The following is a 57,671-nucleotide window of genomic DNA, read 5'->3' as shown; positions in this document are numbered from 1 at the left end:
AAACTATCTCTGATTCGTCTAAGATTTTAGTGCAAATTTCTTTGTCTTTTTCGTATATTCTTACTGTTTCTGAGCCTGGCATCCAAGCTAGAAAATCAGGAAAATCATTAGGAGAAATCACTGTAGGATAGTGATTGTTTTTTAGCAAAAAATGATATAACGCTAATGTTGAGCCCATGGCGTCTCCGTCTGGACCTCGATGTGGAATTATGGCAATTTTTTTTGGAGTTGATAATAACAACTGTATCGCTTGTATGTCTTGTATATTCATAGTTTGCGAAATTACATTTTTTAAACTTAAAGTTGAAAAATTTTAAGAAATTATAAAGAAATATAGACTAGAGGTATTTCAATCCTTTTTTTCTAATGCTTTGGTACAAAATGGATTTTGGTCCTTTCACAATTTGAGATTTGTAAATCCCTATAGAACCCGAAAAAAAGTAAGCAATGATACAGACAATTCCAATGTAAGCACCGCTTTCGATACCAAAAAGTTCTATTCCCATAACGGTACAAGCGATAGGAGTGTGGGTCGCTCCCGAGAAAACGGCTACAAATCCCATTCCCGCCAATAGTGCAATTGGCAAAGGGACAACAACCGACAAGGCGCTTCCCAATGTGGCTCCAACGAAAAAGAGTGGTGTCACTTCGCCTCCCTTGAATCCAGCACCAAGCGTAAATCCAGTAAAAAGGATTTTTAGAAGGAAATCGTAGGGGGTATTTTGGACCGTAAAAGCGTCAACAATTACAGGAACTCCCAATCCGATATATTTTGTGGCGTCGATAAAATAGATCGCAAGAACCAAAACTATTCCGCCAATAAAAGGCCTTAATGGTGGATATTTTATGTTATGTGAAAATAATTTACCCCAAAAATGAGTACTTCTGGAAAACAGTAATGCTGCCAATCCAAACGAAATCCCAACGACTAATATCCAGAATAGAATAGAAAAATTCATTTCGGGAACTTCAGGAATACTATAATGAGTATGTTTTATTTCCCAGAATTCAACCGTGAAATAAGCGATGTAGGCTACCAGAAAGGAAAAGACAACGCTTTTGAGTTTAAGTTTGCTAAAAAAAACAACTTCCAAGGCGAACAATGCACCTGCCAGAGGCGTTCCAAAAACAGAAGCAAAACCGGCACTTATTCCCAGTATTATCAAGGTTCTTCTTTCGGAATGATTGAGTTTAAAAATCTTGGTACATAAATCTGCGATGGTGCCGCCCATTTGGACTGCTGTTCCTTCTCTTCCTGCCGATCCTCCAAAAAGATGGGTGATTAACGTGCTCACCAGCACCAAAGGAGCCATCAAGAAAGGAATCTTTTTTTCGGGTTTGTTGTATTCTTCGAGTAATAGGTTGTTGCCTTTTGCTATTTTGGAATCACAATAAAAATAGCCAAATCCTATAAGTAAACCTCCAAGTGGCAAGAACCAAATAATCCAGTTATGATGATTTCGGACTTGGGTAACAAACTCTAATGAAACCAGAAAAAAGGCTGATGCCGATCCAGAAAAAATGCCTATCAAACAACAAATGAGAATCCATTTGAGCGTGATAAGCATCTTTTCTTTTATATTTTTAAAACCCATTAATTCAGAATACTTTTAAAGTATTACAAACGTAGTGTTTTTTGAATTATTCTGATACAACTGCAGTAAATTCGATTTCAACCAAATATTCTGGAGCTACCAATTGGTTAATTCCGTAAAAACCTGTTGTTGGTTTTACATCTTTGAAAAATTTGGAATGGGCTCTAGCCACTTCTTCAAATGTAGTAATATCGGTAGTGAAAATTCGAGTACGAATCACGTCTTTCATTCCAACCTTAAGATCTTCCAATACTTTCTCCACTCTTTCCAATATATTTAGGGTTTGTGCATAAGCATCATCGGCTTTTACTTTTTCGCCGTCAACGATTGCAACAGTTCCGGATACTTCAATGATATTTCCAATGCGAACTGCACGACAATATCCCATTTTGTCTTCCCAAGGAGAACCGGTTAAGATGTTTTCTCTTTTCATTATTTTATGATTTAGTTTTGTTAATTGCTGTTTAAAGGGAGCGAAATCGCTAGGTTTCCTTTAAAGCGCGCAATTTATAAAAATAAGAATTAAAAAGAGTTGCACTTTTGCCATAGGAGCCTCCTTGTGGTATTTTTTCGTGTTTTATCACAAAATAGGCGAGATGTTTTATTTTTTGACAGCTAATTATCGTCTTGGTTTGAAGATTGTGCTGGGTAAATTATCTTCCAAATTTGTAATATTCCAAATCCGGATGAGGAAGATTTTCCAAAGAGGAGATTATGGAATTCATTCCCAATACACTAAAGGTGATTCCATTTCCACCAAAACCCAAAACAAAATGTTCGTTCTTTTTAGGGTTTAGTTTTCCAAAGTAAGGCAATCCGTCTTTGGTTTCACCAAAAGTCCCAGCCCATGAATAATCAGGGATAAAGTCAATTTTCGGAAAATATTTTTTAAATTGTTTTAAAAGATAGCTTTCTTTCAAATCCATTAGTTTGTCTCTTCTTTCAGCATCTTTGAACTCTTCATCGCCACCACCAATTATGATTCTTCCATCTGGAGTGCTTCTAAAATAATGGTAAGGATCGGCGGTATTCCAATAAATTGCATTTTTGAATAAGGGAGGTAATTTTGTGTAGGATTCAGAAATGGTCACATAAGTGCTTTTCAAATCAACGACTTCATTGGAAATCATTTCGACACTTTCATAGCCTGTACAATGAATGATATTTTCTGCAGTAATTGTGTAATCACTGTTGGTAATTGCCAACATTTTTTCAGCTTTCTTTTTTATGGAAATGATATCGGTTCGGTCAAAAATAAGCATTCCTTTTTCTTTGCAAAAATGCAAAAGGTCTTGGGCAAGCTGATATGGATCTAAAACTGCTCCCGACTTTGATTCAATGGCGGCCAATGCATTTAAACCTATTTTTTTCAAGTCATTTTCTTCCAGCCATTTTACATCCAAACCGTGTTCTTTGCGAGTTTCGAATTCTGTTCTCAGAAACTTTATGTCTTTTTTGAAAGCACAGAAATAGATGCTTTTTTTAAATTCAAATCCGCAATCGCTTTTTACTTGATCCACAATGGCCTTTAAATCATAAATGGCTTTTTTACAATTTTTATAGCTATCCACGGCACATTTCAATCCTCTTTTTTTAATGAGTTCGTGTAGCGAAACATCAATCTCGTACTGAAGCAATGCCGTGCTTGCAGCCGTGCTGCCATTACAAACATCACGTTTGTCAACCAATACGGCTTTCTTTCCTTGCCGAATTAATTCATAAGCAATTAACGCTCCGGTTATTCCTCCGCCAATAATCAGTATTGGTGTTGCAATAGAATCCTGAAGAGATGGATAGCCGTTGGCCATACTGTTTTTTAATGGCCAAAACGTTTCAGTTGAGTGTAGTTTCATTTGTGGTTGCCATAATGCATTGTTTTAAAAGTTGTGTGTTAATTGCGTTTCCCTAATTTGAATATGATACCTACAATGAGAACAATCACAGCAATGACTATAAAGATGCCAAAACCCATTCCTGCCTTAAAAATTCCTTCTATCACCTCACAAGAGGAGAATAAAACGGAAACAAGGAGTAATGTAATTACAATAAGAGGATTTATTTTTTTCATGATGGATTTGTTTAAATTAGAACAGAACTGTCTAAAAACTAAAGTTTACAAACTTGTTTTTTTATTCTGTGTTGACTCAGATTTACTTTTTTTGGTAACCGCATTTTTTTTCTTGACACTTTTACCTCGGTGCTGATTTTTGATTTTGTGTTGCTCCTGTGCTTCTTCAATCGAATGGGATGACTTTACGTTTTCCACTTTGGAAAGCTCGCCCAATTTATGATAATACTTTTGCACGATCATCATCTCTTCTTCGGTCATGCTCTCAATATCAACCAACCGATTGCTTGAATTTTCATTCGATGCGACCAGTTCATTTAGTTTTAATTGAATGGCAAGCGAATCTTTGTTTTGTGCTTTTTGGATTAAAAAAACCATCAGAAAAGTGATTATCGTGGTAGTGGTATTAATCACGAGTTGCCAAGTTTCTGAATAGTCAAAAATAGGTCCGCAAATGGCCCATACCAGCACAAGCAAAAATGCAAGGCCAAAAGCCATGGAACTTCCCACGGCTTTTGATGCACTCATCGAAAATTTTTCAAAAATGTCCAGCACTTTGTTGTTAGTTTTCATTTTTTTAAATTAGGTGTTATGATAGACAATTACGCCCTTGCAGTCGTTTTAGAGTTGTGCTTCCCTGTCCCAAAAGCGATGTTTTTCCAATCCTTTGATAAAAGAGACGGCTAAGTCAGCATCACCCGCTTTTTCACTTGTAAATATTCCTGCATCCTTGCTTGGCTTATTCTCTTTCTTGTCATTAAATGGAAGCACTTTGATTCCTTCACCCTCAGCTGCAATAAATTTGCAATGTGTGTAAGAGTCATTTAGAAAATCTTTGACCTCTTTCATATTTTTAAGATCTGAAATTCCTTTGCCGGCGGGAATAAATACTCCGTCAAAAAGAACTGAAGCCGCAATGAGATAACTTTGGTCAACCGGAATTTCGCTGCCATCTTCTGAAACAATGCTTCCCAAATGTGGCGCTATGATTTTTACATCCGCTCCTGCATTTTTTAAGGCATTTTTCATGTTTTTTACAGAAGTAGCATTGACTCCATCATTACACAGAAAAGCAATTTGTCTTGTCGATATCGTATCTATGCCTGTTTTGTTTTTCAGCATACTTAATGCATCCGATTTTTGAATCGGTGGCTCCACGAAACTAGGCTCATATTTTTTTTCATCAGCATCGGCACCAACTCCTTGATTAATTGGTTTTTCAAGAACTTGAGGCACACTCATTCCCAGTCCTTTGGCAACTCTGTTCGCCAATATTTTGTCTATTTTAGACAATAATCCAAGCATTCTTTCTCTAATGGTCAAAGTTTCAACCTTTCCTAATTCAAAACGTAGAGCATTAATTATGTGTTCTTGTTCAATATTTGTTTGGCTTTGATAAAACAGAGTCGCTTGACTGAAATGATCTGAAAAACTGGCACTGCGGTCTCGAACTTTTTGGGCATCAATTCGCTCATTAAAACTACTAAAACCTCCTTGATCAATTTTAGCCTGAAATGGACAGCCATTTCCCAATGAATTTGGATGGTAACTCACTCGTCCGGTGGCTATTTCCTGACGCATATGTCCGTCACGTTGGTTGTTGTGCATTGGTGCAACGGTTCTATTAATCGGTATTTCATGGAAATTTGGACTTCCCAATCTCAATAATTGCGTATCAGTATAGGAAAATAATCTTCCTTGCAATAACGGATCATTCGTAAAATCAATCCCAGGCACAATATGCCCCGGATGAAATGCAACTTGTTCTGTTTCGGCAAAAAAGTTATCAGGATTTTTATTTAAAACTATTTTTCCAATAATCGTCACGGGAACTAATTCTTCGGGAACTAATTTTGTTGGATCAAGTAAATCAAAATCATATTTGTGTTCATCGCTTTCAGGGATTATCTGAACGCCCAATTCCCATTCTGGAAAATTTCCGGACTCAATGGCTTCCCATAAATCTTGTCTGTGGAAGTCGGAGTTTTTTCCTGATATTTTTTGAGCTTCATCCCATACGACAGCGTGAGTTCCTAATTTTGGTTTCCAATGAAATTTTACAAAATGAGATTCATTCTGTTTATTGATAAATCGGAAAGTATGCACTCCAAAACCTTCCATCATTCTCAGACTTCTTGGAATTGCCCTGTCACTCATAACCCACATAATCATATGCATGGACTCCGGCATTAGAGAGATAAAATCCCAGAAAGTATCGTGAGCCGATGCCGCTTGTGGTATTTCATTATGGGGTTCTGGTTTGACAGCATGGATTAAATCTGGAAATTTCATTGCGTCTTGTATAAAAAACACGGGCATATTATTTCCAACCAAATCATAATTTCCTTCTTGAGTATAAAATTTAACCGAAAATCCACGTACATCTCTAGCAAGATCTGTTGAACCTCGGGAACCCGCAACGGTGGAGAAGCGAACAAAGACAGGAGTTTTTATACCAGTATCATTTAAAAAACCTGCTTTGGTATATTTATCTAAAGGTTTATAAAGTTCAAAATAACCATGTGCTGCAGATCCTCTTGCATGAACTATTCTTTCCGGGATACGCTCATGGTCAAAATGGGTAATTTTTTCCCTAAGAATAAAATCTTCCAATAATGATGGACCTCGTTCTCCAGCTTTTAATGAATTATTGTTATCATTAATTTTGACGCCCTGATTAGTGGTAAGAAATTGGTCGTCAGCTTGTGATTTGTTAAGAGCCAAGTCCTCTTGTTTTGCATTTTCTTCTTTTTCTGTGTTAGGCTTTTTCATGTCTTTATATTTTTACTCTTCAGGTGAATTTGAATGATTTTATAAGAAAAAATCAGTGATAGATGTGAGGTGTAATAAAGAAATCTGCAGCTTATAACTATAACTGCAGATTCTTTATTTTTGGTTTATTCTACTTCAGCAGCATCAAAATTAATGGTGTTGTATGCGGCTTCGGTTAAAGTGACGTCAGCCTCTTTTTCTTCTCCTAATGTTTGAAGAAGCAATTCAGATGCTTCATTCTCACCAAGTGTTTTGGCAAAAGCGGCAAGTGTCCCATAAGTTGCAATTTCATAATGTTCAATTTTTTGGGAAGCAGCAATAATACCTGCATCTCGCACCGGTCCGCTTTCTGTTTCTTCGACAATGCTTTCTCCTTCTTTAATAAGTCCTTCCATGGCATCGCATTTTTTTCCAACTACTTTTTCACCCATTATTCCGAAAACTTGTTCTAAACGTGTTACTTGATTTTCGGTTACTGCAAGGTGGTCATTAATGGCATCGATCAAGTTTTGTGCAGTTGCGTTTTTTGCCATTTTTGGTAAGGCTTTTGTTAGCGCTTTTTCAGCCCAATAAATGTCTTTTAGTGAATCGACAAATAGTTCTCTTAAACCATCAGCGGCAGATTTTTTACTTGGCGTTTTCTTTTCATCTTTTTTTGAACTGTTGCTTTTAGGAGTGCTAACTGCGTCTCTTTGTTTGTCTGAATTATTCATGATTTCTTTTTTTAAAATTGTTTACCAAAATTAGATTGTATTGAACCATAAGGATTTATACAATTAGTTCTGAATGTTGTAATATTCAAACGTTTGATTTATAGATGGCTATGTTTTATAAAAAAAGAAAAGATTTTTGAAATGGAAGGTTAATTATAATAGGAGATAGTCAATAGTGCCAAAACCTAATCAAAAGGCATTAACAAGTCATCTTAGTTGATAAGTTCAATTCTTTTGTTTGGTTTAAAATCTTGATGCTATGTGAATTAAGTAAAAATATGACTGAATTCTATAATGCCTTGGTTGACTCTTAGTTCTACTTTTGACATATCAACAAATATTATTAAAAACTTAAATTTATAATTATGAGTAAGCTAAATTCAAAAGACGCAACAAAAAAAGTAGCCAAAAAGCCAGAAAATACAAAAAACACTTCTAAAACGGCTGAAAAAAGTTCTAAAACAACTTCAAAAAAATAAAATTATCATGGGAAATCAAATCACAAATTATGAGCTGGACAGCCATAATGTAGAAAATGAATCTTTTATAAGAGATTACCAAAATCCAAATTACAATCCAGATCTGGAAAATGACGATTTAGAAAAGGACTCTCATCTTTACCCTGACCAAAATCGAGGTTCCAATGTTGATTTCATTAACAATCAAGATCAGGAAGATAATGATTCAGATACTGATGAATCTAATGTGTTTCGAGATCAAAATCGAAATTCATTAAATTTAAATTCTGTTGACCCACTCGAGGAAGAAGAGGAAGAGGATGAAGACGACGATGATGATGAAGAGGATGATGATGATTTTACTAAAGAAGATTTTGAGGAAGAAGGAGATTTTCAAGAAAAAGACATTGATTATAGAGAGAAAAAAGAAAGAGATTCTTTTTGATTCTAACTCTTAATAGTTCGCTTTTATTAAATCTTCAATATATCCTTTGTTTTTATTGTGATTTAATCATTAGTTCGAACATTGTAATAGCAAGAAAAGAAAACAATTTTTGGCAAAAAAACTGTTTTCTTTTCTTATTTGGAATATATTTATTGCGTGCTGTTTCAGCTAACTCGAATCAAATTCTCTGTCTTTCAATTCTAATGTAATTTTGAAAATCGTGTACAGGTCTGATAAACATAGATTTAAATCCTTCTTGCAATTTGTTGTTGATTACAGCTATTTTAGGCATAAAATATTCAGATGTGAATAACTGTTGAGAGTAATTTATAGTAAGATTTGATATCCTTTTGATTTCATCAATTTGTCTTACTGCTGAAGAATGAATAGCATAAGATATTTCAGAGAAACTATCAGTGTTTTGTTTAATTTCCATTTCCAAAATCGTTTCCAAAATTCGCTTTTTTGATAAATTACGGAAAAGAACTTCTTGGGGTATCGTATTCAATTCATTAATTTTTAGAGATATTTTTTGATTTTGAGTTCTTACTTGCAGATAGTCTGAGTTGTTATTAAAAAATGTATTTCTCAATCTTTTAATTAACATATGGTTTATATCCTTAGAAATTTTATTGGTTCCAATTCCAATAACAGAAAATTGAGTAGAAACGTTTCTTTCAAAATACAATATACTGTTTACTTTTGCAGTGCTTTTGAGAACTCCTGAATTATTCTTTTCAAGTTTTTTTTTATCTCCTTGCAATCCAAAACTATGTTTGAAAAATCCTTCTGAACAATAGGTAAAGAAAAGAGGCGAAGTTTGTAAGGATTCCATACTAAGTATGACATCATTAAAAAATACAATATCAAATTGCATATATATCATTCCTTCATCGAAGACTGTTCCTTGAATTTTTCCTTTTACAAAATTAGAGTCTAATGTCAAAGTATATTCATTATTCTCGAATGTCAGTGTGCCATTGAGGATGTCTTTTAATTCATTAAAGACATCTGATGTTTGTCCTGCTGTAAGGTATATACTTTTCATATATTTGTGTATTTTAAAAATCATTCATAATGGATTTAATTCCTTTACTAGGATGATTTCAAATTTCCTACTATATTTCAAAGAATGTGTTATATAATTTTTAGATAAAGTTTCACAATTGCCTGTTAATTAGATGGTATGTGATAAAAATGCAATTGGAGTTTTATTATTGCTAAGTGAAAACGATTTTTATTTTCAGTGATGAATGAAATGAAAAGAAAGTCAAGGCTTAGTAGAATCTAAAGAATAATTTTAGCTTTATTTTTTATGATTCCTAAGTTTCTCACCATTACATATCAAATTTAGAATTTCTTAACAACTCAAAGGGAATAAATTATGTTAGTTTTGTGATTTTATAATCACTCTTTTTTTATTTTTGAGGAAAATGTTTTTAGATATAAAACCTACTTTTTTTGATACTATGAAACAACTTTTATTTATTTTTCTGATAGGTTTTTCAACTTGTACGTATGCTCAATTTGAGTCCAGTACAAAGTTCAAAGGGATTCCACCAGTAAATATAAAGCCAAAAGAAAAGAAGGCTACCCCTCCAATAGACTCTTCTGTGATTATTCCTCCCAATGTATATAAAAGTCCAAATGTGCAGTCACCTCCTAATGCTGTTTCGGATTATAAACTAAAAGTTAAGAGTGAGATTTCCATGATTCCAAAGAATGAGTTCATTAATCCTGGGGATGAGGTAAAAGACAGATTGAATAAAAAGACCGACCGTCAGGAAGGAGTTGCTTACCGTCGCAATCAGAATTTAGGTACTTATAAATCTACTTCAGAATCTGCCAAAGTAATGTATAGAGATGCTCAATATGTAGATGGTGATTTAATTAGGGTATATTTAAACGGAGAGGTTATTCAATCCCAAGTGTATTTAGATAGTAATTTTAAAGGTTTTGAAATTGCTTTGCAAAAAGGGTTCAATAAAATTGATTTTGAAGCATTAAATCAAGGTGATTCTGGCCCCAATACAGCCGAATTCAGAGTTTATGATGATAAAAAAAATCTAGTTTCGGCTAGTGAATGGAATCTTGGGACAGGTTTTAAAGCTACTATTATTATTGTCAAAGAATAGTTTTATTTTTTTTAGCGAAAAGATTAAAAAGGATCGGCTGTAACTTTAAATTTCATATCTGCTTTTATAGTTGTCTCTTGTGTCAAGGTTTCTTTTGTAGTTACAGATGTTCTTATTTTATAGCTTGAAGCCTTGATGTATTTGTCTAATTTTTGAGAAGTACACGTTAGATTAAGCACATTTGTGGTTGAACTGATATTATCCAGAAATGCCAATTCTATTTCGTCATTGGCATTCGTGGAAATAAACATGTGAACCGATTTTAGAAAGCTAAATGTTTTATCGGCAGGACTTGTAATCGTCAATTTTAATTCTTCCAGTTTTACATCTTTGACTAGATCTACATTTGTGTTGTTATTCTTAAATTCTGTGGTAGAATTGGTTGTAACATCTGGAGTAGCAGCTTCAAAAGGAGTGTTAAAAGGCAATCCACTATTTACTGTAAATGTAGTTTGATCTGAAATAGTAAAGGTTAATAATTTGTCTACTTCATTGCATGAAACCGTAATAATTAAGGCTAAAATAACTAGAATTGAAAATTTCTTTGTTTTCATTTAAGGTAAAAGTTTATGATTTGGAGTTTTTTGCAAATCTAATGGATATACAATCTCATCTTTTAACGGTTTAACTCTTAAATTAGTATAACAAAAGGAGTTGGAACAAGAAATTATTTCAGTGTCAATGGATGAAAAGTTTTCCAGCTATGCCAATATTCTTGATACGCTTTTATGGATTTAAGTTCATTGATTAAAGGGTTTGTTGATTTTCCAAGAAATGTGTAGCTGTTTTGTCCATCATTTAACTGATTGTCTTTCAAAGTGAATTTTTGTTCTTTGTTGTTTCTTTCTAATACAATAAAACTCTTTTTATCATCGGCTAAAACCAATACAATAGGTTTGTTGTTGATTACATCATAAACGATTCTTTTTTTGACAAAATCATTCCAGTCATAAGCTTTACTCTGATTATCAAACGTAATCCCAACAACCCATGATTTATCTTTCCATGAAAGTGTATCTCTTCTTGTTAAATTTCCTTTTCTTTTTCCGGATTCATAATTACTCAAGCTGTCGTACTCCGTTTTGAAGTTTTTGTCAACCTGCATGATTAAACTTTTTGGGTTTAAGGCGAGCCATTTGTTTAATGACATTTGATTGCTTTGTAACTCTGGTAAAGATTGGCCTTTTAATGTACCCGCAATTGCTTCTCCAGTTGCTTGCCTCCACCAGCTTTTGGTTGTTTTGTCTTCAAACATAGCGTTAAAATGATCCATACCCACTAATCGAAAAGTTTCTTTTTTACCATTTACAATCGGTTCAAAAACACGGCCAGTTCTGCAAACGGTGCAATAAGTTACAAGTATAGGATGTTGTGCAATAGTATCAAACACTTGGTGGTGGTATCCTAAAAATTGTATTGGATAAGCTCTGGATTCTCCTTTGTAAGTGATACCAATTACTATTCGACTTGTATCTACTTTACTTTTTGAAGCGTCACTCATTTTTAGATTATTTGTTTGATGAAACATTGAATCTGCTGCCATGACATAATTTGTAGCATATCCAATTCCAATAACGATAACTAAAAATATAAGGGAGAAAATTTTTGATTTTTGAAAAGCAGCTTTGAAACCATAAAGTAACATCAGAATAAAAACTATTCTAAAAATCCATCTCCAAGAATATAAAAAATAGGCCAAATCGATACTGTTCATTTCTTGACTCCCAGGCATTGGCATAATAAAATAAACATTTGCAATTTCAAATAATAATAACCCGAGTATGCCGAAATAATAGATTTTTTTTGCCATAGCGTGTAGATTTGGTTTTAATTAATAGCAGGTTTTGGTTTTTTATAATTAGTTGTAAATTGGATAATCTTTGTTTTTTGTTGCTTTTTCTTGAATTTATTGAGCTCTTTTCTCTAAAACAAAGAAAAGTTATTCGATAAAAATAAAATAAAATTTTTTCAAAATACAATTTTTCAATTCCGAATATATAAAGTATTTTTGCGCATGCAACACAACGTACTTATTTTAGATTTCGGATCGCAATATACACAGCTTATTGCGCGTAGAGTTCGCGAATTAAATATATTCTGCGAAATTTTTCCTTACAATCATTTTCCGAGTGATTTATCAAGTTATAAAGCCGTAATTCTTGGAGGAAGCCCTTTTTCTGTTAGAGGAGAAGATGCACCACATCCAGATTTATCACAAATTAGAGGTAAGCTTCCTATGCTAGCCGTATGTTACGGAGCACAGTATTTATCTCATTTTAGTGGAGGCGAAGTAGCAGCTTCTAATACGAGAGAATATGGTAGAGCCAATTTATCTTATATAAAAGAAAATGAAATTTTCTTTGAAGGTGTTTCTGAAAACAGTCAAGTTTGGATGAGCCACAGTGATAGTATCAAAGCATTGCCTACTAATGGAGTAAAATTAGCAAGTACTCACGATGTAGAATTTGCTGCTTACAAAATCGAAGGAGAAACAACTTATGCTATTCAATACCATCCAGAAGTTTTTCACTCTACAGATGGATCAAAAATGTTGGAGAATTTCTTGGTAAAAATTGCAGAGGTTCCTCAAAATTTTACACCAGGTGCTTTCGTTGAAGAAATCGTGGCTGAAATGAAAGAAAAAATCGGAAACGACAAAGTTGTTTTAGGCCTTTCAGGAGGTGTTGATTCAACAGTAGCAGCTGTTTTATTACATAAAGCGATTGGCAAAAATCTGTATTGTATTTTTGTAAACAACGGATTGCTACGTAAGAATGAATTTCAAAGCGTTTTAGATCAATACGAAGGAATGGGATTGAACGTAAAAGGAGTTGATGCTTCTCAACGTTTTTATGATGCCTTGGCTGGAGTTACTGATCCAGAATTGAAAAGAAAAGCAATTGGTAATGCCTTTATCGAAGTTTTCGATGACGAATCACACAAAATAGAAGATGTTACTTGGTTAGCACAAGGAACTATATATCCTGACGTAATCGAATCGGTTTCTGTAAAAGGACCATCGGCAACTATTAAATCACATCATAATGTAGGTGGTTTGCCAGATTATATGAAATTGAAGATTGTTGAACCTTTGCGTATGCTTTTCAAAGATGAAGTACGTAGAGTAGGAGCAACTTTAGGAATTGATCCAGAATTATTGGGAAGACATCCTTTTCCAGGACCTGGATTGTCTATTCGTATTTTAGGAGACATTACTTTAGAGAAAGTACAAATTTTGCAAGATGTAGATAAAGTTTTTATTGACGGATTGAAATCTTGGGGATTATACGATAAAGTTTGGCAAGCAGGAGCTATTTTGTTACCTGTTAACAGCGTTGGAGTAATGGGTGATGAGCGTACTTACGAAAAAGTTGTTGCCTTAAGAGCCGTAGAATCTACAGACGGAATGACCGCAGACTGGGTACATCTTCCGTATGAATTCTTAATGAAAGTTTCTAATGATATTATCAATAAAGTTAAAGGGGTGAATCGTGTCGTTTACGATATTAGTTCAAAACCACCTGCAACAATTGAGTGGGAATAGTAATTTTTTTAACATTAAGTCGTTACATTTGTAACGACTTAATTGTTTAAACCTACTTATTTATGAAAGAATTTTCAAGATTTCTATTGTTTGTTGCTTTTGTATCAAATGTCTCTTTCGGACAGCAATCTGTAACTAAGCATTCAGTTTTAAAAGGCGAAACAATCCCCCAAATCGCTCAAAACTACAAAACTACACCTTCTGAAATTTATAGATTAAATCCAGAAGCACAAAACGGAATTTCAGAAAACCAAATACTGAATATTCCAGAATTACTCCCCCAATCCCCAAATTCTATTACACATACTGTTGCGCCAAAAGAAACATTGTTTGGATTGGCAACAAAGTATAATGTCAAAGTTGAAGCCATTCAAAGTGCCAATACGGTTGTTCTTGCCAATGGTTTACAAGTTGGACAGCAATTGATTATTCCACAAGATAATACTCAGAAAATTGATTCCGCTGTCGCAAAAAATACTCATTTGGTTCAGCCAAAAGAATCATTGTTTAGTATTGCCAGAATTTATAATGTATCTGTAGAAGATTTAGATAAAGCCAATTCGGCTATTTTAAAAGACGGTCTGCAGGTTGGACAAGAAATTAAAATCCCAAATAAAAAGAAAACGCTTGATGGTAGAGTGAGAGTTATCAATGCCGAAACTGTTTTTTATGTGGTAAAAGCCAAAGAAACTAAGTATTCGATAGCGAAACAATTTGGAATTACCGTACAACAATTGGAATCTCAAAATCCAGAAATTGTAAACGGATTGACAGAAGGAAATAAATTGGCAATCAATGTAAAAGAAGTGAAGCCAACCAACGAAAATGAAGAGTTGATGCTTGCTTTGGCAGAAAAACAAGTTGTTGTTGAAAAATCCAAAGCGAATGCCAAAGAAATCAATAGCCTTAAAGAAAAACTGGTATTACAAGAAGAAATAAATCAAAAGGTGATTAATGTTAATGGTCTTTTGGTGAATTTAAAAGAAATTGATAATACAAAAGAAGGTTCAGCCGAAAAACTTAAATTGGTTTTGGAGGCAAATAAAAATATTCAGGAAATTCTTTTGGTTAAATTGGATTCATTGGTAAAAACGATGGGTAAAGATTTGAATGAATTGAAAAAAACAGAATTGGTCGATCTTGATGAATCTATTCGTTTGCAAAAAATATCCAATGAGAATATCCAAAAGACAAATGAATTGTCATTACAGCTTAAAAAGCAATTGGCAGAAAATAGAAAAGTATATTCTGGTTTGATGGACAAAGCGGAGCGAATTGTTGTGGAAGAGAACCTAGAATACAAGAAAAGTATTAGAGAAAACAGTAAAGCAAAGGCCGATCAAAAGCAAGTAAAATTTACTCCAGTTGATTTGAAAAACATGGAAATGGAGCAGCAAACTCGCGATTTGAACAATATGAAGTTGATCACAAAACTAGATTCCTTAAATAATGAGAGTAAATCAGAATTGAAATTACATATCAGTAAGGCAACTTTTTATAGCAAGCAAGCTCGATTGTTTGATGATAATTTGGCTAAATTAAAAAATCAAAGTTATCAGAATAAGGCTTATGAGTCTCAAACTAAGGCTAAAACAGGAGTAGCTTCTAAGTCACTTACTTTGGATCAAATTAAAAAAGAATTAGCAAAGAATCCAGCTAAAGCTAAAGCAATCAAAATTGAAAAAGTTGAAGGGATTAAAGATATTATGCCTGGATATTATGTTGTATTGGGGAATTTTCAAGTGGCAAGCGAAAGAGATGCTTTTATTAGGAAATTAACTGATTCGGGTTCGTTGGATGCTAATTTTTTCTACAATATGAATATACTTTCATATTATGTCTATTCAAAAACATTTGCGACAAAAGAAGAGGCGCAATATGAGTTTGTACAAAAACAAGGAAAACCACTTTTTGAAAAAATGTTTCTTGCTAATATAATTTCGGAGAATTCAATTAAGGAATAAATTAACAACTACCGAAGGGGTATTTTACCGTAAACACAGTATTTTTACTGAAATTTAAAACACAGATGAAGTCTATTAATATGAATTATTTTTCAATACTTTTTTTTACTATTTTATTTTCAGTGACCTCCGCTTTTTCGCAAGAAAAAATAGAGAAGTATGTTGTTGTTAAAGGAGAAACGGTTGCTCAAATAGCCCAAAAGTTTAAAATCACTCCTTATCAAATTTATAAACTAAATCCGGATGCACAAAATGGATTGAAACCCAATAGTGTATTGTTGATTCCCGTAAGTAATGGGAAAAATTATGTGGCTCCAACAAAACCTGTACCGCAACAGCCGAAAACAGTTATACAACAACCAAAAACACACTTGGTACTTGCTAAGGAAACTTTATTTAGTATTGAAAAGAAATACGAAGTAACTGATGAGGCTTTGAAAAAAGCTAATCCAGATCTTGAAAAATATGGTTTACAGATTGGTCAAGTTTTAAATATCCCTTCCAAAAGCAGCGTAAAAGTTCCAGTTGCAGCAAAGAATGTAGCAGTTTATCATACTGTACAGTCAAAAGAAACTAAGTATTCGATAGCAAAGAAATACGATATCACTATTGAAGAATTAGAAAGAAAAAACCCTGAGATTGTGAGCAATTTGACTGTTGGTTATGAGCTGTTGATAAAAGGAAACGGATCTAAACCAGTTGCTAAAGTTGCTGCAGCTGAAACAAAAGTTGTAAGTGAAAAGCATGTAGCAGTTAGTGTTCCTGAACCAGTTCAATATATTGATTATACAGTGAAGCCTAAAGAAACTTTTTATAGTTTGTCTAAAATGTTTGGGTTGACACAGCAGCAATTAATTGAATTGAATCCAACTTTATCAGCAGGTGTTCAAGAAGGAATGGTTTTGAAAGTGCCTTCAAAATCAAATCAAATTGCGGCAAATTTTGCAAAACAGAAGGTGGTTTTAACTCAAAAAAGCAGTCAGGACAAGAAGACTTTGGTGTTGTTGTTTCCTTTTAATATTGCCAAAAATGGAGGAGATACCATCACTTCAACAGTTAATCGATTGAATAATGATAAATTTCTAAATATGACTTTAGATTTTTATTCGGGTGCAATGATGGCAATAGATTCTGCTAAACAAGTTGGTGTTTCAATGGATGTGAAAATTTTTGATTCTAATGAATCTAAAACTACTTCAAATGTTTCTTCTGTTTTTAGTGATAATAATCTTGCCAATGCAGATGCGGTAGTTGGGCCATTTTATCAAAGTAATGTAGAAAGGACAGCTAGTTTACTTGTCCAAAACAATGTACCGGTGATTTCACCATTGTCAAAAGATGCGGGCGATCTAATTCCAAACTTATATCAATCTATTGTATCGACAACTGTTATGAAAACAGCCATGTTTGATTTTATGAATGCTAAACAAGGTAATGTAATAGCAGTGATTGATAAGAAAAAAGAAACAATCAGAAAGTATATTTTGGATAATCAAGCAGCAGTAAAAATAGCACCATTGACTCCTACAGGCGGTTTGAATGTGGAAAGTTTTAAAGCATTATTGGTAAGAAACCAAATGAATTATGTTGTTTTGGAAACTGCCAACACTGGTATGATTAAATACACTATAAACACGATGCTTTGGGCAATGGGTAACGGATATCAGGTGCAATTGGTTATTTTAGAGCCTAATGAAACTTTGGATACCGATGAAATCAGTTTTGAAAATTTGACTAAACTGCATTTGATGTATCCTTCTGCAACTCGTGAAAATAATTCTCCAGAAGCTCAAGTATTCATGCAGAGTTACAGAAAAAAGAATAAAGTCAATCCAAGTACCTATGCTATTCGTGGTTTTGATATTACTTTTGATACGATGATGCGTTTGTCACAAGATAAAACCTATCAGGAAACTGCCGAAACGATGATAACTGAACAAGTTGAAAACAAGTTTGAATATCATAAAAATGAAGAAGGCGGATATGCTAATAAAGGTGTTTATATTCTGTATTATGACACTGATTTGACTATTAAAGAAGCGAAATAGTGTTTAGGCTGCAGAATCTAGATTGCAGATACAGATAACTCATAATCCATAATTTAGAAAAAAAAATGACTTCAAAAGTAACTTATTTAGGAGATTTACGAACTTCATCTGTTCATATACAATCCGGCAGTGAAATCTTGTCAGATGCTCCAGTTGACAATAACGGAAAAGGAGAAGCTTTCTCTCCAACTGATTCGGTTGCGAATGCTTTGGCTACCTGTATGATGACAATAATGGGGATAAAAGCAAGAGATATGAGTATTGATTTTAAAGGTTCGACTGCTGCAGTTACCAAAATTATGAATGCTGAGCCTAGAAAAATTGGTGCGATCGAAATTGTTTTTGAAATGCAAGGTGTGACAGAACAAAAAGACAAAACTATTCTGGAAAGAGCTGCAATGACTTGTCCAGTTTTCTTAAGTTTGAATACGGATATTGAGAAACGAATTACTTTTAATTGGAAATAATAAAATTGAGAAAATAGAAAACAGAGTATAGAATAAAGATTTCTTCATTACATCTATTCTCTATTTTTTATTCTCTTATAAAAATGGATCAAAACCAAAAACAACTCATAAAATTAGCCCACACCAAAATGCCTTTTGGTAAGTATGAAGGCTGGTTTCTTATTGATATTCCAGAGTATTACATTGTGTGGTACAGTAATAAAGGTTTCCCAAAAGGAGAACTGGGTGAACAATTGAAATTAATTTATGAGTTAAAACTTAACGGGCTCGAAGAATTAATTCGGAACATAAAAAAGAAGTACCCAAAACCTTAATTGGAGTGTTAATTTATTAGAATTTTAGATGGTTAGATTAAAGTTGTTTGCTAATTAGCCAATAATCTAATAAGTCTAAAATTCTAATAATTGGACAGTCTACTATTCCAATTAAATTTGTACTTTTGCCACGTTTTTTACATAACTACAATACAAACAACAACAGAATGAATCAAACGAAATATATTTTTGTTACAGGTGGTGTGACTTCTTCTTTAGGAAAAGGAATTATAGCGGCATCTTTGGCAAAATTGTTACAGGCAAGAGGATATAGAACGACTATTCAAAAATTTGACCCTTATTTAAATGTTGATCCAGGAACCTTGAATCCTTACGAACACGGCGAGTGTTATGTAACGGATGACGGTGCAGAAACAGATTTGGATTTAGGGCACTACGAACGTTTCTTGAATGTGCCTACTTCTCAGGCTAATAATGTAACTACTGGTAGAATTTATCTTTCTGTAATAGAAAAAGAGCGTAGAGGAGAATTTTTGGGTAAAACGGTTCAAGTTGTACCTCATATCACCAACGAAATCAAAGATAGAATGCAATTACTAGGTAATTCTGGTGATTATGATATTATTATTACTGAAATTGGAGGAACTGTTGGAGATATTGAATCGTTACCTTATATCGAATCAGTTCGTCAGTTGGTGTGGGATTTAGGTGAAAATAATGCAATTGTTATTCATTTAACTTTAGTTCCTTATTTGGCTGCAGCGGGTGAATTAAAAACGAAACCAACTCAGCATTCAGTTAAAACTTTGATGGAAAGCGGTATCAAAGCTGATATTTTAGTTTGTAGAACAGAGCATGAGATTTCAGATGAAATTCGTAATAAATTGGCTTTGTTTTGTAATGTAAAAAGAGAAGCAGTTATTCAATCTATTGATGCTTCTACAATTTATGAAGTGCCAAATTTAATGTTGGAAGAAGGATTGGATGTTGTTGCTTTGAAAAAATTGGATTTACCTAAAAAAGCAGCTCCAGATTTAAAAAACTGGAATACGTTCTTACGTAGATTAAAATTTCCAAAACATACCGTTAATATTGGTTTGATTGGAAAATATGTTGAAATGCAAGATTGTTACAAATCAATTCTTGAGGCTTTCATTCATTCAGGTGCTGCTAATGAAACCAAAGTAAATGTAATTTCGATACATTCAGAATTTATAGATGCTGAGAATATTAAAGAAAAATTATCGGGATTAGATGGAATTCTTGTAGCTCCTGGTTTTGGGGAAAGGGGAATAGAAGGTAAAATTGAAGCTATTCGTTATGCTCGTGAAAATAAAGTTCCATTTTTTGGAATTTGTTTGGGAATGCAAATGTCAATTATCGAATATTCTAGAAATATATTAGGATTAGCGGATGCCAATTCTACCGAAATGAACGATAAAACCAAAAATCCTGTAGTGAATTTGATGGAAGATCAAAAAACAGTTACAGATAAAGGAGGTACAATGCGTCTTGGAGCATGGAAATGTGAAATTACACCAGATTCATTGGCGTACAAAATTTACGGAAAGACATCTATATCAGAACGTCACCGTCATCGTTATGAATATAACAGTCAATATGTTGAACAATTGCAAAAAGCAGGATTGATTTCTTCAGGTGTTAATCCTGATACGGGTCTAGTAGAGATTGTCGAATTAGCAGACCATCCTTTCTTTATTGGTGTACAATACCATCCAGAATATAAAAGTACTGTAGCGAATCCGCATCCTATTTTTGTGAGTTTTGTGGCTGCAGCTGTTAAAGCAAAAAAGAAATAAAAGTTTAGAATTAGATTATTTGGCATAATAGTTGTCTAAATGTGTAACATTAAGATATTTTGATGACTAACGGAATCAGTTTCTAATTTATCTAGATTAGAAAGACGTAAACAACAATAAATAAAAATGGAAGACAAAAAATTAGACCTTAACTCGGTTATAGGTATTGTGTTGATTATTGGTATTTTTCTTTGGATGATGTACCAAAACAAACCTTCAGAGGCACAACTTGCTGCAGAAAAGGCTAAAAAAGAATTGGTTGCAAAAGAAGCGCAAGCTAAAGCAGTAGCCGTAAAATCTGTTGAAACTCCAGCGGCTATTGTAGCCGGTGATTCTACTCAATTGGCCGGATTGCAAAAAACATTGGGTGGTTTTGCTTATTCTGCGACTTTACCTTCAGCGAAAAATGATGTTACAACAATCGAAAATGATTTTGTTTTATTAAAAATCGCAAACAAAGGTGGTTACATTGTTGAAGCCACTTTGAAAAATTTTGAAAAATTCGAGAAAAAATCAGGAAAGTTGGTTTCTTTGATAAAAGACAACAATGCCGATTTGAATATTCAATTGCAAACTAATGACAATAGAGTTTTAAATACTAAAGACTTGTATTTTGAGCCTACATTGACGAAAGTTGGTGCAGATCAAATTCTTTCTATGAAATTGAAAGCTGGTGCGAATGAGTATTTGGAATACAAATATATTTTGAAACCAAAAGATTATATGGTTGGTTTTGATGTTCGTACCCAAGGTTTGAACAAAGTTTTGAATACATCTAAACCATTGGATTTGCAATGGGATTTGAAAACGTTCAGAAGCGAAAAAAGCATTTCATATGAAAATAGATATACTGAGATTCGTTTTCAATATGAAGAAGGCAAACATGATTATGTTGCCGATGGAGAAAACAAGGAAGAATCACCTGAAAAAGTTGATTATATTGCGTTTAAGCAACATTTTTTCACGTCTATTTTGTTGACCAATACTCCTTTTGTGAAAGCATCTTTAAAATCACATAAGTTGGTTGTGGATGAAACAAAAGATACAATTTTTACAAAAGACCTTAGAGCAAATGTTCCTTTGGCTTTCCAAAATGGAGAACTAGATTATAAAATGAGTTGGTATTTTGGACCGACTGATTATGCTACTTTGAAGGCTTATGATAAGGATATAGAAAAAATCGTTCCGTTGGGTTGGGGTATTTTTGGGTGGATTAATAAATTTATCTTTATTCCGTTATTCGGGTTTTTAACGGGTGGGATTTCTTATGGAATAGCGATTATCATTTTTACGATTCTTATTAAAATAGCAATGTCGCCTATTACTTATAAATCATTCTTGTCTCAAGCAAAGATGAAAGTATTAAGACCTGATATTACTGAATTGGGAGAAAAATTCAAAAAAGACCCAATGAAAAAGCAGCAAGAAACCATGAAGCTGTATAATAAGGCGGGTGTAAATCCTATGGCAGGATGTATTCCGGCTTTGATTCAGATTCCGTTTATGTATGCTTCGTTTCAGTTTTTTCCATCTGCTTTTGAATTGAGACAACAAGGTTTCCTTTGGGCAGATGATTTATCTTCATTCGACTCGATTTATAAATTGCCTTTCCATATTCCATTGTATGGAGATCATATTAGTTTGTTTCCAATTTTGGCAGCTGTTGCGATTTTCTTTTATATGAAAATGACATCTGGCGATCAACAAATGGCAGCTCCTCAGCAAGAAGGAATGCCGGATATGGCTAAGATGATGAAAATTATGATTTACGTTTCGCCAATCATGATGTTGATTTTCTTTAACACTTATGGTGCGGGACTAAGTTTGTATAACTTTATATCCAACTTGATTACTATCGGAATTATGTTTGTAATTAAAAACTACATTGTAGATTCAGATAAAATCCATGCTCAAATTCAAGAGAATAAATTGAAAGAGCCTAAAAAGCCAGGTAAATTCCAGCAGAGATTGCAAGAAGCTATGGATCAGGCTGAAGCTCAAAAAGCAAAAAAGAAATAAAAAAAGAAATCGAATGTAAATAGAAAAGCTCCTTGTAAAATAGGAGCTTTTTCGTTTTTAACAAATTACAATTAACAACCAATTAAATTCATTTATTAAAAAGTGGGTAATAAAACTTTATCTAAAACGTGAATTATTCCATTAGAACATTGGACATCAACTGCAATGATATTGCAATTTCTTCCGCTTGCATCCAATAAACGGGTAGGGGTAAATTTTACGGTAACATTTTGCCCAGAAAAAGTTGTTACAACTTGGTCGTTTGTCAATTGTTTTGATTCTACATTCGCGCCAGCTACTACATGATATTTTAATGTTTTTTCCAATATATTGGCTGGTATTGCAGATAATCCAGAATAACCAGTTTCTGTCAAGAAAGCTCCAAATGCATCATTTGTTGGTGCGAAAACGGTAAAAGGAGAACTTGTTGTTCCAGATAATATTCCCGCAAAGCCAGAGGCTGGGTTATAAGTCAATGCAGCTACTAATGTGGTGAAGTTTGGGTTGGCAATTGCATGATCCACAATAGTGGGAAGCCCTATCACTGCATCAATAACATGAATAACTCCATTTGTTGCCATTATATCGGCGGTGACAACTTTGGCTACACCATTTAGTTTTACGCCAGATGAAGTATTGACATACATGCTTAGAGTGTTGGTTGTTGATGCTCCACCTTTGGCAAGAGTTTTAATGTATCCCGATGTTAAATCGGTAGATTTTACTTTGCCACTTACTACGTGATTTAGTAATATTTGTGTCAAAGCTTCTTTTGGCACGTCTTTAATAGTTGCATAAGGTGTGGTTTTAAGAAAAGCTGTAAATGCGGCATTTGTTGGGGCAAATACAGTATATGGCCCAACTCCTTTTAATGTTGTTGCTAAATCTGCTTTGGTTAATGCTTCAACTAATATTGAGAAATCGGCTTTACTTGAAGCAATTCCTGTAATAGTATTATCCGTAACAGGTGTAGTAGTTGTGTCATCATCATTGTTACATGAGGTACCGATGATTATTAAAAGTGCTAAAGCTATTGCCTTTTTGAATTTAAATAGATTTTTCATAATACTAATTGTTAAGTGTTGATTATTAAATGGTTATTACTTAACAAAGCTAATTATAATTATTTATTTTGTTTAATGTATTTTAAAAATAATTAAACAAAAAGTGAAAATTTATGTTTTCCTTATATTTTGTTTAATCCTATATTTGATTTATTTTGATGTTTAGTGTCTTTAATCATTGATGTTTGTGATTTTTTCATGCTTCTTTTTTGATTCATATTTATTCAAAAAAAGTAAACAAAATATAATTTTTTTGATTTTAATTTTTTCTTAGAAGAACGATTTTTTATCGTTGCTTTTTTATAGTATTTCAATATATAATAAAACCAATTATTAAGCCTTTTTATAATTTTGAATTATTAAGTTTTACGTACTTTTATAAAATAATGTTGCCTCATAATAATAGTTAATTTTTGAGGTTATGCTATTGGTTTTTAGATAATTTAATTAAAATTTTATGTTTTATATTTTTAGATTTTTGACCCTTTTTTTGTGCTGCCAAGTTGTTTTTTCACAAACGGATTCCAATCCAGTTGATGAGAATGGGAAAAAGCATGGTGTTTGGAAAGGATTTTATGAAGAATCAGGAAGACAACGTTATGAAGGAACTTTTGAGCACGGAAAAGAAGTTGGTGTTTTTAATTTTTTTGATGACACGAAAGCAAAGTCAATAATAGCGACCAGAACTTTTAGTTCAAATGACAACTCTTGTTATACTATTTTTTATGATCAGAATAAAAACGTAGTGAGTGAAGGCAAAGAGATAAACAAATTACGAGAAGGTAAATGGAAATACTATCATAAAGCTTCAAAATCTGTTATGACTTTGGAGAATTATAAAAACGGAAAGCTCGAAGGAGTCAGAACTGTATATTATCCAAGCGGTAAAGTTGTGGATGAAACGATTTATAAAAATGGATTAAAAGAAGGAGTTTATAAAAAATATTCTGAGAAAGGAATTGTTTTGGAAAACAGCTTTTTTAAAAATGGAGAATACGAAGGTGAAGCTATTTATAAAGATCCGAATGATCTTGTCATCGCAAGAGGAAAGTTCAAAAATGGCAAGAAAGTTGGGAAGTGGCAGTTTTTTATCAATGGAAAATTAGAAAGTGAGGAAAATATGGATAAGCCTAAAAAGCCACAACTCAAAAGGGACAAAGTAAAAATAGACTAAGAGTTTAGAAATTATAAATTCAGTTTTTTTTAAATTATGTTTAGGCCTTTTTTGTTTGATAGAATATATGACTAAATTGAATTTATCTTTCGTTTTGCACTTTTATATTGCATTAAAGATAAAAATAGTATTAATTCGGACTATTACAGTATTGTTTTCATCAATCTCAAATAGTCTTAACTAGGTATATTATTTGTACTTTTGCAAAAGATTAAATTTTCAAACATTCAATAGTTTAGTAATGAAACGTGTAGTTGTAGGTCTTTCTGGTGGTGTGGATTCAAGTGTAGCAGCATATTTGTTGCAACAGCAAGGATATGAGGTAATAGGTCTTTTTATGAAGAATTGGCACGATGATTCAGTGACAATTTCAAATGAATGCCCTTGGTTGGAAGACAGTAACGATGCTTTATTAGTTGCTGAAAAATTAGGTATTCCTTTTCAAACGGTTGATTTAAGCGAACAATATCAAGAAAAAATCGTTGATTATATGTTCAGTGAATATGAAAAAGGGAGAACTCCAAATCCTGATGTACTTTGTAATCGGGAAATAAAATTTGATGTCTTTATGAAAATCGCTTTGAGTCTTGGTGCTGATTATGTGGCTACTGGACATTATTGCCGAAAAGGTGAAATCGAAGTGAATGGAGAAAAAGCGTTTCAACTCCTTGCAGGTGTTGATGGTAATAAAGACCAATCGTATTTTTTATGTCAATTGTCTCAGGAACAATTGTCCAAAGCGTTGTTTCCAATTGGTGAATTGACCAAGCCAGAAGTCAGGGAAATAGCTGCTCAAATGGAATTGGTGACTGCCGAAAAGAAAGATTCGCAAGGACTTTGTTTTATCGGGAAAGTACGTCTACCAGAATTTTTGCAACAAAAACTGCAACCGAAGGAAGGAACAATTATTCAAATTGATAAAAACGATCCCATATATTCCTCTGAAATGCAGGACGAATTATCTGTTGAAGAACAATTACTTTTTGCTTCCAAAAAAATGCCTTATACACCAAAAATGGGTAAGGTAATGGGAAAACATCAAGGAGCTCATTATTTTACGGTTGGCCAAAGAAAAGGTTTGAATGTGGGAGGAACAACTGATCCTTTGTTTGTTATTGCTACAGATGTTGAAACCAATACAATTTATACGGGATTGTCAAGTATGCATCCTGGATTGTTCAAAAAAGCTTTGTTTATAGAGAAATCTGAGGTGCATTGGATTCGTGAAGATTTGGCTTTGGCCAATGGTGAAACGATGGAAGTTATGGCTCGCATTCGATACAGACAACCTTTACAGAAAGCGACTTTACATCAATTTGAGAATGGTATGTATATTTCATTCGAGGAGTCACAATCTGCTATTACAGAAGGGCAATTTGCTGCTTGGTATCATAATGATGAGTTAATTGGCTCTGGGGTTATTTCTTAAATCAAGAGTTTAATTATTTTCAAAACATGAAAAAAATACTTTTTATTATTTTGTTCTTTTCCTGTTTTGTTGGGTTTTCTCAAGAAGATGCTTGGGTATATTTTAACATCAAAAATAATTCTCAAAGTTATTATGACAATCCTTTGTTGATGCTTTCGCAAAGAGCCTTAGATCGCAGAACTAAACAAAGTATTCCTTTAGATTCTAAAGATATTCCTATTGATGCTAGTTTTATTAGCCAAATAAAAGCTGCTTCAGGCATTACTGTTATGGCCAAATCAAAGTGGTTGAATGCTTTGCATATTCGCGGAACTCAGACAGATATTAATTCTTTAAAATCTTTTTCGTTTGTAGATAAAATTGATTTTGCCAATAAATCACTCAATACGACTGCAAAAAAAGCAGCTGTAAATAAAATGAAAGCCGTTAATAAGGGAATGGAAAAGTTAGTAGATTTTGCTTATGGCAGTTCTGCAAACCAAATCCAAATGCTTCATGGTGATATATTGCATCAGCAGAATTATACTGGTTCTGGAATAATAATTGCGGTTATGGATGCAGGTTTTCCTGGGGTTAATACAGCGCAACCATTTCAAAGGCTTCGAGACAATAATCAAATACTTGGAGGTTATGATTTTGTGAATAAAGATGCCAATTTTTATGTAGGAGATTCACATGGCTCGATGGTTTTATCTTCTATGGGAGGATATAAAGAGAATGCTCTTGTAGGAACTGCTCCAGATGCTTCTTTTTATTTGTTTAGAACAGAAGATGGTGCAAACGAAAATCCTGTTGAGGAATCGTATTGGGTGGAAGCGGCGGAGCAAGCAGATAGTTTGGGAGTAGATGTTATCAATACTTCATTGGGTTATTCTGAATTTGATACTGCAGCATACAATCATACCTATAATGATATGGATGGTAAAACTACCTTTATCACTCGTGGTGCAGAGATCGCTTTTTCGCGTGGTATGATAGTGGTTGCTTCTGCTGGAAATGAAGGGGCTACAGTAAATCCTCATATCGGAGCTCCTGCTGATGGTATTTCAGTACTTACTGTTGGTGCGGTTACAGCTTCCAAAACGGTAACTGGTTTTAGCTCCATCGGTCCTTCATTTGATGGAAGAGTAAAGCCAGATGTTATGGCACAAGGGCAATCGGTAGTTTTATCTGATTCCTCGGGGAATATTATAACAGCAAACGGAACTTCTTTTTCGAGTCCAATTACAGCGGGAATGGTGGCTTGTTTATGGCAAGCGTTTCCGAGTAAAACCAATAAAGAAATTAAAGACTTAATTATAAAATCATCGGATAGGTATACTGTTCCAGACAATCAATATGGATATGGAATTCCAGATTTTAGATTTGCTTTGAATGGATTAGGAATTAATGATTTTTCAATAAAAGATATTTTTTTATACCCTAATCCAACAACTGATATAAGTACTGTTTCTTTTAATGGAAATTTTGATACTGGTATTCTACGCATTTATTCTATCCTAGGACAAAAAATAACAGAACAGACAATTTCAAAAAAATCACCAACTATTTCGTTAAAAGCATTGCAGTCCGGAATGTATATTTATGAATTAGATTGGAATGGTAATGTGAGTACCGGAAAACTAATCAAACAATAAAGCAATTTTTTTATATGAATAAAATTACAAGTCTTTTCAATATTAAATACCCAATTATTCAAGGAGGAATGATTTGGAATAGTGGTTATAAATTAGCAAGTGCTGTGAGTAATGCTGGAGGGTTGGGCTTGATAGGCGCCGGTTCTATGTATCCAGAAGTATTGAGAGAACATATTCAAAAGTGTAAAAAAGCAACAGATAAACCATTTGGTGTCAATGTTCCTATGTTGTACCCAAATATTGAAGAAATAATAAAAATTATAGTTGACGAAGGTGTAAAAATTGTTTTTACATCGGCGGGAAATCCTAAAACATGGACTTCTTTTTTGAAAGAAAACGGAATAACGGTAGTGCATGTAGTGAGCAGTTCTGTTTTTGCTTTAAAAGCTCAAGATGCAGGTGTTGATGCTGTTGTAGCAGAAGGATTTGAAGCTGGTGGTCACAATGGAAGAGAAGAAACTACGACTTTCACTTTGATTCCGATGGTAAAAGATAAAATTTCTATTCCGTTAATTGCTGCAGGTGGAATCGCTACTGGTCGTGGAATGCTTGCTGCAATGGCTCTTGGGGCTGATGGCGTACAAGTTGGTAGCAGATTTGCAGCTTCATTTGAATCTTCTTCTCATCAAAATTTTAAGGAAACCATTATTGGGGTTCAAGAAGGTGATACACAGTTGACTTTGAAAGAATTGGCACCAGTTCGTTTAATTAAAAATAAATTTTACAAAGACGTTCAGGAATTATATGAAAAATGTCCAACTAAAGAAGAATTAGCCACTTTGCTTGGAAGAGCAAGAGCTAAAAGAGGAATGTTTGAAGGTGATTTGACCGAAGGGGAGTTGGAAATTGGTCAAATAGCGGGATTAATCAAAGAAATATTGCCAGCAGAAGATATAGTAAATGAGATGATTGCCGAATTTGAACATGCAAAGCTGGAAGTAGTAACATTTGGTTTTTAAAATTGTTACCTTTGTTTTTTATACAAATTTTTAGATAATGGGTAAGTTAAAAATAGGGTTTCTATTGTTGTTTCTTTTTTTGGGATTGAATTTTGGATTTAGTCAAAACTATAAATTCAAGACAACGGGTTTAAGTGTTTCTGTAAAAGAAGGAAACGGTAAATTTAGTAATTGGAGCGAATTGAAACCAGTAAGCATAATAGTCAATTTAGACACCAACAAAAATAGAATTGTTATTTATTCTGAAGTCATTCAGTTGTTTGAGATTATAGAGTTTCTTCCTGCTGAAGAAAGTTCAAATGATCTTGTTTATCCATTTGTTTGTAAAGATAATAGTGGGGAAGATTGTACACTTTCTTTTATAACTCGAAAAAATCAAGATAACAGAAAACAGCTGTATGTGAAATACGAGGACAGAGTATTAGCTTATAATATTGTTGTTCTTGAGTAAATAGTAATGACTATTTTTTACGACAGCCATTACTTTTTACGATTTTTTAATTCTGATTTGCATCGCATAATCATAAGGATCAAGTGGTGTAAAGAGAATGTTTTTGGGGTTTACAAAAGGCATGTAAGCTCTAATTTTTTCTTGAGTAAATCTTTGTGACCAGAATTGTTCTTTGGTGGCAGTAAAGCTGTCTTTGTCATTTGTGATTATCGTCATTCCCATTTTTTGATAGGATTGCTCCTGTTTTTTTCGGGTGTTGTCGTTGTCTATATAGCAGGCGCCAAGTATTATTTCGCCATTAGGTTGCAATAAAGAATAAGCATTTGAAAAAATGGTTGTAAATTTTTCATTCTCTGATAAATCCAATCTTTCATTGGAATCATTATATTCATCGAAAGAGAAATTATCAGGATAAAAATTACCAGGTGTAAACCAAGTGCAAATGATTAAATCGTATTTTTTTTGCAACTGATCTAAATTGACAGCATCAAGTAAATGTACTTTTAGTTTGTCTTCGATATGTAATTCTTCGGCAGTTGCCTGTGATAGTTTTATGCAGGCTTCGGCATTATCGGTTCCTTCATAGATTTCAATCATCTGCCACATTTCTGGAATGGCACTTAAATGTCTGGCTATTCTTGCACTTCCTATTCCGATGTCCAAAATTGTAAGTGGACTTCCTTTTTTTAGATATACTTCGGAGATGACTTTTTTGAGTTCCGTAAATTCGGCCCATTGAGCTTGTAATAAATCTTCGGATAGATATTGGTCGTCAAATGATTTTTGGACAGTATTTTCGTTGTCGTACATGTTCATAGTCAGTGGTTTGGCACTCAAATTTAATATTATTTTTTTGTTTTTAGATTATGAAAATAAAAGTTCTTAATTTCTACAAAAGTTCTTGATCGCAGTGAGCGTGAGGGATAGGAATAAGCTACCGAAGTAGCGTGGATAGCCCGACAGCATTATGGGAAGGGGCCGAATACTCGCAAAGTTGAGTAGGCCTCTTCCCGTAATGGGGTCACGCCCATATAAATTTTGATGATTTACTATTTTTTGGTCATTTATAGGTTAATTTATTGTGTTAGTTATTTTGATTTTGACTCTTTTTACAAGATAAAGTGTATTTTTGTGTTCTATTAAAAATTTATTATGAGAAAAATTGTTTTGTTTTTAGTATGTGCTTTTTCTATTAGTAGTCAAGCACAACAGCGTCCTAAATTGGTTGTTGGAATTGTTGTAGATCAAATGAAAATGGAGTATCTATACCGATTTTCGGATGATTATTCAGCAAAAGGTTTTAAAAGGCTGATGGATAATGGGTTTACTTTTCACAACATGAATTATAATTATATGCCCACATTTACTGCTCCTGGACACGCTTCTATCTATACGGGAACAACCCCTGCGGTGCATGGAATTATTGGGAACGACTGGTATATTCGTGCTACCGGAAAAGATATGTATTGCACGGATGATGCCAGTGTGAAAACACTTGTGGCGGGTACTGAAAAGGAAGGGGCGATGTCACCAAAAAATCTTTTGACGACTACAATCACAGATGAATTGAGATTGGCAACCAACTTTCAAGGGAAAGTAATCGGTTTGAGCATTAAGGATCGTGGGGCTATTTTGCCAGCAGGACATTTTGCGAATTGGGCTTTTTGGAGCACTAAATCTGGAGCTTTTATATCGAGTACTTTTTATGGCGATAAAATGCCGGATTGGGTAACTCAATTCAACAGTGAAAAGAATTACATGAAGTATATCGATAAAGGATGGAGTTTATTGAAACCGGTTGAAACCTACAATGAAAGTTTGCCTGACAATAATCCATACGAAGGAAGATTGGATAAATCGTTGCCTCCTGTATTTCCTTATAATTTGAAGAAAATTTATAATGAGTCTGGAATGGAAGTTTTGAAAACGACTCCGTTTGGGAATGATTATTTGGCTGAATTGGCAATGAGAGCTATAGATAAAGAAGAATTGGGAAAAGATAATATTACTGATTTCTTGGCGGTAAGTTTTTCTTCTACCGATTATGTAGGACATACTTTTGGTCCAAGATCAATGGAGATTCAGGACACTTATTTGCGTTTGGATCTTACCATCGCTACTTTTTTGGAGTATTTGGATAAAACTGTCGGTAAGGATAATTACTTGGTTTTCCTGACTGCAGATCATGCTGTTGCAGATAATGCGATTTTTTTGAAAGATCGTAAATTAAATGTGGACAATATTCCTTCCAAAGAAATTTTTGCTTCGTTGAATAAATTTTCAACAGAAACTTTTGGTGAAAATTTAGTCTTGGATTATTCTAATTTTAATATTTTCTTGAATAGGGATCTTATCAAGCAAAAAGGATTGGAATTAGCGAAGGTAAAGCAAAGTTTTAAGGACTTTTTGTTGTTGCAGGCATATGTAAAAAGAGTTTATACTCAAGAGGATATTTTGGCGGGATCAGCTCAGGATTATTACCTGAATTTTATTTTCAAAGGATATGACCCTAAGCAGAGTGGAGATCTTGTAATTCTTGAAGGAGCAGGGTATTTGGAAAGCTATTCAGCAACAGGTACAACACACGGAACGCCGAATAGTTATGATACTAATGTGCCGTTGCTTTTTTACGGTTGGCACATTCCTCAAGGAGAATCAAGTAAAAAAGAATACATAACAGAGATTGCTCCTACGCTTTCTAAAATGCTAAGAATCACTATGCCTAATGGTACAGAAGGGCAAGTTTTAGAAGAATTATTTGTTAAAAAATAATCATTTTTTCTGAGCGATTAAATCCCCATTCATGTAGATGAATGGGGATTTTTTTTATTTTATCGATTTTCTTGTTAATAATGTTGTGTTTTAAATGAAACTGTTAAATTTGAAGTGTTTTATTTACTAAAATATTAGATATGAAGAAAATTATCAAAGGAATTTTGTTGTTACTTGTCATCATGGTAATTGCAATTTTATCATATGTAAAATTGGCTTTGCCTAATGTAGGAGAAATTGAATATCTCAGTATTAAGCCAACTGCAAGTCGATTGGAACGAGGAAAGTATCTTGCTACTCATGTTTGTGTTTGCGTTGATTGCCATTCTACTCGAAATTGGAATGAGTTTTCTGGACCTTTGGTAGATGGAACTCTAGGTAAAGGAGGTGAAGTTTTTGATCAAAGATTTGGTTTTCCTGGTAGTTTTTATGCAAAAAATATTACGCCTTCAGGTATTGGTAATTGGACAGATGGTGAAATTTTGAGAGCAATTGCCAGTGGTGTTTCTAAAAATGGTAAAGCATTGTTTCCTATAATGCCGCATCCTCATTTTGGGAAGATGGATAAAGAAGATTTAGAATCTATCATTGTGTATGTGAGAACTTTGAAGCCTATTCAAAATATAGTTCCAGAATCAAAACCTGATTTCCCTATGAATTTTATAATTAACACTATCCCAGAGAAACCTCATTTTTCGACAATGCCAAATGAAAGCGATGCCGTTGCTTACGGAAGTTATTTGTTTAATGCTGCTTCTTGCGCTGTATGTCATTCGAAACAAGAAAAAGGAAAACCAATTGAAGGTATGGAATTGGCCGGTGGTTTTGAGTTCCCAATGGTGACAGGTGGTATTTCCCGTTCGGCTAATATTACGCAAGACGAAATTACTGGTATTGGTAAATGGTCTGAAGTTGACTTTGTTAAGCGCTTTAAAACCTATTCAGACAGTACTTATGTACCTAATAAAATTTTAAAAGGGAATTTTAATACAGTTATGCCTTGGACAATGTATGCTGGGATGAGTGAGCAAGATTTAAAAGCAATTTATGCCTATTTGAAAACGATAAAACCTATAAAGAATAGCGTTGAGAAGTTCACTAATCCTTAGTGTTATATATAAAAAAAATCCCGAAACCTTAAGCTTCGGGATTTTTTATATTAAACTGTTGCGGCTGCGGCTACAGGCAATGGAATTTGATTTTGAAGTAAGTCTTCAAATTTTTCATGAGCTCGAATTAAGTGTCCTTGACCATTCATCCATAAAACCTCTGCAGGTTTGTATCTTGAATTGTAATTGGAAGACATTGAGAAGCAATAAGCTCCTGCATTGCGAAAAGCTAAAATATCCCCCTCTTTTATTTCAGAAATTCTTCTGTTGGTTGCAAACGTATCTGTTTCACAAATGTATCCTACAACTGAGTAAAAACGCTCTTTTCCTTTTGGGTTTGATATGTTTTCTATAAAGTGTTGTGAACCATAAAGCATTGGACGAATCAAGTGATTGAAACCACTGTCAATACCTGCAAATACTGTAGAAGTTGTTTGTTTAACTACGTTTACTTTAGCCAAAAAGAATCCAGCTTCACTTACTAAAAATTTACCTGGTTCGAAAATCAAAGTCAAATCTTTTCCATACTCAACGCAGAAAGCATTGAATCTTTTTGATAATTTTTTACCTAATTCGTCGATGTCAGTAGCGATATCGTCTTTTTTGTAAGGAACTTTAAATCCACTTCCGAAATCTAAAAATTCTAAGTTTTTGAAGTTTTTGGCAGCGTCAAATAAAATTTCGGCAGCATATAAAAACACTTCAATATCTAATATGTCAGAACCTGTATGCATGTGAATACCTACTATGTTCATATTTGTATTCTCAACGATACGAACCAAATGAGGTAATTGATGTACTGAAATACCAAATTTACTGTCGATATGACCTACTGAAATATTAGCATTTCCACCTGCCATTACGTGTGGATTGATACGAATACATACTGGAACGTGAGGATGTTTTGCACCAAATTGCTCCAATATAGATAAGTTGTCAATATTGATTTGAACTCCCAATGCATGTACTTCTTCAATTTCTTCAAGAGAAACGCCATTTGGAGTATAAAATATTTTTTCTGGTGCATAACCAGCATGTAAACCTAACAGTACTTCTTGAATAGAAACAGTATCTAATCCAGATCCCATATCTCTCAATAATTGAAGTATGGCAACATTAGACAATGCTTTCATTGCATAATTGATGCGTAAATTAGGAACCTTAGAAAAAGCCTTCGTTAATCGATTATACTGGGATTGTATTTTTTCGGCATCATACACATAAAGTGGACTTCCAAATTGTTCTGCTAAGTGTAGTAAATCGTTTGCTTGCATCTTGCTTATTATTTTTTGACAAATTTATTATACTTTGGTATTACGACCAAACTATTTGAGGTTATTTAACAAATTATAACAAATTGTTTAAATTGCAACAAATAGTTCTTATTTGTGGTTTTTTTTAACTTTAATTCAAAATCCTGATTTTTGTTTAAAAATTAAAATCCCTTGACAAAAAATGATATCAAGGGATTTTAATTTTTTATTTTAAATATTATAAAGCGGGTAAATCTCCATTGCCTTTTGTTGGTAAATTGGTGAAGCCCATTAAGTATAAATCAACTTCTCTAGCAGCTTCACGACCTTCAGAGATGGCCCACACGATTAGAGATTGACCTCTTCTCATATCACCAGCTGTGAATATATGTGGTACATTAGTTTTGTAGTTGGTTGCTTTGTAATTAGTTCTAATATCAACTTCTATTCCTAATTGTTCAGCTAAAGTTTTTTCTGGACCTGTAAATCCAAGAGCTAACAAAGCTAAATCACAAGGCCAAATCTTTTCTGAACCTTCTTTTTCAATTAATTCAGGTCTTTGACCAGGTGTTATTTTCCATTGTACTTCAACGGTTTTTAATCCCACTAGTTCACCTTTTTCATTGGCAAGAAATTCTTTAGTATTAATCAACCAGTTTCTGTTGCAACCCTCTTCATGTGAAGAAGAAGTTTTTAATTGCAACGGCCAAAATGGCCATGGTGTAGATTCGCTTCTTCCTACTGGAGGTTTTGGCATGATCTCAAAATTAGTAACTGATTTTGCACCGTGTCTGTTTGATGTTCCAACACAATCTGATCCTGTGTCTCCACCACCAATAACGATTACATCTTTTCCAGTTGCCAATACTTGATCTTCAATTTTTTCTCCGTACAATACTTTGGTTTGTTGAGTCAAGAAATCCATAGCTTGAACAACACCTTTGCTATCTGCGCCTTTAGTAGGTAATCCTCTTCTTTCAGTTGCTCCACCGCATAATACGATAGAATCAAAAGCTTCTAATTCTTCTACGCTAAAGTTTACTCCTACGTTTACATTTGTTTTGAAAACAATTCCTTCGGCTTCCAATACTTTTACGCGTCTGTCGATAATTCCTTTTTCCAATTTGAAATTTGGAATTCCATAACGTAATAAACCACCAATTGCATTATCTCTTTCAAAAACGGTCACTGTATGACCAGCACGATTCAATTGTTGTGCAGCGGCTAATCCTGCTGGACCAGATCCAACGACTGCAACTGTTTTTCCTGTTCTTTTTTCTGGTGTTTGTGGTTTGATCCATCCTTCGGCAAAACCTCTTTCGATAATATTTTTTTCAATATTTTCGATTGCAACCGGTTCTTTGATTATTCCCAATACACATGATTTTTCACATGGAGCAGGACATAAACGGCCTGTGAATTCAGGGAAGTTATTTGTAGATTGTAAAATTTGCAATGCGCTTTCCCATTCTTCTTGGTGCACCATATCATTAAAATCAGGAATTAAATTTCCTAAAGGGCATGAGCTATGACAAAAAGGGATTCCGCAATCCATACATCTGGAACCTTGCTCTTTGATTTTATCTTTTGATAACGGAATTGTAAATTCATTATAATTTGTAACTCTTTCTAGAACAGCAACGTTACTTTCGTCGGCTCTATTATATTCTTTAAATCCACCTATTTTCCCCATGACTATTGTGCTATTAATTCTTCAATTTGCTTTTCTTCTGCCAATCTTTGTAATGCTTTTTTGTAATCTGTTGGCATCACTTTAATGAAATGTTTGCTTTCGTTTTCCCAATCCGCTAAAAGGCGTTTCGCCAAAGGGCTATTGGTATACATCGAATGATTTTTGATCAAGCGTTTCAATTTAGCTAAATCTTCTTCTTCTAATGTTTCTAAGGCAACCATTTCCATATTGCACAATCCGTCTTCAAATTTCTTTTTGGCATCGTAAACATATGCAACACCACCGCTCATACCAGCTGCGAAGTTTCTACCTGTTTTGCCAAGAACAACTACTGTTCCTCCGGTCATGTATTCACAACCGTGGTCTCCAATTCCTTCAACAACAGCTGTTGCTCCAGAATTTCTAACAGCAAAACGTTCTCCGGCCATACCATTAATGTAGGCTTCTCCAGTAATTGCACCATAAAGAGCCACGTTACCAATGATAATGTTGTCTTCTGGGCTAAAAGTAGCAGTAGGAGGGACTTTGATAATTAATTTTCCTCCAGAAAGTCCTTTTCCTAAATAGTCATTACAGTTTCCGTGAATTTTGAATGATAATCCATTTGTGGCAAACGCTCCGAAACTTTGTCCGGCAGAACCTGTAAAGTCAACAAGAATTGTATCTTCTGGTAATCCTTGAGCACCATATATTTTTGAAATCTCATTACTCAAAATTGCACCAACAGAACGGTCTGTATTTTTGATGTCAAAAGTAACTCTTGTTCTTTCTTTTCTGTAAATAGAAGGAATAGCAGCTTTAATGATATCAAAGTCAAGTACGTTTTCTAATGCGTGGTCTTGAGTAGTAGTATTATGGTTTGGAACTGTTTTGGCTTTCTCTGGTTTGTAAAGAATTGTAGATAAATCCAATCCATTTGCTTTATAATGTTTAATTGCTTTGTTAACATTCAATTTTTGAGATTGTCCAACCATTTCTTTCAATGTTCTAAAACCAAGTTGAGCCATAATCTCTCTTAACTCTTCAGCGATAAAGTACATGAAGTTAATAACGTGTTCTGGTGTTCCTTTGAAATTTTTTCTCAATTCTGGATCTTGTGTTGCAATACCTACAGGGCAAGTATTCAAGTGACAAGCTCTCATCATGATACAACCTGAAGCTACAAGAGGTGCTGTTGCAAATCCAAATTCTTCAGCTCCTAGCAAAGCAGCGATAGCTACGTCACGACCTGTTTTTAATTGACCGTCACATTCTAAAACCACACGACTTCTTAAGTCGTTCAAGATTAAAGTTTGTTGCGCTTCGGCAAGACCAAGTTCCCAAGGAATACCTGTGTGTTGTAATGATGTCAATGGTGCAGCACCAGTTCCTCCGTCATATCCTGAAATCAAGATAACATCGGCTTTTGCTTTTGCAACACCAGCAGCGATTGTTCCAACACCAACTTCAGCAACTAATTTAACATTGACTCTAGCTTCTCTATTGGCATTTTTTAAGTCAAATATCAATTGAGATAAATCTTCAATAGAATAAATATCGTGGTGTGGAGGGGGAGAAATAAGACCTACATAAGGTGTAGAGTTTCTTGTTTCGGCAATCCAAGGCACTACTTTTTCACCTGGTAATTGTCCACCTTCTCCAGGTTTTGCACCTTGAGCCATTTTAATTTGAATCTCTTGGGCATTCGTTAAATAGTTAATCGAAACTCCAAATCTTCCAGAAGCAACTTGTTTGATGGCGCTATTTTTAGAGTCTCCATTCATTTCTTTTTGGAAACGTTTTGCGTTTTCTCCACCTTCTCCAGAGTTAGATTTACCTCCAATTCTGTTCATGGCAATCGCTAGATTCTCATGAGCTTCTTGACTGATAGATCCGTAAGACATAGCCCCAGTTTTGAATTTTTTTACAATTTCAGTCCATGGTTCTACTTCGTCAATAGAGATAGGGTCAAGATTGTTGAATTCGAACAAACCTCTTATGGTCATCAAGTTTTCACTTTGATCATTTACCATTTTAGAGTATTCTTTATAGCTTTCTGGGCTATTCAATCGAACAGCTTGTTGTAATTTTGAAATGGTAGTTGGATTGAACATGTGTTTTTCACCGTTTCTTCTCCATCTGTAAATACCTCCAATTTCTAATGGCAATAGATTTGCAATTTCTGCTTTTGGAAATGCATTTTGGTATCTTTTCTTAACTTCTCTCTCAATTTCCATTAGTCCAATACCTTCAATTCTAGAAGGAGTGTAAGGGAAATATTTTGAAGTGAATGTTTTGTTTAAACCTAAAATTTCAAAAATCTGTGCAGCTCTATAAGAATGTAAAGTAGAGATACCAATTTTGTTCATGATTTTTAGAATCCCTTTAGCAATGGCTTTATTATAGTTGGTAATAGCGTAATCGGCTTTAACACCCGTAATAAACCCTTCATTTACCTGGTTATGAATGATTTCATTTACCATATAAGGATTGATCGCACTTGCACCGTATCCAAATAATAAAGCAAAATGATGTGGTTCGCGTGGTTCAGCAGATTCGATTATTATACCAAATTTAGAACGAACTTTTAAAATGTTCAAAGAGTGGTGAATATAAGATGTGGCCAATAACATTGGGATTGGTGCCAATTCTTTACTTACACCTCTATCTGAAAGGATAACAATGTTGCATCCTTCAGAAACAGCTTTGAAAGTAGCTTGTACACATTTCTCTAAAGCACGCTCAAGTCCATTTACTCCTTTTTCTATTTTATATAAAGTAGAAATCGTAACCGATTTGAAATCGGAATGGTCAATGCTTCTTATTTTATCCAAATCCTCATTTGATATAACAGGATTTTGAATTTTAATTTTTTTACAATGAATATCAGTAATGTCAAAGATGTTGTAATCTCCTCCAATTGCCAAACTTGTATCGGTAATTATTTCTTCACGAATACCATCCAATGGAGGATTGGTAACTTGTGCAAATAATTGTTTGAAATAGTTATATAATAATTGAGGTTGATCTGATAATACTGCAAGAGGAGTGTCATTACCCATAGAACTCAATGCTTCATTACCTTGAGCACCCATTGGATTGATGATCGTTTTTAAATCCTCGATTGTGTAACCAAAAAGACGTTGTCTTGTTTCAAAATCAATTTTTTCAGTTGGAATTGGATTATTCGTATAAGGAATTTTAGCTAATTGCAATAAATTGTTATCCAACCATTCTCTATAAGGACGCTTTGTTACTACTGAATGTTTGATTTCTTCATCTTCAATAATACGACCTTCATTCATGTCAACAAGGAACATTTTCCCTGGTTCCAATCTTCCGTGCTGTACTACATCTTCTGGTTTGATGTCAAGAACACCAATTTCTGATGACATGATTACAAATCCGCTTTTGGTTAATGTATAGCGAGAAGGACGTAATCCATTTCTATCTAATAATGCTCCAATAACATTTCCGTCTGTAAATGGTATAGATGCAGGACCATCCCATGGTTCCATGATACAAGCGTTGTATTCGTAGAACGCTTTTTTCTCATCCGACATGGTTTTGTGTTTTTCCCAAGCTTCAGGAACAACCATCATCATAACTTCTGGTAAAGAACGACCAGTCATTAATAATAACTCAACAACCATATCCATAGAAGCTGAATCTGATTTTCCTTCTAATATGATTGGGAATAATTTTTTTAGATCCTCTCCAAAAACGTCACTTTTCATCAATTCTTCACGAGCACGCATTCTGCTTACGTTTCCTCTCAAAGTATTAATTTCTCCATTGTGACACATATATCTGAATGGTTGTGCTAAATCCCAAGAAGGGAAAGTGTTTGTAGAGAAGCGTTGGTGAACCAATGCTAAACGGGTCACTAAGTCACAGTCTAATAAGTCAGTATAGTATCTGCTGATGTCTTCCGGCATCAATAGACCTTTATATATAATAGTAGTAGTAGAACAACTTGAAAAGTAAAACATATGACTTTCCGAAGTTCTTGAATTACGGATTGTGTGTTCAGCAATTTTTCTAGCCAAGAATAATTTGGCGTTGAATTGTTGTTCTGTAATATCTAAACCGTTTTTACCAACAAATACTTGTTTAACGGTAGGTTCTTTTTCTGCTGCAATTTGACCTAAATTGGAAACATCAACAGGAACATCTCTCCATCCTAATACAGATAGATTTTGATCTTTTATGGCATCTTCAAAGGTGGTTTTGCAAAATGCTACTTGGTTTGGACTTTTAGGCATAAAAACCATTCCTACAGCATACTCTCTAACTTCTGGAATTTCAAAATCACATACTTTCTTAAAGAATGCATGTGGAATATCAAATAAGATTCCAGCACCATCACCAGTTCTTCCATCTGAGCTAACCGCTCCACGATGTTCTAACTTTATAAGGATGTCTAGCGCTTTATGAATAATATCATTAGACTTAATTCCATTCAAATTACATATAAATCCTGCGCCACAGTTGTCATGTTCAAATTCGGGCAAATAAAGGCCTTGTTCTTTAACTCTCATGCTTGATATTTTTTTCTACAAAATTAAAGATTTCATAACATATAACTAATGAATACGGCGTTTGGGTTATATTTTTGCTATAAAATTAAAAAAGGTATGAATATTTGATAATAATGTTGAATTTTCCTTTCTGAATTGATATATCTTCAAAAAATATTTTTTTATATTTTAAAAACCATTGATTTTTGTAATAATAATATGATTATACTTTTTTAGGGTGATTATTTTAACAAAAACACTGAGAATATTTAAATTTTTCATACTATAACGATTGAGGTGAAAGTTTCGGTATTTTTTACTTTTATATGTTATTATAATTAAAAAAAATTTCAATTAAATTAAATTTTGCTATTTTTGTGCCACTTTTATTCTGAAATAGATTCAGAATCCAGACAAATTCTATATTATGAACATACACGAATATCAAGGAAAAGAAATTTTAGCTAGCTATGGAGTTCGCATTCAACGCGGAATTGTGGCTAATAGTCCAGTAGAAGCTGTAGCTGCTGCAAAACAATTAACTGCCGAAACAGGTACAAGTTGGTATGTTGTAAAAGCTCAAATACACGCAGGTGGTCGTGGAAAAGGTGGAGGAGTAAAACTTGCCAAAGGAATTGATAAAGTGGAAGGAATTGCAGAAGAAATTATCGGAATGCAATTGATTACACCTCAAACTTCTGCTGAAGGTAAAAAAGTACACAAAGTTTTAATTGCTGAGGATGTTTATTATCCAGGTGAAAGTGAAACTTCTGAGTTTTATGTTTCTGTTCTTTTGAATAGAGGTACAGGACGTAATATGATTATGTATTCTACTGAAGGTGGAATGGATATTGAAGAAGTGGCGGAACACACTCCACACTTAATTTTTACTGAAGAAATTGATCCATCAGTTGGATTGCAAGGTTTTCAAGCAAGAAGAATTGCTTTTAACTTAGGTCTTTCTGGAAATGCTTTCAAAGAAATGGTAAAATTCATCGATTCATTATACAATGCTTACATTGGTTCTGATGCTTCTATGTTTGAAATCAACCCAGTTTTGAAAACTTCGGATGATAAAATTTTGGCAGTAGATGCTAAAGTAAATATTGATGATAATGCTTTATACAGACAAAAGAAATATGCTGATATGCGTGACGTTCGTGAAGAAAATCCAATCGAAGTTGAAGCAAAAGAAGTAGGATTGAACTATGTAGATCTTGACGGTACTGTAGGATGTATGGTAAACGGTGCAGGTCTTGCAATGGCAACTATGGACTTAATTAAGTATGCTGGTTTTGAGCCTGCAAACTTCCTTGACGTAGGTGGAACTGCTGATGCAAAACGTGTTGAAACTGCTTTCCGTATTATCTTGAAAGATCCAAACGTAAAAGCGATTTTAATCAATATTTTTGGTGGAATCGTTCGTTGTGACCGTGTGGCACAAGGAGTTGTTGATGCATACAAAAATATGGGAGACGCTATTAATGTGCCAATCATTGTTCGTTTACAAGGTACAAATGCTGAAATTGCAAAAGAATTAATTGATAATTCTGGAATGCCAATTTTATCTGCAGTACAATTTCAAGAGGCTGCTGATCAAGTACAAGCTGCGCTTTCTTAGTTAGATAAAAAATCTATATATTTAAAATCCTGAGTGAAAGCTCGGGATTTTTTTGTTTCCTAATTTTATAAACAAAACGATTTTGGTCATAAAATAAAATTATCATTACAGATCAATTAAGTGTAAACTATGGAATACCTTTACAGTATTAGTTGTAATCATACTAGTTTATATATCTGTTACTAAATGAAACTTCATACACAAAATAATTTTACTGCCGAATTACCTGCCGATACAAGTGAAATCAATGTTCCGAGACAGGTAGAGGGAGCCTGTTTTTCTTTTGTAGAACCGAAAAAGCCCACAAATCCATCTTTGATTCATGCTTCAGTCGAAGTGGCCAATTCTTTAGGATTGTCAGAGGAAGATATTCTTTCAGAAGATTTTTTAAATACTTTTTCAGGAAATACTGTTTATCCAGAAACCAAACCATACGCTTTGGCTTATGCTGGCCACCAGTTTGGAAATTGGGCAGGGCAGTTGGGAGATGGACGTGCGATTAATCTAACTGAAGTTGTCCATAATGATAAGTTGTCCACATTACAATTAAAAGGAGCAGGCCCTACACCATATTCCCGAACAGCAGATGGTTTTGCAGTTTTGCGATCTTCGATCCGAGAGCATCTGTGCGCCGAAGCGATGCATTATCTTGGTGTCCCAACAACTCGTTCACTTTCGCTAATGCTTTCCGGTGATGAGGTTTTAAGAGATATACTTTATAATGGAAATCCTGCTTATGAGAAAGGAGCCATCGTTTGTAGAGTAGCACCTTCGTTTATTCGTTTTGGTAATTTTGAATTGTTTTCATCGAGAAAAGATCATGCTACACTACAATTATTAACGGATTATACCATTAAGCATCATTTTCCAGAGATTAAGAGTGAAGGAGTAGATAAATATCTGGACTTTTTTCAAACGGTGGCTCAAACTACCCTAGAAATGATTGTGCATTGGCAACGTGTTGGTTTTGTCCATGGGGTTATGAATACTGATAATATGTCTATTCACGGCATTACGATTGACTATGGTCCTTATGGATGGCTGGAAGATTACGATCCAAATTGGACGCCAAATACAACCGATAGACAATATAAAAGATACCGTTTTGGCAATCAACCCGATATTGCTTTGTGGAATTTATATCAATTAGCGAATGCTTTGTATCCGTTAATTAATGATGCCAAACCGCTTGAAACTATCTTAAATGCCTTTGGTGCTGATTATCAAAAGGAATATTTGAATATGATGCGAAATAAGCTTGGCCTCAAAATAAGTAAGGACGAGGATGCTATTTTAATAGAAAGCTTAACGGAACTTCTTCAGTTAATAGAAACAGATATGACTATTTTCTTTAGAAACTTGAGTAGTGTTAAAAAAGAAGATTCGACCGAAATTGCTTTGGATACAATTAAAGAAGCTTTTTATAATGAAAAAGACCTTAATGAATCTATTCTGGGTAAATGGTATACATGGCTAGAGCATTATAGTGACCGAATCAATGAAGAGTCTCTAAACGATGTTGAAAGAAAAGAACAAATGAATGCCATAAATCCCAAATATGTTTTGCGAAATTATATGGCACAATTGTGTATTGACGCCGCCGATAAGGGAGATTACTCATTACTTAATGAACTGTTCGAATTGCTTAAAAAACCTTATGATGAGCAGCCAGATAGTCAAAAGTGGTTTGCAAAAAGACCTGATTGGGCCAGAGATAAAGTTGGTTGTTCTATGCTGAGCTGTAGCTCTTAAATGTTTTGATTTAGCACCTGGAAGAATTATTATTTAAAAGAAAAAGCAGTAGTGAATAAAAATTTGCTACTGCTTTTTCTTTTAAATAATTCCTAATGTTTTTTATTCCTCAGGCTCGATCTTAGGTTCTGGTTCAGACTCAGGTTCAATTTCAATTTCTTTGGTTATTATATGAATATCCTGTTGTGAAAAAGGTATGACAATATTGTTTTCTTTTAGTGTTTTGTCAATGGCAATTATCAATTCACTCCTTGTGTCATTATCAAAATCAAAGTGGCTAATCCAGTATTTCAGAACTAAGTCAATTGAACTGTCACCAAACTTGGTAAACCAAATTGCGGGTAATGGTTTCATAAGGACATTTTTATTGTTTTCAAGGATTTCAAAAATTAATTTTTTGGTTAATTCTAAATCAGTTCCATAGGCGACGCCAAATCGTATTTCAGATCTTCGGGTACTGCTTCCTAGAGTCCAATTGGTTAAATTCTGGTTTAATAATTCTCCGTTTGGAATAATTACATCGGCTCCATCAAATGTGGTAACCACGCTACTTCTAATCCCAATTGATTTCATTTTTCCAGATTGTGTGCCAACTTCAATAATATCATCTAAACTCACTGGTTTTTCAAAGGCGATAATCAATCCACTGATTAGATTATTGACTAGGTTTTGCATACCAAAACCAATACCAACTCCCAAAGCACTAATGATTAAGGTTAGTTTATCCATTGGGATACCTGCTGATGCAAAAGCAATTAGGACTCCCAAAGTCACAATGGCTATTCGAGATAAGAATAACATGCTTCCAAAATTTTTGGTTTTGTTTTTAGTACTGATGATTTGATCGTCTGAAGCTAAAAAGGAGACCACTTTTGAAATGAAACTCGACAATAGGATCACAATAATGAATATCATAATGTTTTCAAATGTGAACGTAATGTTTCCGAGGCTTCGAGGTTCGGATAAGGTATTTCTAAAAGGATCAATTATATTTTGAAAAGTATAAGTGTTTCTTACCATCAACAAAAAACAGCAAACAAATAGAATTAGATAATAACCAAGAGTAAATTTATGTGGGATGCCAATTAGGGTTTTCTTCCGTTTATCTTCATCAACTCCTTCTAAAATTTTGGATATCAGATTGATTTCTTTGACTATAATAAAGGTGCTATAAAGAGAAAATATTGTTACAATCGTATAGACTGACTTAGTCATTAAAAATTTGCTTAAATTATAATTACCGTTTACCAAGTAATAGAATGAAAGAAATTGAAGGATTGTTGCTGCAAGGATATACCATAAATACACTTTCCTTTGAATTTTGGATCTATTTATAAATGCATATACACCAATTGCAATTCCTAAACAATTTATTCCTAAAATTAAAAAAGATTCTCCAACAAAGTGAATCAAAATTATTAGGTCAAAAAAGGCTAGCAAATTCAGTAGAAAAATTGCTGTCCAGATTTTCCAAATAAATGTATTAATTGATCTCCACATTATTATAGTTAATGCAATGGTCGATATAGTCCAAATTATAATTGAAAAAATAAGCGGAGGCATAGGTAAAATGAATTGATATATATTTAGAACTACCAAGATTGCAGATGCTAAAGGATTGTTTAGCATATAAAAATTAATTAGCATATCTTTTTTATAGCCAAAATCAAGAAATTTTCTTTTTTGTAATTTGAAATAGATGGCTGTTCCAAGAATTAGGATCAGCATCGTGAGGATGGAATTTTTATTATTTATCAGATAGAAATAGACGACCAAATAGTTGGTTTTTATCGAAAAAGCCATAGGATCGTCAATCATTAATTTTTTAATATTAGGTCGCTCAAAAACAGGAACTTTTTTGGTAAATAATTGATCAACTTCTATTTTTCGGAGTCTATCATTTATAATTATATCTGTTTCAATTTTGAATCTCAATTGATCGCCCATAATTTCCAATGTTTGGATACTGTCCACCGCATTTTTTAATCTTTCTGAGATTATATCAATGTCGGTATTCATCTTTAATGATTGCAGGCGGTAGATTTCTCTGGCAATGGAATCTTTTGGAACATAATATAGGTTTTTTTCAGCGACCAATGAGTCAATCTTTTCTCGTGTTCTGCCGAGTTGTTGATTTTCAATGCTTATTTTTTTTAAGCGATTGTTGGTGCGTTTTAATAATTCGTATAGTAATATAGAAGTGGAGCTAAGATTTCGGTCGGTTAAAACCCTGAATTGTTTTCCGACAATTCCTTTTACGGAAAACTCTTCCCATTCTTTTAATTGATGGATTTCTTCAGTAATGTCTTTGTAATCAAATCCTCTGTTTAAAAGGAATTTTGCATTTTGGACTTCTAATTCAATTAAATTGAAGATTCTATTTTGTTTTTGAACTCTTTGATAGTTTATGTATTTTTCCTGCCTTGCTTTCTTTTCATTTTCGGCTTTGCTTTCAAGTAAGAGCTGGTTAACTCTATTATTGATTCCAATTTCTTTAACGATAGAATCGACTTCTTTCTTCAGATTTTGGGAGGAAACCGAAAGAAATGAGAGTAAAGCAAAAAAAACGAAAATAGGTTTCCAGCTATTGCCGTTATTATTTTTGGCATTGTTTATATGTTGGAAAGTGAATTTTAACATGGGCTATAGTAAGTTTAATTATGGTGTAATTTTTGCAACTTATAGTGGGTTTCTGCCGGAATTTAAAAACGTTTCATACAATTGTTTTTGCTTGAAAAGGTAGGTTCTCATTCTATTTCCATTAAAGGTAGGTAGTTGAGTCTATTCAAATTTAACAAAAAAATATTAGTTTTTTGTTATATATGCTTAAAAAAGAGTTTATTATGTTGTAGTCTGAATACCGTTAATTTTAGACACAAAAAAAACCTGAACTTTCATTCAGGTTGTTTCGTTGTCGTTGCCTAATCCTGGAGTTGAATCAGTCTCTCAAAAAGTAAAACTTGTAGTTTACGATTTTTTATTTTTTCCAAAGTTGTATTTTACTTTTTCTACAACTGGTGTTTTTGAATTGCCTTTTGGATATTGTTTTTTGGCAGGCTTTTTTGCCGTGCTAGATTTTCCTGGAGCTTGATCACCTCTAGCTCTTTCTTCATCTTTCGCTTTTGGTTTGAATTCGGCTCTTTTTGAATCTCCGTCTTTTGAAGGAATTTGAGCTTTGTGTTTAGCCAAAACATCATTCGGGTTTTTAGGATTTTCTTTGGTACCTCTCAAGTGAATCACAAGTCCGTTTAAGAAATTACGCAATACTTGATCACCGCATTCCATATAGTTCTCGTGTTTTTCATCACGAAAAAACGCTCCCAATTCTGATTTTGTAATTCTAAAATCTACTAATTCTAAAATTTCCACTATTTGATCATCGCGTAACATCAAGGCTACTCGAAGTTTTTTGAATATATCGTTATTTGTCATTTTTAAGTATTTAAAGGGCAAAGATAAGCATTTACAAAATGAATTTGTTGCTATTGTTATCTTGTGAGTAAAAAACACTTTGTCAATTATTTGAAATTAGATTTAAATTCAATTATTTTTGGGGAACTAATGAGAATTATTCTCTGAAAAAAAGTTTAACTATTATAAAGTGTTTCAAAGATTATTTTAATTATGAAAAAAAACATACTAAGTTTCGTTTTCTTTTTTTGTTTAATGTTCGCACAAGCACAGTCGGGTCATGAAATCAAGATTAATTTAAAGAATTGTAAAGATACTGTCGCTTATCTAGCTTTTTATCAATTTGACAAGTTGTATGTTTCTGATACTTGCAAAAAAGTGGTGAACGGAAATATTGTTTTCAAGGGAAAGAAAAATTTAGACAAAGGAGTTTACTTTTTACTAAGTCAGGAAAAAGGAAATTATTTTGATTTCATTATAGACGAACAGTCGCAAAAGCAACAAATCGATTCGGATAAATCTAATTTACTTGAGAATTTGAAGGCTGTTGACTCTAAACAAAATGAAAATTTCTTCAATTACATTCGTTTTGTTACAGCCAAAAATAAAGAGTTCGATAGTTTTAAAAAATCCGTAAAAGAACAGAAAAAATCTGATTCTATATCTCTTTTAACCAAAGAATTCAAAGTCTTGAATGAGGCTATTCTTGAAAATGATTTGAATACTATTGCTCAAAACAAAGGAAATTATCTAGCTGAAATTATCAATTTGAAAACCGAAAAAATAGCCAAGGATATTCCTAAAGCTAGTAACGGAAGGCCAGATAGTATTTTTTCTTATCATTACTATAAAAAGCATTTTTGGGATGGTGTTAATTTTCAAGAAGATGCTACGTTGAGAAATCCATTTTTCTCCGAGAAAATCAAGAAATATTTTAATACCGTTGTGGTGCAACATCCTGATTCGATTTGTGTGGAGATTGATCGTATGATGTTGAAAACAAAGCAAGGAACCAAAATGAACATGCTTTTGTTGGCTTATTTTACTTCGACATATGAAATACCAAAAATTATGGGAATGGACAAGGTGTTTGTCTATATGGTGGATAATTATTTTAAAACGGGTAAAGCTAAAGGAGTTTATGATGATAGTGTCATTACACTTATCATAAACAGAGGTAATGTTTTAGCACCACTACAACTCGGTAAAACTGCTCCAGAGCTATATATGATAGACATTCCGGGTCATGATAAAATTGCCAAAATGGGTTTTGATACCGCCAAAACGAGTGAAGAAATCACCAAAATTTATTATGCTAACAAGTTAGAAATCGAAAAATCCTATGTGACTTTATCGAGCATAAAAGCAGATTATTTAGTACTCCTTTTTTGGGATGTGGACTGTGGGCATTGCCAAAAAGAAGTGCCAAAAATTCTAGAAATGTATCACGATTTTCAAAAAGAAAAGAAGGATGTCAAAGTTTTTGGGGTTTACACCCAAAATGAATTTGATAAATACAAGAAGTACATTGTTGACAATAAAATCGATTGGATTAATGTCTATGATGGAGTTCATATCAATAATCTAAAGGATAAATACGATGTCGTGACAACACCCGTGATTTATATTTTGGATAAAAATAAAGTCATCAAGGCCAAAGGAATCGGTTCCGAATCGATAAAAAGTATCATTAGCCAAATGGAAAAAGAGTATTCCAAGAAATAGTTTGGGCATGCCTCTAAGAAAATGGACCAAATCAGCATTGTGGTGATTTGGTCCATTTTTTTATGCCTATTCGCGCTACTTCGGTAGCCAGCTTCAAATGAAATTCACTGAACTCCAATTGAAATAAATGTATAGTGAAGTAATCAAATTCCTCACGTGTGTATAATCAAGATCTTTTAGAAAATAGATTCAAAATCATTTATATCCCAACCAGAGAAAAGCATCTGTAAAACCATCTCTCCATAATTTTTCATTGTGATGGCCGCCTTTTACAATTACTTTTTTGTTGAGGTGTAGGCAATAACAGCGGTTTGTGTTTAATAGTTTTTCCATGTGATTCAGGTCATTTACCATGTCATCATCATCCCCCTCAGAATCCCCACAGAGAAAGTAAATTTTGGCTTTTATTTTTTTACTGTTTGTCATATAATCATTTATGTCTTTTCGGTTTATCCAAAAAGCAGGAGAAAAAACACCCGCTTTTCCAAAGACTTCAGGATATCTTATGACAGCATAAAAAGATACTAAACCTCCCAATGAACTTCCCATAATAGTTGTGTTTTTGGCGTTTGGTTTTGTTCGGTATTTTTTGTCTATTTCTGGTTTTAGAGTATTAATTATAAACTCTAGATATTTATCAGCATTTCCACCACCATATTTTGCATTTTTATAAGGGGTCAATTCTTCTAATCGTTTTTCACCACCGTTCTCAATCCCCACCACAATTACTTGCGCGCTTAAACTGTCCAGTTTTTCATCGACATTCCATTCTCCGGCAAAGGAAGTCTTTGCATCAAATAAATTTTGAGCGTCATGCATATAAATGACAGGATATTTCTTGGTTGAAGTTTCGTAATTTTTGGGTAAGTACAACCAAATTTTTCTGCTTGTTTTCAGTTGAGGAGCTTCCATTGTAAAAGTAGAAACTTGCTTGGAAGCGGTATTTTCTTGAGCAGTTGTTTTGCTAAGAAATAGAAATATCGGGATTAGGAAAATGAACTTCAAGGTGATTTTATTTTTAGATTTAGAAAAAAAGAATATTTTAGCTAAAATAAATAATTAGATGAACACACACGTAGAAAAGATCAATTTGTTGTCTGAAATGATTGCATTTTCAGTTGTTGATGGCCGATTACATGAGCGCGAATATCAATTTGTTTGGATTGTTGCTCAAGAATTAGGGATCAGTAAAAAAGATTTTAAGGATTTATTTCATAAAGAATTGCCTAGCGGTGTTATAAAATCTGAATTTGAAAGGATTCAACAATTTTATCGTTTGGCATTATTGATGCATGTTGATGGTGTTTTACATCAAAAAGAGGAAGAAGCCATTCGTCAAATTGCCATTAATATGGGATTGAATCCAAGTGCCACAAATCGTATTCTTAAATTGATGAAAGTGTCTCCAAATACTATGATTTCTCCCGATATATTATTGGAGCATTTTCAGGAACAGCATAATTAATGGATTTTAGTTTGTAGAGCCTTAATCTCATCACGTAGTTTTGCGGCTTGCATAAAGTCCAGATCTTTTGCCGCTTTTTCCATATTTTTTCTTTTTTCGCGAATGAGTTTTTCTAAATCGGGTTTTGACATATAGGCAGTTTCTGGTTCGGCAGCTGTATTCATAATATGCCCCAATTCATACTCAACCAGTTTGTTGTTGGTAAATGCACTTTCGATTTTTTTGTTTAATGCTTGCGGAACAACATTGTTTTCTAAATTGAAATTAATTTGCTTGGTTCTTCTGTAATTGGTTTCATCAATAGTTTTTTGCATGCTATTGGTGATTTTATCAGCATACATTATGGCTTTCCCATTTAGGTTTCTTGCAGCACGGCCTATGGTTTGCGTTAGCGAACGATGGCTTCTCAAGAATCCTTCTTTATCAGCATCAAGTATGGCCACCAACGAAACTTCGGGTAAGTCCAATCCTTCTCTTAATAAGTTCACTCCAATCAACACATCAAAAATCCCTTTACGTAAATCCTGCATGATTTCAATGCGTTCCAACGTATCAACATCGGAGTGGATGTAACGACAACGAATAGATACTTTAGTGAGGTATTTGGCTAGTTCTTCGGCCATTCTTTTAGTTAGAGTTGTTACCAAGACCCTTTCGTCCAATTCACATCGCTGCTGAATTTCCTCAATCAAATCATCAATTTGGTTTAGACTCGGACGAATTTCAATTATAGGATCTAATAATCCAGTTGGTCGGATCACCTGTTCAATGTAAACGCCATCACATTTTTGTAATTCATAATCGGCTGGTGTTGCAGAAACATAGATAACTTGGTTTTGCATTGCCTCAAATTCGTCAAACTTCAATGGTCGGTTATCCATTGCGGCCGGTAGGCGGAAGCCATATTCTACTAAATTTTCTTTTCGACTTCTGTCTCCACCATACATAGCTTGTACTTGTGATAGGGTCACGTGACTTTCATCCACGACCATCAGATAATCTTTTGGGAAATAGTCCAATAAACAGAAAGGTCTCGATCCCGCTTCTCTTCCGTCGAGATAACGCGAATAGTTTTCGATTCCAGAACAATAACCCAATTCCCGAATCATCTCCAAATCAAAATTGGTGCGTTCTTCAAGTCTTTTGGCTTCAAGGTGCTTACCTATTTCTTTGAAATAATCAACCTGTTTGACCAAATCTTGTTGAATTTCCCAAATCGCACCATTCAACACATCAGGGGAGGTCACAAACATGTTGGCGGGATATATCGTGAGTTTTTCGTATCGTTCAATGACTTTGGATGTTTTTGTGTCAAAGCTCTCTATTTCTTCTATCTCATCTCCAAAAAAATGAATTCTAAAAGCATCATCGGCATAACTTGGATACACTTCAACCGTATCGCCTTTTATGCGAAAATTTCCAGGAGTAAAATCGGCTTCGGTTCTGGAATACAGACTTTGAACCAAACTTTTCAATAATTTGGTTCGAGAAATCATTTGATTTCTCTCTACGGCAATTACGTTTTTTTGAAATTCTACTGGATTTCCAATACCGTAAATACAGGAAACAGAAGCTACGACTATTATATCTCTTCGACCAGAAAGGAGGGAAGAAGTAGTGCTTAAACGCATTTTTTCGAGCTCTTCATTGATGGATAGATCCTTCTCGATGAAAACGCCTGTAACCGGCATAAAAGCTTCGGGTTGGTAGTAATCGTAATAGGATACGAAATATTCTACGGCATTATTGGGAAAAAATTGCTTGAACTCCGAATACAATTGGGCAGCCAAAGTTTTGTTGTGTGCCAAAATCAAAGTGGGACGTTGTATTTCCTGAATAACATTGGCGACAGTGAATGTTTTTCCGGAACCGGTTACCCCAAGCAAAGTTTGGAATTGTTCTCCTGCTTCTATGCCTTGAGCTAATTTTTCAATGGCTTGCGGTTGATCTCCTTTAGGCTGATATTCGGATATGACTTGGAAATTCATTGTTTAGAGTTCTATAGTACTATGTCGTAAAGATACAAAGTAAATAGCCTACTAAAAACCTAAAACTTCCAAGCTTTTTGTTGTGCATCACTCATAAAAGTCCAAGCAACGATACGACTTGTTTTTTGACCTTGAGCCATTTCTATTGTTTTATGAATAGCTGCCACATTATTCAAGGTTTTGTATATTGTATTCAAATTTGATTGTTTGGATACTAATGTTGTAAACCAAAGACATTGCATTGGATACTTAGCACTTTCGTAAATCATTTGCTTGATAAAACCCAATTCACCACCTTCACACCACAATTCGGCATTGTGACCGCCAAAATTAAGTACAGGTTTTTCTGTTTTTGGAGCATTTGGAGCCAGATTATTTACTTTTCGAATGCTGCTTTTAGTTGCTTCTTCAGATGAAGAATGAAAAGGAGGATTACAGATGGTAAATGTAAATCGATCTTCAGGGGAGATAATATTTTTAAAAATAAATCGAGAGTTTACTTGTAATTGTAAACTGATTGCCTCGGTTAGTTTTGGATTATGGCTTATGATTTTTTTGCAATTCTGAATCGCATTTTCATCAATGTCGGTACCTACGAAAGACCAACCATAAATTGAGTTTCCAAGAATGGGATAAATGCAATTGGCACCAATACCAATATCGAGACCCATAACTGTTTCCCCTTGCGGAATTACTCCATTGTTTGTGGTTGCCAATAAATCGGCGAGGTAATGAATATAATCTGCTCTACCTGGAATTGGAGGACATAGGAAATTAGCAGGAATATCCCAGTTTTGAATATCGTAATTGGTAATCAATAACGCATTATTAAGCGCTTTTACAGCATTTGGATTACTGAAGTCAATTGTTTCAATATTATGCTCATTGACAAAAACGAAATTCCCTAATTCGGGATGGTTTAGTGTCAATAGTTCAAAATTATATCCAAATCGATGAAGATTTTTCGGATGTAAAGTTGTCTTTTCGGTATTCTTTGTAGATTTCATTTTCTAAATTTCGGTGCAAAGATAGTCATTCCTTTTTTGAAATCGATATTGTACTTATTTACAACTTGTTTTGTCCCGAAAAAGTTGACTAGTCTATACATTCCATTAGCAACAAATCGCCATCAGAGTGGTTGATAGTGACTATTCCGTCATTGGCAACGGCATTGCTACTTCCTGTTCTATAACCCATGGTCAAGGTGTCGTTTTCCAATGGGTACACTAAATTTTCAGAATAGATTCCGTTTACGATTCCAATGGGTATTAGCGAAATAGGTGTGCCTGCGGTGTACCATTTTTCGAATTTAGTTGGAAGCAAAAATATTTTCGAGTGATCGTCGAGTATGACAATTTTAATCAAATTTCGGTAGCGAACAATATTCGTTAGATTCGTAATGGTGTGATCGGCTCTTCTTCCTGTAGCCCAAACGACATTTACGGCAGGAATTTTTCTTTCGATTAAATAGTCTAGAGCTTTCTCTAGATCGGTTTTGTTTTGATCTGGGGTGTGAACTATTTCTAGAGGATATTGGGAGGTTTGGTATTTTTCAGGGTCAAAGCCACGGTCAAAATCTCCTAAAAGCACATCGACTTTTATGTCTAATTCCATAACTCTTACCATTGCCGAGTCCAGTACAATTACCAGTGGTGACCATTCGAGTAGTTGCCCCAATAACTCTGGATGGCAAGCGGCCCCATTGGCAATAATTAAAGCGGGTTCTTGGTCGTCGCGAACGATATGGTGTGAAGACATTTTGAGGTTAGATTTTAAATTTCAAAAGGCAGATTTTAAAATATAGAGAATAGAATAAATAATTTTTGAATTAGATTTTTAAATTTCACCTAGATTTTTTGTAAAGGTATGAAAAATCTAAAATCTGCTTTCTAAAACCTGCCTTCTGAAATCTGTAATTTTAATCTTGTGATTAGCCCAGATGGAAATGGAAAGACCGGAACTTCAAAAACTTATTTTTTCTAGCCTTAAAAGAGCGACTAAAAGAAGCTCCTTTTAGGGTATAGAAAAATTGTTTTTTGGTGTGAGGACTTGTAATGTACAGCTGGATTAGCTCCTTATTATTTGATGATATAATTTTCTGAATCGACTTCGTTTAATGAGAAGTAGCCCAGTGCATAATTTTCGATATTGGTTTGGTTGACGATGTTGCCACGAACAGCTGCCGGTGTTGTAGCGAAAGGCCCTGAACTGCCAACTGTAGCAATTATTTTGTTCATGTAATTATAATAATTTTCGGAAATACCATAATGAGTTATGGCAATGGCAGTGCCTTGTTTTAAATCTTCGTCGCTAAAGTTCCATGATTTTTGGTTTCCGTTAGAGAATTCGTCCCCGATAGCCATAAAAGTGGGTGATTTATAAATGTCAGGAAAGAATTTTGCCATGTAGAAATTTTTGGCCAGCGGATCTTGGTAATAAACAACAACTTCATAATCCTCTCCGGAAAAACCAGCATTATTTTTTTGTGCAACAGATTCGATGGGAGTGACAGACTGCATGGTTTCGGATGCTGTATAGGTTGCGCCGTTGTAGATAATGGTTAAGGTATAGGTCTCTCCAATTATTGGATCGAAATCGATACTTTCGTACTCACCTGTATTGGGTATTTCGGTAAAAACAAAAGTGGTGTTTTGACTGTTTTTTATGGAAACTGTGGCACCAGAAACTTTTGGAATGACATTGCTGTAATAGTCTGTTGTGCTGGATAAAATGATTTTTTGTATCGACCCATCGGTTCCTTTTTGCCAATTGATTGAGGCATCGACTACCAATCTAGGAGGTGCTGTGTTCAAATCCACATTGACAACATCCTCGCAGCTTACGAAGAAAAACAGGGCTATTACTATTGTGATATATCTTGTTATGTTCATGATTTTAGAATTTGAAATTATAACTTACTGCTGGAACTATTCCAAATATTGATAGCCTTACCGCTTCGTTAGCACCAGTGATTTGGTCTTCTCGGAAGCTGATGGAAGCGGCATTTTTTCGGTTATAAATGTTGTAAACGCTAAAAACCCATTCACTTTGCCAACCTTTTCTTTTGTCTGGTTTAGGGATATAAGTGGCAGACAAGTCTAAATGATGATATAGAGGTAGAGTATTTTTGTTTCTGGAATCATAGCTAGGTATTGTGATGCCTTGATATACATATTGTCCGTTTGGATAAGTTACAGGCTGACCCGACTGTATAATAAAATTGCCACCGAACGTCCATTTTTGATTCCAAGCATAATTTGAAGTCACAGCCAAGTTGTGTAATTTGTGGTAACCAGATTTGTACCAATTACCATTGTTGATTCCTAATTCATTTGGAGTTCTGCCGGGAGTCTGTTGCTCTGAATTGGACAGTGTATATGCAATCCAACCGTTTAGTTTCCCACTGTTTTTGCGGAGCATAACTTCCAGTCCATAAGCCCTTAATTGACCGTTGAGTATAACCTGTTCGATGGCATCGTTGGCAATTAAATCGGCACCATCTATGTAGTCGATTCTGTTTTTTACTTCTTTATAAAAACCTTCAACCTCCAAGGAATACATATCATTTTTGAAATTTCTAAAGTAGCCTAGGGCAATTTGGTCAGCCATTTGGGGTTTGATGTATTGGTCGCTGGGTGTCCAAATATCCAGTGGAGTAGGTGAAGCCGTATTTGAAACCAATTGCAGGTATTGTACCATACGGTTATAGCTTGTCTTTATCGAACTGTCTTCGTTCAAAATATAAGTAGCTGAAAAACGGGGTTCCCAATTAGAAAATGAAGTGATCACATCATTATACCCATAGGTTTTGGTACCCATAGGGACTCCTTTTTCGTAAATTTTAAGTTGGTCATTGAACGTGACGGTCTGATTGTTTTCATATAAATTGATCGTAGAGGCTCCCAGTCTGTAAAACATACTGAAACGCATTCCATATAAAAACGATAATTTAGAATTGAGTTGATGTTCTGCCTCTACATAAATTGAGGGCTCATAGGCATTTTTTTTGTCTAATTGTTTTGGATTAATACTCGAATTTTCATCTATTGGCTTGATGGTACCTGGATTGAATTTGTAATAGATGGAATTAATACCGTAGTTCAATTTGATTTTGTCGTTCAAATAATATTTGAAATCGTATTTGAGGTTGAAGTTTTTTATACCTGAACGCCAGTCAAAACCTACTGCAGAAAAGGTCAGTCCATAATAATAATCACTGAAAATGGCTGATAAATTCGAGAAATGACGGTCTGAAAATAAATGATTCCATCTTAAATTAACAGTACTGTTTCCGTAAGTATTCTTGAATTCTTCGCTAATATTGAAAAAATCCCTTCCAAAATAGCCCGAAGCATAAATGCTGTTATTGTCGTTAAATTTGTAATTCAATTTGGCGTTCAGATCATAAAAGAAAGCCGAGTTTTCGTTGTCTGCCAATTGCAGGAACAAATGTGCATAAGAAGCTCTTCCCCCAATCAGGAAGGAACCTTTGTCTTGTACAATAGGTCCTTCTGCGAGCAATCTGCTAGAAATTAATCCAATTCCCCCGTTCATATGAAAGGAATTACTATTACCTTCTTTTTGATAAATATCCAAAACCGACGACGCTCTTCCTCCGTAGCGTGAAGGAATTCCACCTTTGTACAGCTTTAGGTCCTTAATGGCGTCAGGGTTGAAAACTGAGAAAAAGCCAAAAACGTGGGAGGAGTTGAATATCATTGCTTCGTCCAGTAAAATTAAATTCTGGTCAGCCCCACCACCACGAACATTAAAACCCGATTGTCCTTCTCCGGCATTTGTAACACCTGGAAGCAACAAAATGGATTTTAAAACATCAGCTTCGCCCATAACCACCGGCATTTTTTTAATAGTCGCCATAGAGAGTTTGTTGACACTCATTTCGGTGGATTTGATATTGGTGCTTTTTTTGTTGGTTGTAATCACAATTTCATCCAGCTGTTGTTCGCTAGAAGTCAGTTTAAAATTCTTTTTGGTATTTTGATCCAATCTAATTTTTTCTTCCACACTTTGGAAACCGACGTAGTCAATTTGCAATGTATAATCCCCTTTGGGCAGTGTTAACGAATAAAATCCATATTCATTTGTTGTTGCACCGGCTTTTATCTCTGGGATATAAATATTTACTCCAATCAGAGTTTCATTAGTGTTAGTGTCTGTAATAACACCACTTATCGTATGTTTCTCTTGCGAAAAGCTGACTAATGACGACAGAAGTAGTATGAATGAACAAAAAAATTTGTTTGGAATCATCGTTTTGGTTTTGAAATACAAATGTCATCAAATTAGGGTTAATTATCACGCGTAAGATTGTTAATCTATCGTTAA

44 protein-coding genes (1 of these 44 cut by a window edge) are annotated in these 57,671 nt (G+C 34.0%); 20 read left to right on the top strand and 24 right to left on the bottom strand.

Going from position 1 to position 57,671, the window contains the following annotated elements; translation table 11 throughout:
* From J2W95_RS01775 to J2W95_RS01740, 8 genes are all read right to left on the bottom strand, one after another.
* Positions 1–271, bottom strand: the beginning of a protein-coding gene (locus tag J2W95_RS01775; protein WP_310003319.1) for a DHH family phosphoesterase. Its footprint begins 737 nt before the window's first position; only the first 271 of its 1,008 coding nucleotides appear in the window; the start codon lies at positions 269–271; its stop codon lies beyond the left edge, outside the window.
* Positions 272–338: 67 nt separating this feature from the next.
* Positions 339–1,595, bottom strand: a complete 1,257-nt coding sequence (locus J2W95_RS01770; protein ID WP_310003318.1) for a voltage-gated chloride channel family protein — start codon at positions 1,593–1,595, stop codon at positions 339–341.
* Positions 1,596–1,641: 46 nt separating this feature from the next.
* Complete coding sequence (locus tag J2W95_RS01765; protein WP_310003316.1) at positions 1,642–2,028, bottom strand: RidA family protein; 387 nt, start codon at positions 2,026–2,028, stop codon at positions 1,642–1,644.
* A gap of 220 nt (positions 2,029–2,248) precedes the next feature.
* Complete coding sequence (locus J2W95_RS01760) at positions 2,249–3,448, bottom strand: NAD(P)/FAD-dependent oxidoreductase (protein ID WP_310003314.1); 1,200 nt, start codon at positions 3,446–3,448, stop codon at positions 2,249–2,251.
* A 38-nt stretch (positions 3,449–3,486) separates the two neighbouring features.
* Entirely contained in the window at positions 3,487–3,663 is a 177-nt protein-coding gene (locus J2W95_RS01755; protein WP_310003313.1) for a hypothetical protein, read from the bottom strand.
* A 45-nt stretch (positions 3,664–3,708) separates the two neighbouring features.
* Positions 3,709–4,236, bottom strand: a complete 528-nt coding sequence (locus J2W95_RS01750) for a low affinity iron permease family protein (protein ID WP_310003311.1) — start codon at positions 4,234–4,236, stop codon at positions 3,709–3,711.
* A gap of 48 nt (positions 4,237–4,284) precedes the next feature.
* Positions 4,285–6,435 carry a catalase gene (locus J2W95_RS01745; RefSeq protein WP_310003310.1) on the bottom strand — a complete coding sequence of 717 codons (2,151 nt, stop codon included), beginning with the start codon at positions 6,433–6,435 and terminating at the stop codon, positions 4,285–4,287.
* 125 nt (positions 6,436–6,560) lie between these two features.
* The gene (locus J2W95_RS01740; RefSeq protein ID WP_310003307.1) at positions 6,561–7,148 is read right to left on the bottom strand and encodes a YciE/YciF ferroxidase family protein; all 588 of its coding nucleotides are present in this window, start codon (positions 7,146–7,148) and stop codon (positions 6,561–6,563) included.
* Between the two features lie 486 nt (positions 7,149–7,634).
* Here J2W95_RS01740 and J2W95_RS01735 point away from each other — a divergent pair, with 486 nt between their 5' ends.
* Positions 7,635–8,051 (top strand): hypothetical protein, encoded by a 417-nt coding sequence (locus J2W95_RS01735; RefSeq protein ID WP_310003305.1) that lies wholly within the window; start codon positions 7,635–7,637, stop codon positions 8,049–8,051.
* A gap of 178 nt (positions 8,052–8,229) precedes the next feature.
* Here J2W95_RS01735 and J2W95_RS01730 read toward each other — a convergent pair whose 3' ends face one another.
* Positions 8,230–9,099 (bottom strand): hypothetical protein, encoded by an 870-nt coding sequence (locus tag J2W95_RS01730; RefSeq protein ID WP_310003303.1) that lies wholly within the window; start codon positions 9,097–9,099, stop codon positions 8,230–8,232.
* A 385-nt stretch (positions 9,100–9,484) separates the two neighbouring features.
* On the opposite strand from J2W95_RS01730, the gene J2W95_RS01725 reads away from it, so the two are divergent.
* Entirely contained in the window at positions 9,485–10,186 is a 702-nt protein-coding gene (locus J2W95_RS01725; RefSeq protein ID WP_310003301.1) for a hypothetical protein, read from the top strand.
* A gap of 23 nt (positions 10,187–10,209) precedes the next feature.
* On the opposite strand, the gene J2W95_RS01720 is transcribed toward J2W95_RS01725, so the two are convergent.
* Both J2W95_RS01720 and J2W95_RS01715 read right to left on the bottom strand, forming a co-directional pair.
* The gene (locus J2W95_RS01720) at positions 10,210–10,740 is read right to left on the bottom strand and encodes a hypothetical protein (RefSeq protein WP_310003299.1); all 531 of its coding nucleotides are present in this window, start codon (positions 10,738–10,740) and stop codon (positions 10,210–10,212) included.
* Positions 10,741–10,853: 113 nt separating this feature from the next.
* A complete protein-coding gene (locus J2W95_RS01715) occupies positions 10,854–11,996 on the bottom strand; it encodes a DUF3179 domain-containing (seleno)protein (RefSeq protein ID WP_310003298.1) in 1,143 nt (380 codons plus the stop codon).
* Between the two features lie 204 nt (positions 11,997–12,200).
* On the opposite strand from J2W95_RS01715, the gene guaA reads away from it, so the two are divergent.
* The 7 genes from guaA to yidC all read left to right on the top strand — a co-directional run bounded on the left by guaA (position 12,201) and on the right by yidC (position 22,323).
* Positions 12,201–13,730: a glutamine-hydrolyzing GMP synthase gene (guaA, locus tag J2W95_RS01710; RefSeq protein ID WP_310003296.1), complete on the top strand. Its 1,530-nt coding sequence runs from the start codon at positions 12,201–12,203 to the stop codon at positions 13,728–13,730.
* A 62-nt stretch (positions 13,731–13,792) separates the two neighbouring features.
* Positions 13,793–15,694 (top strand): muramidase family protein, encoded by a 1,902-nt coding sequence (locus J2W95_RS01705; protein ID WP_310003294.1) that lies wholly within the window; start codon positions 13,793–13,795, stop codon positions 15,692–15,694.
* A 65-nt stretch (positions 15,695–15,759) separates the two neighbouring features.
* Positions 15,760–17,742, top strand: a complete 1,983-nt coding sequence (locus J2W95_RS01700) for a LysM peptidoglycan-binding domain-containing protein (protein ID WP_310003292.1) — start codon at positions 15,760–15,762, stop codon at positions 17,740–17,742.
* Between the two features lie 65 nt (positions 17,743–17,807).
* A complete protein-coding gene (locus tag J2W95_RS01695; RefSeq protein WP_310003290.1) occupies positions 17,808–18,209 on the top strand; it encodes an OsmC family protein in 402 nt (133 codons plus the stop codon).
* Positions 18,210–18,292: 83 nt separating this feature from the next.
* The gene (locus tag J2W95_RS01690; protein ID WP_077377026.1) at positions 18,293–18,523 is read left to right on the top strand and encodes a DUF3820 family protein; all 231 of its coding nucleotides are present in this window, start codon (positions 18,293–18,295) and stop codon (positions 18,521–18,523) included.
* Positions 18,524–18,690: 167 nt separating this feature from the next.
* Positions 18,691–20,304, top strand: coding sequence for a CTP synthase (locus J2W95_RS01685; protein ID WP_310003285.1), 1,614 nt, complete (start codon positions 18,691–18,693; stop codon positions 20,302–20,304).
* Between the two features lie 126 nt (positions 20,305–20,430).
* The gene (yidC, locus tag J2W95_RS01680; protein WP_310003283.1) at positions 20,431–22,323 is read left to right on the top strand and encodes a membrane protein insertase YidC; all 1,893 of its coding nucleotides are present in this window, start codon (positions 20,431–20,433) and stop codon (positions 22,321–22,323) included.
* Positions 22,324–22,418: 95 nt separating this feature from the next.
* On the opposite strand, the gene J2W95_RS01675 is transcribed toward yidC, so the two are convergent.
* Entirely contained in the window at positions 22,419–23,387 is a 969-nt protein-coding gene (locus J2W95_RS01675) for a fasciclin domain-containing protein (protein WP_310003281.1), read from the bottom strand.
* A 457-nt stretch (positions 23,388–23,844) separates the two neighbouring features.
* Between J2W95_RS01675 and J2W95_RS01670 the strand changes: the two genes are divergently transcribed.
* From J2W95_RS01670 to J2W95_RS01650, 5 genes are all read left to right on the top strand, one after another.
* Positions 23,845–24,561, top strand: a complete 717-nt coding sequence (locus tag J2W95_RS01670; RefSeq protein ID WP_310003279.1) for a toxin-antitoxin system YwqK family antitoxin — start codon at positions 23,845–23,847, stop codon at positions 24,559–24,561.
* 241 nt (positions 24,562–24,802) lie between these two features.
* Positions 24,803–25,990: a tRNA 2-thiouridine(34) synthase MnmA gene (gene mnmA / locus J2W95_RS01665; protein WP_310003278.1), complete on the top strand. Its 1,188-nt coding sequence runs from the start codon at positions 24,803–24,805 to the stop codon at positions 25,988–25,990.
* Between the two features lie 26 nt (positions 25,991–26,016).
* Positions 26,017–27,627 carry a S8 family serine peptidase gene (locus J2W95_RS01660; protein WP_310003276.1) on the top strand — a complete coding sequence of 537 codons (1,611 nt, stop codon included), beginning with the start codon at positions 26,017–26,019 and terminating at the stop codon, positions 27,625–27,627.
* A 14-nt stretch (positions 27,628–27,641) separates the two neighbouring features.
* Positions 27,642–28,586 (top strand): NAD(P)H-dependent flavin oxidoreductase, encoded by a 945-nt coding sequence (locus J2W95_RS01655; protein ID WP_310003274.1) that lies wholly within the window; start codon positions 27,642–27,644, stop codon positions 28,584–28,586.
* 37 nt (positions 28,587–28,623) lie between these two features.
* On the top strand, positions 28,624–29,037 hold the full coding sequence (locus J2W95_RS01650; protein WP_310003272.1) for a hypothetical protein: 414 nt from the start codon (positions 28,624–28,626) through the stop codon (positions 29,035–29,037).
* 36 nt (positions 29,038–29,073) lie between these two features.
* Here the strand turns inward: J2W95_RS01650 and J2W95_RS01645 are convergent, their stop codons facing one another.
* Entirely contained in the window at positions 29,074–29,853 is a 780-nt protein-coding gene (locus J2W95_RS01645; protein ID WP_310003270.1) for a methyltransferase domain-containing protein, read from the bottom strand.
* 336 nt (positions 29,854–30,189) lie between these two features.
* Here J2W95_RS01645 and pafA point away from each other — a divergent pair, with 336 nt between their 5' ends.
* Positions 30,190–31,809: an alkaline phosphatase PafA gene (gene pafA, locus J2W95_RS01640; protein WP_310003268.1), complete on the top strand. Its 1,620-nt coding sequence runs from the start codon at positions 30,190–30,192 to the stop codon at positions 31,807–31,809.
* Positions 31,810–31,949: 140 nt separating this feature from the next.
* On the top strand, positions 31,950–32,918 hold the full coding sequence (locus J2W95_RS01635) for a c-type cytochrome (protein WP_310003265.1): 969 nt from the start codon (positions 31,950–31,952) through the stop codon (positions 32,916–32,918).
* Positions 32,919–32,968: 50 nt separating this feature from the next.
* On the opposite strand, the gene lysA is transcribed toward J2W95_RS01635, so the two are convergent.
* From lysA to gltB, 3 genes are all read right to left on the bottom strand, one after another.
* Entirely contained in the window at positions 32,969–34,192 is a 1,224-nt protein-coding gene (gene lysA, locus J2W95_RS01630) for a diaminopimelate decarboxylase (protein ID WP_310003263.1), read from the bottom strand.
* 217 nt (positions 34,193–34,409) lie between these two features.
* A complete protein-coding gene (locus J2W95_RS01625; RefSeq protein ID WP_310003261.1) occupies positions 34,410–35,864 on the bottom strand; it encodes a glutamate synthase subunit beta in 1,455 nt (484 codons plus the stop codon).
* 2 nt (positions 35,865–35,866) lie between these two features.
* Entirely contained in the window at positions 35,867–40,384 is a 4,518-nt protein-coding gene (gene gltB, locus J2W95_RS01620) for a glutamate synthase large subunit (protein WP_310003259.1), read from the bottom strand.
* Between the two features lie 406 nt (positions 40,385–40,790).
* Here gltB and sucC point away from each other — a divergent pair, with 406 nt between their 5' ends.
* Complete coding sequence (sucC, locus tag J2W95_RS01615) at positions 40,791–41,984, top strand: ADP-forming succinate--CoA ligase subunit beta (protein WP_310003256.1); 1,194 nt, start codon at positions 40,791–40,793, stop codon at positions 41,982–41,984.
* 186 nt (positions 41,985–42,170) lie between these two features.
* On the top strand, positions 42,171–43,736 hold the full coding sequence (locus tag J2W95_RS01610) for a protein adenylyltransferase SelO (RefSeq protein WP_310003254.1): 1,566 nt from the start codon (positions 42,171–42,173) through the stop codon (positions 43,734–43,736).
* Positions 43,737–43,838: 102 nt separating this feature from the next.
* Here the strand turns inward: J2W95_RS01610 and J2W95_RS01605 are convergent, their stop codons facing one another.
* Complete coding sequence (locus J2W95_RS01605; RefSeq protein WP_310003252.1) at positions 43,839–46,376, bottom strand: mechanosensitive ion channel family protein; 2,538 nt, start codon at positions 46,374–46,376, stop codon at positions 43,839–43,841.
* Between the two features lie 327 nt (positions 46,377–46,703).
* Positions 46,704–47,168 (bottom strand): DUF1456 family protein, encoded by a 465-nt coding sequence (locus J2W95_RS01600; protein WP_310003249.1) that lies wholly within the window; start codon positions 47,166–47,168, stop codon positions 46,704–46,706.
* Positions 47,169–47,360: 192 nt separating this feature from the next.
* On the opposite strand from J2W95_RS01600, the gene J2W95_RS01595 reads away from it, so the two are divergent.
* The gene (locus J2W95_RS01595; RefSeq protein WP_310003248.1) at positions 47,361–48,872 is read left to right on the top strand and encodes a redoxin domain-containing protein; all 1,512 of its coding nucleotides are present in this window, start codon (positions 47,361–47,363) and stop codon (positions 48,870–48,872) included.
* A 195-nt stretch (positions 48,873–49,067) separates the two neighbouring features.
* On the opposite strand, the gene J2W95_RS01590 is transcribed toward J2W95_RS01595, so the two are convergent.
* Complete coding sequence (locus J2W95_RS01590; RefSeq protein WP_310003246.1) at positions 49,068–49,877, bottom strand: alpha/beta hydrolase; 810 nt, start codon at positions 49,875–49,877, stop codon at positions 49,068–49,070.
* A 58-nt stretch (positions 49,878–49,935) separates the two neighbouring features.
* On the opposite strand from J2W95_RS01590, the gene J2W95_RS01585 reads away from it, so the two are divergent.
* Positions 49,936–50,337 (top strand): TerB family tellurite resistance protein, encoded by a 402-nt coding sequence (locus J2W95_RS01585; RefSeq protein WP_310003244.1) that lies wholly within the window; start codon positions 49,936–49,938, stop codon positions 50,335–50,337.
* On the opposite strand, the gene uvrB is transcribed toward J2W95_RS01585, so the two are convergent.
* From uvrB to J2W95_RS01560, 5 genes are all read right to left on the bottom strand, one after another.
* Positions 50,334–52,325 (bottom strand): excinuclease ABC subunit UvrB, encoded by a 1,992-nt coding sequence (gene uvrB, locus J2W95_RS01580; RefSeq protein WP_310003242.1) that lies wholly within the window; start codon positions 52,323–52,325, stop codon positions 50,334–50,336. The genes J2W95_RS01585 and uvrB overlap by 4 nt on opposite strands.
* Before the next feature lie 59 nt (positions 52,326–52,384).
* Positions 52,385–53,332 carry a 23S rRNA (adenine(1618)-N(6))-methyltransferase RlmF gene (rlmF, locus tag J2W95_RS01575; protein WP_310003240.1) on the bottom strand — a complete coding sequence of 316 codons (948 nt, stop codon included), beginning with the start codon at positions 53,330–53,332 and terminating at the stop codon, positions 52,385–52,387.
* Between the two features lie 88 nt (positions 53,333–53,420).
* Entirely contained in the window at positions 53,421–54,083 is a 663-nt protein-coding gene (locus J2W95_RS01570; RefSeq protein WP_310003238.1) for a thiamine diphosphokinase, read from the bottom strand.
* Between the two features lie 320 nt (positions 54,084–54,403).
* Entirely contained in the window at positions 54,404–55,216 is an 813-nt protein-coding gene (locus J2W95_RS01565) for a DUF4249 domain-containing protein (protein ID WP_310003235.1), read from the bottom strand.
* 4 nt (positions 55,217–55,220) lie between these two features.
* Entirely contained in the window at positions 55,221–57,596 is a 2,376-nt protein-coding gene (locus tag J2W95_RS01560) for a TonB-dependent receptor (protein ID WP_310003233.1), read from the bottom strand.
* Between the last annotated feature and the right edge of the window lie 75 nt (positions 57,597–57,671).

It is taken from the genome of Flavobacterium granuli, assembly GCF_031456055.1.
Classification (GTDB): Bacteria; Bacteroidota; Bacteroidia; order Flavobacteriales; family Flavobacteriaceae; genus Flavobacterium; species Flavobacterium granuli_A.
This window is presented reverse-complemented; position numbering and strand designations above follow the sequence as displayed.

Coding starts and splice junctions, on each gene's coding strand:
- J2W95_RS01770 (WP_310003318.1), bottom strand. CDS start 1,595: ATGGGTTTTAAAAATATAAAAGAAAAGATGCTTATCACGCTCAAATGG.
- J2W95_RS01765 (WP_310003316.1), bottom strand. CDS start 2,028: ATGAAAAGAGAAAACATCTTAACCGGTTCTCCTTGGGAAGACAAAATG.
- J2W95_RS01760 (WP_310003314.1), bottom strand. CDS start 3,448: ATGAAACTACACTCAACTGAAACGTTTTGGCCATTAAAAAACAGTATG.
- J2W95_RS01755 (WP_310003313.1), bottom strand. CDS start 3,663: ATGAAAAAAATAAATCCTCTTATTGTAATTACATTACTCCTTGTTTCC.
- J2W95_RS01750 (WP_310003311.1), bottom strand. CDS start 4,236: ATGAAAACTAACAACAAAGTGCTGGACATTTTTGAAAAATTTTCGATG.
- J2W95_RS01745 (WP_310003310.1), bottom strand. CDS start 6,435: ATGAAAAAGCCTAACACAGAAAAAGAAGAAAATGCAAAACAAGAGGAC.
- J2W95_RS01740 (WP_310003307.1), bottom strand. CDS start 7,148: ATGAATAATTCAGACAAACAAAGAGACGCAGTTAGCACTCCTAAAAGC.
- J2W95_RS01735 (WP_310003305.1), top strand. CDS start 7,635: ATGGGAAATCAAATCACAAATTATGAGCTGGACAGCCATAATGTAGAA.
- J2W95_RS01730 (WP_310003303.1), bottom strand. CDS start 9,099: ATGAAAAGTATATACCTTACAGCAGGACAAACATCAGATGTCTTTAAT.
- J2W95_RS01725 (WP_310003301.1), top strand. CDS start 9,485: ATGTTTTTAGATATAAAACCTACTTTTTTTGATACTATGAAACAACTT.
- J2W95_RS01720 (WP_310003299.1), bottom strand. CDS start 10,740: ATGAAAACAAAGAAATTTTCAATTCTAGTTATTTTAGCCTTAATTATT.
- J2W95_RS01715 (WP_310003298.1), bottom strand. CDS start 11,996: ATGGCAAAAAAAATCTATTATTTCGGCATACTCGGGTTATTATTATTT.
- guaA (WP_310003296.1), top strand. CDS start 12,201: ATGCAACACAACGTACTTATTTTAGATTTCGGATCGCAATATACACAG.
- J2W95_RS01705 (WP_310003294.1), top strand. CDS start 13,793: ATGAAAGAATTTTCAAGATTTCTATTGTTTGTTGCTTTTGTATCAAAT.
- J2W95_RS01700 (WP_310003292.1), top strand. CDS start 15,760: ATGAAGTCTATTAATATGAATTATTTTTCAATACTTTTTTTTACTATT.
- J2W95_RS01695 (WP_310003290.1), top strand. CDS start 17,808: ATGACTTCAAAAGTAACTTATTTAGGAGATTTACGAACTTCATCTGTT.
- J2W95_RS01690 (WP_077377026.1), top strand. CDS start 18,293: ATGGATCAAAACCAAAAACAACTCATAAAATTAGCCCACACCAAAATG.
- J2W95_RS01685 (WP_310003285.1), top strand. CDS start 18,691: ATGAATCAAACGAAATATATTTTTGTTACAGGTGGTGTGACTTCTTCT.
- yidC (WP_310003283.1), top strand. CDS start 20,431: ATGGAAGACAAAAAATTAGACCTTAACTCGGTTATAGGTATTGTGTTG.
- J2W95_RS01675 (WP_310003281.1), bottom strand. CDS start 23,387: ATGAAAAATCTATTTAAATTCAAAAAGGCAATAGCTTTAGCACTTTTA.
- J2W95_RS01670 (WP_310003279.1), top strand. CDS start 23,845: ATGTTTTATATTTTTAGATTTTTGACCCTTTTTTTGTGCTGCCAAGTT.
- mnmA (WP_310003278.1), top strand. CDS start 24,803: ATGAAACGTGTAGTTGTAGGTCTTTCTGGTGGTGTGGATTCAAGTGTA.
- J2W95_RS01660 (WP_310003276.1), top strand. CDS start 26,017: ATGAAAAAAATACTTTTTATTATTTTGTTCTTTTCCTGTTTTGTTGGG.
- J2W95_RS01655 (WP_310003274.1), top strand. CDS start 27,642: ATGAATAAAATTACAAGTCTTTTCAATATTAAATACCCAATTATTCAA.
- J2W95_RS01650 (WP_310003272.1), top strand. CDS start 28,624: ATGGGTAAGTTAAAAATAGGGTTTCTATTGTTGTTTCTTTTTTTGGGA.
- J2W95_RS01645 (WP_310003270.1), bottom strand. CDS start 29,853: ATGAACATGTACGACAACGAAAATACTGTCCAAAAATCATTTGACGAC.
- pafA (WP_310003268.1), top strand. CDS start 30,190: ATGAGAAAAATTGTTTTGTTTTTAGTATGTGCTTTTTCTATTAGTAGT.
- J2W95_RS01635 (WP_310003265.1), top strand. CDS start 31,950: ATGAAGAAAATTATCAAAGGAATTTTGTTGTTACTTGTCATCATGGTA.
- lysA (WP_310003263.1), bottom strand. CDS start 34,192: ATGCAAGCAAACGATTTACTACACTTAGCAGAACAATTTGGAAGTCCA.
- J2W95_RS01625 (WP_310003261.1), bottom strand. CDS start 35,864: ATGGGGAAAATAGGTGGATTTAAAGAATATAATAGAGCCGACGAAAGT.
- gltB (WP_310003259.1), bottom strand. CDS start 40,384: ATGAGAGTTAAAGAACAAGGCCTTTATTTGCCCGAATTTGAACATGAC.
- sucC (WP_310003256.1), top strand. CDS start 40,791: ATGAACATACACGAATATCAAGGAAAAGAAATTTTAGCTAGCTATGGA.
- J2W95_RS01610 (WP_310003254.1), top strand. CDS start 42,171: ATGAAACTTCATACACAAAATAATTTTACTGCCGAATTACCTGCCGAT.
- J2W95_RS01605 (WP_310003252.1), bottom strand. CDS start 46,376: ATGTTAAAATTCACTTTCCAACATATAAACAATGCCAAAAATAATAAC.
- J2W95_RS01600 (WP_310003249.1), bottom strand. CDS start 47,168: ATGACAAATAACGATATATTCAAAAAACTTCGAGTAGCCTTGATGTTA.
- J2W95_RS01595 (WP_310003248.1), top strand. CDS start 47,361: ATGAAAAAAAACATACTAAGTTTCGTTTTCTTTTTTTGTTTAATGTTC.
- J2W95_RS01585 (WP_310003244.1), top strand. CDS start 49,936: ATGAACACACACGTAGAAAAGATCAATTTGTTGTCTGAAATGATTGCA.
- uvrB (WP_310003242.1), bottom strand. CDS start 52,325: ATGAATTTCCAAGTCATATCCGAATATCAGCCTAAAGGAGATCAACCG.
- rlmF (WP_310003240.1), bottom strand. CDS start 53,332: ATGAAATCTACAAAGAATACCGAAAAGACAACTTTACATCCGAAAAAT.
- J2W95_RS01570 (WP_310003238.1), bottom strand. CDS start 54,083: ATGTCTTCACACCATATCGTTCGCGACGACCAAGAACCCGCTTTAATT.
- J2W95_RS01565 (WP_310003235.1), bottom strand. CDS start 55,216: ATGAACATAACAAGATATATCACAATAGTAATAGCCCTGTTTTTCTTC.
- J2W95_RS01560 (WP_310003233.1), bottom strand. CDS start 57,596: ATGATTCCAAACAAATTTTTTTGTTCATTCATACTACTTCTGTCGTCA.